This window comes from Bacillus atrophaeus (genome assembly GCF_039519175.1).
Lineage (GTDB): Bacteria > Bacillota > Bacilli > Bacillales > Bacillaceae > Bacillus > Bacillus atrophaeus.
Map to the genome: position 1 here is coordinate 1,209,517 of NZ_CP154443.1, position 57,671 is coordinate 1,267,187.

The following is a 57,671-nucleotide window of genomic DNA, read 5'->3' on the forward strand; positions in this document are numbered from 1 at the left end:
TATTTGCGGTAAGAAAAACATTGTCAATGACACCATCACCATTAATGTCACCACGTTTTGCAGCCACAATGGAAGATCTATACGGATTCATGACTCGTGAGGGAACAGACTGGAGATTCGATTGCAGTACATGCCTTGAAGCATACGGATTGGGATACCACAACGCTTTATCAACCGTTTGCAATGATGGACCGATGATTCCCGCTCTTACCTGCGCATCAGCCAGATAAGACCAATAATAAAGATCATTCGCCTCTTGAATCGCTTTTCTGTGAAAATACGGGTCCAATTCAGGTCACCTACCTTTGTTAGTCTCAATATAAGAATATATGCATGGATTGTCAGGAATAACCTTGAGAGCTAAGTTTAGATGGATGAAGTCGAGGATTTTGGACAAGAGCAAGCATGTCACCAAAGATGGGCTGAGCATAAAGAAGAATACCATAACAAACAGTGGTAAAAAATTAAAGGATATCAGGTAGTGAATTTTTTTATATCTTTGCAGAGAGTCTTTCCGCTGTTGACCCTTTGAGTCTCATAAAATATATAATTTTTTGGATTCAACCTTCAATTTATTAAAACTTGTCATGCCATATAGTTCCTGAGATAATTAAAACGATATACGGTCGACCGGATACTGTTTTGAAAATAACAAAGGGGGCTTCACATTGAAATTAAACATTGCGTCACTTCCAGGAGATGGGATAGGAAGAGAAGTAGTACCCGCAGCCAAAGAAGTTTTAGACACTTTAGCAGAAATTCATGGCGGTTTAACATTCGCGTTTACTGATTTTCCATGGAGTTGTGAATATTATTTGGAAAATGGAACGATGATGCCGGAAGATGGCCTGGACACGTTGTCACAATTCGATGCGATTTTTCTTGGTGCTGTAGGCAATAAAAAGCTTGTTCCCGATCATATTTCACTTTGGGGATTATTAATTAAAATCCGCCGTGAGTTTGAACAGGTTATTAATATTCGTCCTGCCAAAATATTTAGCGGATTAAAGTCTCCCTTGGTCAATCCAAAAGATTTTGACTTAATTGTCGTTAGAGAAAATAGTGAGGGAGAATACAGCTCTCTTGGCGGAAGGATTTATCAAGGAGAAGACCAAATTGCCATCCAAAATGCTGTATTCTCACGAAAAGCAACAGAACGAGCGATGCGTTTCGCCTTTGAATTGGCCAAAAAACGCAAAAAACATGTCACCAGTGCAACCAAATCAAACGGAATCTTCCACTCCATGCCTTTTTGGGATGAGGTTTTCGAATTTGTTTCAAAGGATTACCCTGAAGTTAACTCTGATTCCCAGCATATCGATGCTTTAGCAGCCTTTTTCGTTACCCATCCGGAAAGATTTGATGTTATCGTAGCAAGTAATTTATTTGGCGATGTTTTAACTGATATAGGCGCAGCCATTATGGGAAGCATTGGAATCGCTCCGTCAGCTAACATTAACGTGAATGGAAAGTATCCTTCTATGTTTGAACCAGTTCATGGCTCAGCTCCAGATATTATCGGTAAAGGTACAGCTAATCCGCTGGGACAGATTTGGACAGCCAAAATGCTTTTGGATCACTTTGGTGAAGAGGAATTGGGAAGCGTATTGTTGGATGTAATGGAGAGCTTATTGAAAGATGGATATGTCACCCCAGACATTGGCGGGAAGTGTACTACAAACGAAGTCACACAAGAAATGATTACAAGACTGAAAGCAAAGTAAGAAACAGGGGAATATTTTGTGGCTGAGTTATTCTCTCTCAGAACCTAAGAAAGCAACCAAACTGTTCTCTTAACCACCTTTATCAATGCAGCATCATGTGTGGTAATATATACGATAAGAGAATGGACAGAGGATGAGAAACGTGCTTGAAAAACCAAAACCGTTTTATGAACAATCTTATCACGCTATTAAGCGAATGATATTTGAAGGAAAATTAAAACCTGGAGAACGAATTGTTGAAGCAAAAATGGCCAAGGAACTTGGTGTCAGTAAAAGTCCTTTAAGGGAAGCGATTAGGGTCCTAGAGAAAGAAGGACTTGTAGTCATTGACACAAGAGTGATGGTTTATAAACCGACAATAAAAGACGTGGAAGAAATCTATTTTTGCCGCATGGCATTGGAATCATTCGCTGCAGGATTAACGACAAGAATTGCATCCGCTGAAGAATTAGAAAATATCGAAAATACACTTCAAAAAACAGAAGAAGCGATTCTCCAATCAATGGAACAAAACGTCATTATAGAATTAAATGAGAGGTTCCATGAATTAATCATACAATATACTCAAAATAACCTTTTACGAAAACAACTTAATGATTTAAAAGGGTTAATTTATTATTTCCGTATATTGAATTTTGAAGGAGAAAAACGAGCAGAACATATCCTTGAACAACATCAACAAATCTTTCATCACATGAAACAGAGAAATGACGAACAGGCATCAAAAGCAATGGTTCACCATCTGCAATTAGATCTAGATCATTTAGTTGAAGTTTTGTCTCACAATCATGAAGAATGATTTACACAAATGGCCTTCCAATTTTCGGATGGCCTTTTTTTATCTGTCCATTCTTCTTATGTATAGTTATATTAAGTTTTTTTGTTGAACTCCCCTGCCCATTACAGTCTCTCTTTTCCCTTACTCAAGTAACCTTGACTCTGCCCTAAGGTCACCCCTCATAGTGAAACATGAAAGGAGGACATGATGAGATTAACTGTAAAAGAACTATCCCACATCGCAAATGTTACCATTAAAACTCTTTATCATTACCATAAAATTGGATTACTTGTCCCTAAAGAAATAAGCGATGCCGGCTATCGGTATTACGGAACAGACGAACTAAAAAGGTTACAAGAAATACTTTTTTATAAAGAATTAGATATCCCTTTGTTAGAAATAAAAATGTTATTAGACGAAGACTCCGACAGAACCAGTACATTGGAAAAACAGAAAAAATTGTTCGAAAAGAAGATTGAAAAGTATCAGCAATTAATCGAAACAGTCAAAACGTCTGTAGATTACACAAGAAAAGGTGAGTGCATGGACAATAAGTTAATGTTCAAAGGATTTGAAACCGCAGAAGAATGGAAACAATCATTGGGTGAGCAAAATGACTATTTAAAAGAAACATATGATTTTGAATTAGATACCGATTCCATCAATGCTGATGAAATGAACAAAATGGCTATAGAAGCAAAACATTTTCTAGATGGTATGGCGAATTTCTTAAAAAACGGCGTTACGTATAATGACCCTGCTGTGCAAGAACATGTAAAACAACATCTTAAGTTCCTAAATCATAACGGACATCCGATTACTAAAGAAGATTACGTACAGCAAACAAAATTTTTCATGCAAGACGATTTTCATAGGGGAATGTTAGAAGAACAACAAAGAGGATTAGCCTATTACTTGATTTTCGTTTCAGAGAATCTTTAGATGATTAAAATTGAGAGTGGTGGTTTCATTGCACTCTTCGTTTTGTTCCAAATTGAATGTCATGGCAAGTGCCCTGAAAAAAGATAATCCCATGCCAAATAACAGTAAACCCAATAGATTAATCGCTGAGAAGTCTCCATATTTACCTTGTGAATTGGTTCCCCTGAGGAGAAGAAGCCTTCGAAAAAGCAAAACGCGAAAACAATTCCGTCCATCGACTACTCGATTTGTCACTGGTGGCAGATGTTAGAGTAGCTGGTTGAGAATCTTTATAGGTGAGCAACTCAGTGTTACGATTAGAAGGCGCATTATCCAGTAGAATGAAATAAAAATCTTCGCTTTTTTGACGTATCATCTGCTTGTTTCTGTGATAATCAACTTGAGCCGGACAATATAATTGAGTAGCATAAATGATAGATGTTCCAATGAGGGAAGGGAGAGAGAACGATTGAAAAATGGGAAAAGTGAGAAGTTCTCTGCAGGTTTTCAGTTTATTACTATAAAAAATGATAACGATAAGATCCCCCTCCCACTGATGATATGTATCCTGCACAAACCGAAGAGAAAGATGAACAATTAGGACCTTATAAGGTAAGAATAGCGAAAGATGCCCCTCTTGCGAATGGAGAATTTCCGCTGGTATTTTCTCATGGTGCACCGTTTGCTTTATCGTACCATCTCTCAGTTTCTTGCTCGTAATGGATTCATAACAGTAATACCTCAACACCCATTTAATAATCGAGACGATAATACATCATTTAAAGGAATGGTGTTATGACAATAATCTAAACCCACAGACAAAAATGCATGACAGGGAACGCCTTCACAAAATCTACAAGCATATAAACTATTATGTGATAAGGAAGTCGATAGTAGCTTAAAATAAGAAACGGAGATAATGAAAATGAGAACTTTAAATACGAGATTTAAACGTTTATTGAGATTAAGAGATTTGGAATTCTTTCAGGTGGAATTAAATGATGATGAAAGATGTGCTTTTTTATTATTCGTTGATGAAAGATTGCCAGATTCTGAAGAAGGCAACAATATTAATGTTTATTTGATTTCTCATTTTGAGTTACCTGATTCATCATATCAAGATGTACTTAGTCTTAATGATGATTTATTGGGTATGAAACATAATTGTTCATATGTAATGGACACTTTAACTGTTAAAGAGGAATTTGATTTCGATTTCCCATTTGATATGCTCGCTATTCGTAAATATGTTCAAGAGTTGTTGTCCACTTTAAAAATTTACAAAAAACTTCCTGAATTTGAAGAAATGGATTTCAATTACTTATCTCAAGAATAGTAAGGTTACGTTAGATGAAAAATAAACGTTTAAGTTTGGTTTTGATTTGTCTTTTTCTAAGGTTATTTGTCTGGGGATAGTTTCAAACTTTAACGTTTTTGAGACTCATCATCCAATAACAACTTTTCTCAGTGTTGTAATTTCGATCATATCTATCACTTTTTCGAATAATTCGATATTGTGATTAAAACAGCAGATTCCTGAAGGAGTCTGCTATTTTTATTATATTAGTTTTCCAACCGAGTCATTCTTTGCAGTTTTAAAATTTGTCACCACTTTAAACAAATAGTATCACCTACTTCATGACAAGGGTTTTATATAGAACATCATCAAGTTAGCTTTAGAAAATTGTAAAAAACATATTAATCCAGATGTATTTGCACCTGCATTCATCCTAAGGGGCAATAATAATTATCGTAAGGACATTAGGTATTTTAATCAAAATAGACTCCTTAATAACAGAACCGCATAGAATAAGATCCCAATTAAACTTGCAAAATCCAATGTATAGGTTTCTTAATAGATCCAACAATTGGTTGGTTCTTTTTTATTATAGTAATTCAATTCATTGTAAATCAGATTAACAAATGATTTATGTAAGCCCATGGTTATTCAACAAATCATTGATGGCAAGTGTATTAGAATAACCATTCCCCTCATTTAGATGAATAGAATTAAAAAAAGAGCAGACTTTTCAGTCCGCTCTTTTAAATTAATGATAAAGGATGATTTTTATTGCCTAGTTCCATTTACAAAACTTCATAGGTGCAAGTTAATCATTGCTCTCAAACTTCACCCTCAAGTCAAGAAGCGAAGTTAAAAGCTAGATTATTAGAATGATCTGCTCTATCATTACATACTTATTTTGTGTTTTTGTTCATTATCTATTTCGGGCTGTATCTCCTTTGTTAGATGATGCCCCTCTATATCTACATTCGGAATAATTTTATCTAACCATTTTGGTAAATACCAAGCTGCATTCCCCATCAACTTCATGATACTTGGAATGAGTGTCATTCTTACAATAAATGCGTCAAACAATACACCAAAGGAAAGTGCTAATCCATTTGCTTTGATAGAAGCTTCACCAGCAAAGATAAACCCTGCAAAAACGAATATCATGATAAGTCCGGCTGCGGTGACAACAGGGCCGCTGTGTTTTAATCCAGCTTGAATCGCTTGTACTGGATTCTTTGTTTTCACATATTCTTCACGCATTCTGCTTACAAGGAATACTTGATAATCCATGGCTAATCCAAACAGTATCCCAATAGATAAAATCGGCAGGAACGCGAGTATCGGCCCTTTTTCAGGTATTTTGAAAAAGTCGATGAGATTCCCGTCTTGTAAAACAAATACACAGATTCCAAGAGTGGCTGTCATCGTCAATATGAATCCTGCAACAGCAACAAGAGGCACAAGCAACGAACGGAATACGATTGTCAGCAATACAAACGCAAAACCAACAATGAGTACAGCAAACACCGGTATCGCATCATTAAGGCGATCTGAAATATCAATATTCACTGCAGTCGATCCAGTAACGAGCAAATCTACCCCATTTTTATCTGATAAGCTGCGAACATCCTTTACCAAATCCTTCGTTGCTACATCATTTGGACCTGTTGTAGGAACTACCGTAATGATGGCAAAGTTCCCTTCTTTATTAGGCCTTGCAGGAGTAACACTTGCTACATGGTCTAAATCTTTAATTTCTTTTACTGCATCTGCGAAGGCTTCCGCCTTATTTTCTGTCACACTTGTGGCATCCGCTACAATTGTTAATTGACCGTTAAATCCTTCTCCAAAACCGTCGGCAAGCAAGTCATATGCCCGGCGATCTGGATTATCCTTCGCTTTCATCCCTGCATCAGGCAAGCCCAGCTCCAAATGCATAGATGGGATACTAATAACGAGCAATATAAGGATGCTGCATACACTTAGCATGATAGGATTTTTTGTGACAAAGCGTCCCCAGACATTTGTTTCAGCGTTTTGTTTTTCTTTTTTCTTGTTTGATTTCGGAACCATTCTATTTCCCGTTATCGACAAGACGGCAGGCACAAGCGTGATTGAAGCGAGAACAGCCATCAGTACACTAAGCCCTGCTGTCAGCCCCATTGCAGACATAAAAGGAATGTTAACAACAGTCAATCCGCAAAGTGCGACGATAACAGTAAGTCCGGCAAAAACAACTGCACTCCCAGCTGTTCCTGTAGCTCTCGCAATTGATTCATTTTTTTGTATACCTTCACCTAAAAACTGGCGGTGTTTCGAAAAAATAAATAGAGCATAATCAATACCAACTGCAAGGCCAATCATTCCAGCTAATGATAGACTGACGGAAGCAATATCGAATACTTGTGTCCCAATCAACACCAGTCCAATACTTACACCTAAACCAATTAGCGCAGTTAAAATCGGCAAACCTGCTATTAATAAGGAGCCGAATGTAATGGCTAAAACTACAAAGGCCAAGATAATGCCGACAATTTCAGACACTCCGCCTATCTCCATCTCGGCTCCTGGTATATCTCCGCTTAGCTCAGTTTGTAATCCAGCGTCATCAGCCATTTTCAAACTGTCTTTTAAGTGTTTGATAGAGTAATCTTTTATATCATCTGCTGAAGATTTAAACTTGATATCAGCATAGGCAACTGTGCCATCTTTCGCGATTGTTCCTGTAACAAAAGGACTTGCAATCGAGTCAACGGAATCATCTTTATTGATTTCCTTGAACGTATTTTCTATTGCTTTTTTGGCTGACTCTGCAGTAAGTTTCTCCCCATCTTCAGTTCCGAAAATCACCCGTATGCTCCCTTTATCAGGGCCATGAGGAAATTCTTTTTGAATCACATCCATCGCTTTTTCCGAAGGTGTGTCAGGTATGGACATATCCTCAGAAAAACTTGGTTTTAACGTGATTGCAAGGCCTATCGAAGCAACTAACACAACGATCCACGCGCATATTACTTTTATGCGATTGCGAGCAACCCATCCTCCTAATTTATATAAGAATCTTGACATGATAATCTCCTTTCAACACATTGCTTGATCACATTCTTTCTCATTGTAGTAGACAATGAAATAAAAAAAACGTACATTCGGGCATGTACGTTTGGGCAAATTTCAAATTTGATGTTATTTGTCTAATGTCAGAATACCTCTTTGCATGGCAATCGTCACTGCTTCAGTTCTTGAATTTGCGCCTAATTTATTGTAAATGGACGTTAATCTAGACTTTACTGTTCTCTCAGAGACGTCCAAATCAAAGGCGATCGCTTTGCTTTTAAGACCTTTAGAAATTGCTTTTAGAACAATAACTTCCTTTTCCGTTAACTGAGTATCACTGCTTGGCTTCTTCCTTCGCTCCAATTGAATTTCTTGAAAACGTTTAAGAATATCAGGCTGCAGCAGCACTTCTCCTCTTAATGCTGCATCCATTGTATGAAATAGGGTTTCTGAGCTCGTATCCTTCAACAGATATCCTTTCGCTCCTAATTCAATTCCTTCGATCATTAAGTGATCTTCATTATACGTAGTCAAAATAATGATGGGGATGTCGTGTTTTTCTTTTATTAGTTTAATGGCTTCTAACCCGCTCATCTCTGGCATATACAAATCCATGAGAATAATATCCGGTTTTAATTCATCTGCAAGGCGGACTGCTGCTTTGCCATTTTCCGCCTCTCCTATGATGGTGTAGTGATCATTCGTTTCAATTAAAAGCTTCAGACCTTCCCTCACGACAAGATGGTCATCAACGACTAAAACCTTATTCATCTTGCATCTCTCCCTGAATTGGTACAGTGATCTCAATTTGTGTTCCTATAGATGTTGTACTCTTTATATTGAATTGTCCATTCATTGCTTTAACTCGTTCTTGTATACCAAGAAGCCCATAATGTCCTCGCTTTTTCTTTCCGTTTTCAACATCAAAACCTTTACCATTGTCCTTGACAGTTAAATGGAGCCTCCCCTTTTCGTCATCCCAAATGGATACCGAGATCGTTTCTGCTTCAGCATGCTTTGCTGCATTCGTCATGCATTCTCCTATGATGTAATAACAATTTTCAGCAGTACGAACATCAGGCAATTGAGTTAATCTGTAGTCTAAAAAACAAGATAGACCTGTTGCATCTTTAAAATGATCCATTTGTAAGGTAATTCTTTCTTTTAAAGAACCGATTTCTTCTGATTTGCTGCGAAGATTGTCAATAGCTGAACGTGCATCAGCTAATGTGCTTTTCACTCTATTCATAGATTGTTGAATGATTTCTTTTGCTCTATCTGTGTTACCTTTCGATATATGAACATTAATAGCATCCAGCTGCATATTTAAACTAACCAATCCTTGTGCAAGGGTATCATGTAAATCCCGAGCCATACGTTGTCTTTCGTTTTGCAACGTCAGCTGTTCTACTTGTTGATGAGCAAGCTCCAGCCTTTCAAGAGTAAGCTGCGCTTTTATTTTTTCATCAACTTGGGCAAAAAATGTTGCAGCATAAGTGATAATGACAACCATGATAGGTACAGCGATGGCAAGAAAATGCAAAAACTCGCCTTTGTGAATCTGATATACCGCATTGGCTGATATCAGAAGTAATAGATATACAATAAGGAAGGTTCTTCTTCTATCTGCCATTCCTATAATCTGCCCAATCAAAAATGCATAAAGGCCAATAATGACCAGCATTAAGAAGCCCGTCATGACATTAGCAAGTGTATAAGTGATCAAACCTTGCAGTACAAAATATAGAATGACCTTATTCTTAACCCATCGATATGAGTGCCAATGCAGCAAAGTAAAAATAGCGATCAATATTGTAAACACATGAAGCAATAAAATGGACCAGCTCCCAGAAACAAACTGCAGCACGATAGAGGCAATATATATCATGAGAATAAAAGCTAAGCCTGGTACTCTGAGAGCAAGCATATTTAATGCCCGCCTATCTCGTGAAAAGTAGTTTTTATCAAAAGATTTTCTTCGAAACATATTGCTTCACTTCCTTTCCTTTGACAGTATAATCACAAAGGATTCACAATAAAAATAGGGACAATCCAGTCATATTTGTCATCTTATCATAAGAGCCGGCAGGCATTTCATTTATCGGCCAGCAAGGCAAGAAGAAAACTCAACAAGATGCAGACTTAATTAGTACGCAAGATTAACAAAAGTTTAGAATTGCCCCAACGTACATAAGAATATGCCCTTATGTACGTTTTCTATATTCAATTTTAAAATTAAAATATATGGAGAGTTATAAAAGAACTTTCATATGGGAGGATTGAAATTCATTGAAACCAATTGATCTCATAATTATAACCTTAAAAAGAAAAGGAATCAGAGCTGAAAAAACATTTAAAAATCGGGCCCCTCATACTTTAAAATCTCCAAAGAAAAATGGTAAAACAGAAGGGATCTAATTATTTACCAGCAAATACAAAATTACCCACTAAAGAATAAAGAAAACCTATAGGGAAAAGAGGAACAAGGTATGTATTGGTTTTTTGGTGTTTTATTGTACCTTCTCATCGGTACTTGTATATTCATAGGAGTCATCAAAGACTCTCAATCAGGTTCATGGTTACTACTTGCATTAGCAGCTCCACTCATCATATTTGGCTATCCTTACTTTTGTTCAAAGCAGCTTCTTACCAACAGATAAATATATATTGATTACGGAGTTATTGAAAACGATTAGAAGGTTCGAAAATAATGATAAAATAACATTTCAAACTCAAACACAATATTTACCTTCAAGACACAAACAAGACATATCATGTTGCAAACCATTGCCCCGGATACTATATAAATGAATGACTAAAGCCTGGTTCCACGTCATAGTAATTCTTTCTAAGATTGAGTCCTATCAATAAAGAGAGATTGTATTATTCAATTTATTATTAAGCTAAGAAGCTATATCTAATTTGTTATTTAATATTGCATAATTCGCTTTATTTCCATCCAAATTTAAAAAAACTGGCGAGAAAATCTCGCCAGCCTAATTCTTTGGGATTCCTGATTTTTTTCAAATCCGCTTTCCATAAATAATATATCGCTTTGGAGCATTTCCAACATATGAAAAGGGATAACAAGTAGTAAGAATGAGCTCCTCTTTTTTATGCTGCAAAGTAATAATGGAAGTATCATTCTTATCGACAATTTTCATCTTTTCAATCTTATACTGAAAACTCCCATATGAAAGCAGAATCTTTAATTGATCACCTTTTTTTAGTTCTCCTGTCCGGCGAAAAACGGTATCCCGATGTCCCGATAATACAATTTCTCCGTTCTCATTAGGATAATAACTTTCTTTGTAATGTCCGACACCCTTTTCCAAATCATCTGCGTCGGTTCCTTCTACAATCGGAAGCTCTGCATTTATTTTGGGGATCTCAAGAACACCGACAGCTTCTCCAACCTTAGGTTTAAAAGATGCTTCTTGCTCCTTGCTATTTTTGGTTTTGCCTTCTGTTTGCGGATGTCCCGCTGCCAGCTTAGCTTCTTCTAAAGCTTCCGCTGTCTTTTGATTGGTATCCATCACTTTCCAGACTCCATAGCCTATGAGAATGAGTCCGGCAGCTATGATGAACAAAGGAAACGCCTTTTTCACATGCATTTAGACATTTCTTTTCCTTTTAAAATACCAAAGGACTGATCCAACTAACAATAAACCAAAACCAACAAGAAGAATATTATACGTATTTGTTGCCGTATCCGGAAGCTCATTTCCGTTATTTGTATTTTCAGTTATTTTTTCAGGTGTTGATTTACCTGGCTCTCCTGAATGGTCAGTGTTGCTTGGTTTAGCAGGTTCACTTGGTTCTTCAGAGCCCTTTGGTACGACATTCATCTCTGCTTCCGGCTTATCTGGATCATCAATATTACCAGCATTAACAGCGGCCACATTTTTAATGGTCTTGCCGGAGTAGCCTGATTCTATTTTTGCTTGGAATGTCACAGTTCTCCACTCAGTGTCGCTGACATCTCCAAACTCTGCTGATATCTTTCCATCTTCAAATTTCCCTTTACCACCATGGCTTACTTTTAAGCTGCCTTCAATGTATTTCAGACCGTCTGGAAGTTCATCTGAAATGACGAGATCAGCTACTTTACTGTCAGCTGCTGTATTTCTTGTTTTAATGGTATAAACAACTGTATCTCCTGCTTCAAACTTACCTTTATCCGAATCCAGATTCTTTGCTGTCTTTTCTGACTCTAAGACTGGATCTTTCGGAGAAACTTTGACCTCGCGGCTTGGTTTATCAGGTTTATCAATATTGTCACCAGTGACGCTAGCTGTATTGACAATATTTTTACCTGCTTGGCCAGCTTTTACTTTCGCTTCGAATGTAACAGTATGCCATTCATTATCGGTCACATTGCCAAATTGGCCTGATACTTTGCCATCTGTCACATCACCTTTATCGTCGTCTTGAGCATCACTGACTGCTTGATTGTCTACTTTTAGTGTCCCAGAAACATATTCTAACCCTTCTGGAAGTTCATCTGAAATGACGAGATCAGTTACTTTACTGTCAGCTGCTGTATTTCTTGTTTTGATGGTATAAGCAACTGTATCGCCTGCTTCATACTTATCTTTATCTGATTCCAGATTCTTTGCTGTCTTTTCTGACTCTAAGACTGGATTTCTTGGAGAAACTTTGACCTCATGGCTTGGTTTATCTGGTTTATCAATATTGTCACCAGTAACGTTGGCAGTATTAACAATATCTTTATCTGCTTGGCCATCTTTCACTTTTGCTTCAAATGTAACAGTATGCCATTCAGTGTCAGTCACATTACCAATTTCACCTGACACTTTGCCTTCTGTCATATCGCCTTTATCATCATCTTGAGCATCACTGACTGCTTGATTGTCTACTTTTAGTGTCCCAGAAACATATTCTAACCCTTCTGGAAGTTCATCTGAGATGACTAGATTTTTCACCAGACTGTCCTCAACTGTGTTTTTCGTCTGGATTGTATAAAGAAGTGTATCTCCGACTTGCGGCTTTTTCTTGTCCTTATTTCCATCTGCTTTTGCTTGAATACTTGATGTTTTCTTTGACTCTAAGACAGGGTTTCTAGGATAAACTTCTACTTCATTATTCGGTTTATCCGGAGTGTCTACGTTACTGCCGGTAATGCTAGCCGTATTTTTAATCGTTTCTCCGGCTTGACCAGCTTTCACTTTCGCTTCGAATGTAACAGTATGCCATTCAACATCGGTCACATCACCAAATTGACCTGACACTTTGCCTTCTGTCATATCACCTTTATCGTCGTCTTGAGCGTCACTCACTGCTTTATTGTCAACTTTTAGTGAGCCCGAAACGTATTCTAAGCCTTCCGGAAGTTTATCTGAGATAACTAGATTCTTCAGAAGACTGTCCTCAACCGTGTTTCTAGTTTCGATTGTATAAAGAAGTGTATCTCCCACTTCTGGATGTTTCTCATCTTTATTGCCATCTGCTTTTGCTTGAAGACTTGCTGTTTTCTTCGATTCTATTTCCGGCTTTCTTGGATATATAGTCACATCATTGTTCGGCTTATCTGGAGTGTCGATATTACTGCCAGTCACGCTAGCCGTATTCTTAATCGTTTCACCAGCTTGGCCAGCTTTTACTTTCGCTTCAAATGTAACAGTATGCCATTCCGTATCCTTCACATCACCAATTTGGCCTGACACTTTGCCATCTGTTACATCGCCTTTGTCATCATCTTGGTCATCACTGACTGCTGTGCCATCCACTTTCAGAGTGCCTGAAACATATTCTAATCCAGCTGGTATGACATCTGAAATTGTAAGGTTTTCTACCTGACTGTCTTCTTCAGTATTTCGTGTTTGTATTGTGTAAAGAAGCGTGTCGCCTACTTCTGGGTGATCTGGATATTTGTTTCCTTCCACTTTTTCCTTAATTGCTGACGTTTTCTTTGACTCTAAGTCAGGATTCCTAGGATAAACTTTGACTTCATTATTCGGCTTATCCGGAGTATTTATATTGTCTCCTGAAATGCTTGCCGTATTGATAATATCCTTTCCTGCTTGACCAGGCTTAACTTTTGCTTCGAAGGTAACGTTATGCCATTCAGTATCCGTCACATCGCCAATTTTGCCTGACACTTTGCTGTCAGTATATTGCCCTTTATCATCATCTTGAGCATCACTAACTGATACACCGTCTACTTGTAAAGTGTCCGGAACATATTCTAAGCCTTCTGGCACTACATCTGAAATTGAAAGGTTTTTCACCTGACTGTCTTCAGCAGTATTCCGTGTTTGTATCGTGTAAAGGAGCGTATCTCCCACTTCCGGATGATCCGTATCTTGGTTTCCATCCGCTTTTGCCTTAATTGCAGACGTTTTCTTTGATTCAAGTACAGGATCTTTAAAAACAACCGGAGTTGTTACTTCGTTTGATTCGGTTTGTTTTTTCGTATTCGTTAATAAACTGTCATAGTTTATTTGCGCTTTGTTAGAAATTTCCTTACCGACATAACCTGTCTTGGCTTTCACTTTAAACTGTACAGTCATTCCATTAGGCAAATTGTTCGTGTTAGGTAAATTTCCTAAATTAATATTTACTTTATCACCATCAAAATTACCTTCATCATTATCGGATGCATCAGTTAGATTCTTTGTTGTCGAACCATTAATTAATTTTAGTGTTCCAGGAACATATTCAGTTCCTTCTGGAATTGCATCGGCAAAGCTTGCACCCGCAGCAACGTCTCCGCCTTGGTTTTTGATTTGAACCGCATATGTTAATTCATCACCGGGTTGCACCTCGCCCTGTGGAGAGACTGACTTATTTGCCGTCACACATGGTTCTGTGCCAAGGAAAATATCATCCAAAAAGTTGCCGGCTCCTAAGCTTCCGCCGGCTGAACTCACCGCCTCAAAACCGAAACGCGTTGTCGTTTGACCTGCTGGAACAGTGTAAGAGCCTGAATGAGTTCCCCATGCCGTTTTTCCATCAGAAAATTGTTTTTGAACCACCGTATTGTATGGATTATTAGTTGCTGCCCCGATGCGAACCTGCATGGTGTCAACACCTTGCCGCCCCATATGGGATAAGCGCCAATAAATCGTTTGTCCGGGCGTTGTTTTCACGTCTTGATACAGCATGCCATTCTCAAAAGCGTTTAATTCCGCCCACCGATTGCCATCAGGAGGAGAAGGCCAGTTTTTTACTGTTGCAGGAATGTTCTTTTCATAATTCCATATTTCAATTGCCTTCTGACCAGAGGAATCATCAGTAGTTTTCCAGCCAGGTACCTCGGATTCGAGATAAAAGAGACCCGAATTATTATATGCAGTTCCTCTGGCAGCACCTTGCTCAAAGCTTCCGTTAATCAGTGCAACCGGAGCCGGGCAAGTATTAACTGCATTTTGAGTTACCTCTGTTTTATCTTCAGCATGAATATGATTTGGCAAAACCGTCAAAATATTCCCAGTAACCAATAACAAGACTGCAAATATCATTAGGGTTTTCCTAATATTCAGTATGTAAGTTCTAGGGATAAAGCCCTTTCGCATAGCTTTCACACTCCATAATTTATTTTCGCCCTACTCAGAAAAATCACAATATTCCGACCTCTGTTCTTAATATGACCTCCTTTCTTCTTGGTTAATATAACAAAATATATGAATATCTTACAATATGACTAAATATTCATATATCGTACACAAAATAAGGTAACAATTCAAAAAAACAAATGTATTTGTCGTTATTTGTCAAGGGAATTTTGTCCTTTTTTGATTAATATGGATTTCCAAAGCAATAAGTGTTTTGTGCATATATTTTTTGCATGATGCACGTCATGATTGTTAAAAAGCAGGAAATAAGAAGGACCTGTCATTGGTTGCTCATCTTGAAATATAGATTGATTCAGCTAAAGCAGAGCGCAAAACGAAGCCAGAAAGCTATTCGGTTTGGTGCTAATATTTACAAATGAACCTCTCCCGACATATTCATATTTCTCCTGTTTACCCATCATCTGTCACCATTAAGATGTTAAGAACTCAATCGGTATTTAAAATTCTAGAAGCAGCGAAATCTGGTATATTAATTTAAGCAAGTTCAATACTAATTAAAAATCTTAAAGAAGAAGGTGATCCCATGCCCACTAACCCAATTCAACATGCTCATAACCCTGTGCATTGGTTCCCCTGGGGAAAAGAAGCCTTCGAAAAAGCAATCGGTTCTGGTCAGCATCGGCTATTCGACATGCCATTGGTGGCTTAGGATCTCCTGTTTATACCAAGTACATAACAACTTCATCCCATTACAAAAAACTCTGAGAACTGTATGTCAGTAGTTTTTTATATACACTTTAAACAATTGAGTCTAATATCAAATATCAACAGGCCTTACAAATTAATTGGTTATTCGGTTTCACTATTAATTACTGCTGTTCCGCCTGCCCCCAAAAAATACCTCTTGAAGTACCCAACCAATGAATACTTAAATTGATGAATATAGAGGATTAATTTTTCCATACTAAGTACGTTTCGGTATAATCAATGTGCAGATATATTTATTTTTGAGAGGTGATAATGTAATGTCACTAAATAACAATAAAGTTTTAATTATAGATGATGAACAAGAAATTTTGAGGCTTATAAAGACAGTCTTAGTAAAAGAGGGAATTGAAAACGTGATTACGTCTTCAACTGCGAAAGATGGCTTTACTCAATTTCAACAAAAACAGCCTGATATTGTTTTATTAGATATAATGCTGCCAGATGGAGAAGGCTATGATGTATGTAAGCAAATAAGAGAACTATCTAATGTACCTATTGTTTTTTTGTCGGCAAAAGGGGAAGAAACCGACAAAATTGTAGGGCTTGCCATTGGCGGGGATGATTATATTACCAAGCCGTTTAGTCCTAAGGAAGTGGCTTATCGTGTAAAAGCACAATTACGAAGAGCCAATTACTCACAGTCTAAAGGAATAGCAGACAACATAATAAAAGTGGGGCCATTTCAGTTAAGTGAACGAAAAGCCGAACTAACAAAGAATGGTGAACCTGTTGAATTAAAACCTAAGGAGTTAAAGTTAATGAAGTATTTCTTACAAAATCCTAATATGGTGATTAGTAAAGAAACACTCTATAATGCTGTATGGGGAGAGGATTCTTTTGGATTTGATAATACGATCATGGTACACATCCGCAGGCTCCGAGAGAAAATAGAAACAAAACCTTCCAAACCAGACTATTTAGTAACTGTGAAAGGTTTGGGCTACAAATTTGTTGAAAAGGATGCATAATATGAAATGGCGATTAACGGGGAGATACATGATATCTGTCATAGTAGTTGCTATACTCATTGTTATAATTAATTTGTCTGCCCTTTTGGTATGGCTATTTGCTCAGGCGAATTTTAATACCTCAATTGGACATGACAATGAAAATTCTGCCGAAACCTTTACACGGTCATTTCAGAAATATTTAACAGTAACAAATGGTGAGGTGACCATCAGCAGGGAAGGTAAACAAGCTCTAAAAGATCGTAATGCATGGGTTCAAATTTTAGATGAAAAAGGCGAAGAACTATATAGCTACAGACAGCCTCAAGGCTTAAAGAAAGAATACACTCCTATAGAAATTGTGGATATGCACAAATATATGGATAAAAAATTATTATCGACTATTTTTGCAGGTGGAAAAAAAATTTCTGAACAAGAATATAGTTACTTTATTGGATTCAAGGATCCTTCAATTAGGAAAGTTATTATCTCCTACGAAACCAAGCAAGTTATACAGAATATTAAAACAAAAACAGTGACTATATTATTGATTGATGGGGCTATTGCTTTAATCATTGGGTATCTTTTCAGCAGACAACTTACACGTCCGCTAAATACAATAATTGATGGGATCCAAAGGCTGGCAAATAAAGATTACAATATTAATTATGAACCGAAAGGGCTCTATAAAGATGTTTTTTATAATGTAAATCACTTATCACATCAACTAACAATAAATAAAAGGGAAAAAAATAAATTAGATCAAATGAGGGAAGAGTGGATTAGCAATATTTCTCATGATATTAAGACCCCCTTAGCATCTATACAAGGTTACGCTGAAATAATAAAAGATAAAGATTACGATCTTTCGTTAGATGTGATAAGAGATTACGCACAAATTATTGAAAGCAAATCACTTTATATTAAAGAAGTAATGGAAGATTTAAACCTAACGACAAGATTGAAAAATAATGATTTAACCTTAAATAAAAAAAACATCAATCTTGTATCATTGATACGAGACACTTTAATAGATATTTTAAATGATTCCAGATATGCTGATAAGACCATTGAATTTAGTGCTAGTCAAGAGAATATACTAATAAATCTCGACATTATTTTAATGAGGAGAGCAATTAGTAATTTAATTCTGAATGCTCTTGTTCATAATGATAGTAATGTAAAAATAGTTGTACACCTTGAAAAGAAAGAACGTACTCATATTACAATAAAAGATAATGGCAAAGGTATAGAAAAGAAAGAAATTGATAAAATTTTCGACCGCTACTTCAGAGGAACGAACACTGGAACGTTGCATAAAGGATCTGGACTTGGAATGGCTATAGCCAAAGATATTATTCAGAAACATGACGGAGAAATTGTTATCAACAGTACCGTTGGTAAAGGCACAAGTATAAATATAAAATTATAAGCAGTATGAACAATATTAAATTGTCAATAGAATGATTTTCGCAGATACAATATCCTATTATAGGACAACACAAAGAAACGGTTCTGGTTTAAACCAGAACCGTTGTTTGCTTTTATTTATACCTTTAGCGATCTGCTAATACTTTTATTCCTTTTACTATATTCCATACGAAAAAATAGATCCCAATAATAAGAGAAATAACATAAGTAGCTACAAGAACAGGCCCGCTATGATTCCAACCGTTTATTCCCAGTAATCCCGATCCAGCAATACCAATGGCAAAAATAATATAAGGTATTAGATGAGTCCATAAAGATTTTTTCGCATGATATTTCACATCTCCCTGGCTCAGAAAATATACGATAATTGGAAATAAAAACGGCGCAAAAAATATACTAAAATAACATAGTGAAGATAAAACTCTATTTTCTTTCAAATGTCTCACCTCTATCTTTTTATTCAGGTAATAGTCCCCTATAGTTTTCTCATAATTTAACGTCATTGAAAGCTTAAGAATCGAATGTGATTCCCCCTTCTAAGCTTTACAATTATATTGTACAACCCAAACCTTACCCCATTTTAATAGTAACCTTACATAAACCTTAAAAATACTATATCATTAATATTTTCGTGGCCTTTGACATGATATTAGTCGCAAACCTCAAGTGAAATTGCACTTTCTTGAAGAAACTAAAAATAAATAATACAATCGAAGAGAATATTGAAAATTAAATTTGTGAATTTTTGAATGAATTCACATCGGAAGTTAAGATTTCATTACTAATATTTCTTTATAATTTTGTATAAATTAATTAGGAGTTAAAAGAAATCGAATCGAAAGAAGGTGATCCCATGCCAAACAAAAGTAAACCCAACCCCTGGGGAGAAGAAGCCTTCGAAAAAGCAAAACGCGAAAACAAGCCGGTTCTGGTCAGCATCGGTTATTCGACATGCCATTGGTGGCATGTCTGTTAAGATACCCAATATGTCAATGAAATAAAATAAATTGTAAGGGATATTTATAAACTAAAATAACAAATAAAAAAGTCGATTGATTAAAAATCGACTTTTCGCATTAAAGTATTAAATCTTTTAATGAGGCTTAGTTGCAATCTTGGAGCTGACCTCTGAGTTACTGGAGTTTAAATTAATTACATCTTTAATTGGAATAATCTCGCTTGGGGAAACACCATGAAGGGTAGCACCTTTGACTGCAACTCCTATGACCTCATTACTTTCATTTATTATAGGTCCGCCACTGTTTCCTCCGTAAATGATTGCCGATATTTCCCGTCGTGAATGGAGCTTTCCGGTTGAATCTCTATGTTTTCTAATACCTTTTAGGTGGCCAGTTTCGACTTTTATTTCTTGCCCTATTTTGTAGTCTGGATACCCTATTAATTCAATTTTCTGCCCATCTTTCATGTCAATGTTATATTCATATCCTTGATTGTCTATATTAAAATCCTTTATATCTAAAATAGCAATATCTTTATCTAGGTCATATTTAGATACTTTCGCTTTATATTTTAAATCAGGATAATTACCTCTAAAAAATGAGATACCATACTCAGTGTTAAATTTTTTATTGTCCTTAATAGCTTCTATCGCATCTTCTATAACGTGAGCATTAGTGATTAAGCCAACTCCCTTTAATAAAAAGCCCGTTCCTTGACCGTATAATATTTCCTCCATTTTATCATTTTCAAAGCAAACTAAAGGAGCTTTATCATCATAATCAATTATATATGTATAAGTTTCATGAAATTTCTTTAAAGATTCTAATTTAAAAGGAGATATAGTTTCACTAAGGTAAGCTATTTTATTAAATCTCTTTGCTAATTTCAAATATAAAGGGTCATCTTTTCCTTTTACATGCCCAACATGTGAAATCATACCTTTTAGAATAGCAAACATATTAATATTATCAAGATGTTTCTTTTGACGAAATGGGTATTTTTCTTTGAAAATTTGTTCTGCTTTCTGTAAATCTTCAACGTTTTTTTCAATACAGTGAAGAATTGACCTAATTCTTCTTACATAGCTTCTTTTAACATTTAATTTTTCATTTACCGTAATTCCTGTTACAGTTTGATTTTGTCTATAATTCTGAAGTCTTGTCTTTTCTTTATTAATCTTAAACCCCTGATATTCCACAATACTAATTACATTATTATTCAGAAAAAGAGACCCCTCTGTTATATATGCAATATCAGGAGGGAAAACTCTCCTGCTTGTAGAAAACGTTATGTCGTCAGCATACCTAGTATATTGACATCTGTTGTTTTTCGCCAATTTAGAGAATTCTTTATCTATTCTATTACATATAATATTTGATATAATAGGGGATGTTGCTGCTCCCTGTGGCAGAAAACCATTCGGATGACAACATATATTTGCTAAGGTTGTAGCAACTTTTTCATTAAATTTATAATATGTCATAAACATTGATCTAACTCTTCTAAAGGTTATACTTTCGAAAAAATTCTCTAAATCAAAATTTAGTACATATTTTTTATTTAAATGCTTTTGAGCATTATCAACTATTCCTCTTCCTTTTACAAAACCATATGATTGACTATGGTTTTTATAGTTAGACTCCAAAATATAAGCTAGCTTTTTTTGCAGAATAGATAAACTTAAAGTAGGCGAAAAAATAACACGTTCTGAACCATTTTTCTTTTTTAATTTAAACGCCTTATAATTAGCTCCTTTATTTTTTATAAGTACTTTCCACAATAATTCTTTTGGTACCTCTAAAAGGAGAGCTACATCTTCAAAACAAGATAAATTCTTGAAATTTTGTTTAATATCCTCTAGATTGCTCTGTAATTCAATATTTAACTTATAAACCATAGCAATCCCCTCCTATTTACAACAGCAAGGGTTAAAATTCTACCCTTCTCCTAATAGCGATTAGGCAAATCGAAAAAACTTCGCAGAATAAAATAAGCGTGCAAATTAAGTATAACCTTTAAATAACAGACGGCGATTTCACCGCCATAAAGTCAATTTTTTCTACCCTTGCTGTCAGTGTAAATTATACTATATATATTCATCAATATTAACAGCATTTTTGAAATGTTTATATTTAATCGCGATGTTTTACATTATCTTACCTACTGTAAGTATTTATGATAATGAAATGTGATAAGCTAACAACATAATTAATAACGAAAAAAGAGGTACTTATATGCCTACTCACAAACATACCAACATGTTAATCAATGAAAAGTCACCCTATCTCCTTCAACACGCTCACAATCCTGTTGACTGGCACCCGTGGGGAGAAGAAGCCTTCGAAAAAGCAAAGCGCGAAAACAAGCCTGTTCTGGTCAGCATCGGTTATTCGACATGCCATTGGTGCCACGTGATGGCCCACGAAAGCTTTGAAGACGAGGAAATTGCCCGCCTGTTAAATGAGCGGTTTGTTGCCATTAAAGTAGACCGGGAAGAGCGTCCGGATGTTGATTCTGTTTATATGAGAATTTGTCAGTTGATGACCGGACAGGGCGGCTGGCCGTTAAATGTGTTTATTACGCCTGATCAGAAGCCGTTTTATGCCGGAACTTATTTTCCGAAGACGAGCAAATTCAACCGTCCTGGATTTATTGACGTTCTCGAACACCTTTCAAACACGTTTGCCAATGATCGCGAGCACGTAGAAGAGATTGCTGAGAATGCTTCCAGCCATTTGCAAATCAAAACGCCCGAGGGAAATGGGACGTTGACGAAAGAGGCGCTCCATCGTACGTTCCAGCAGCTGATGAGCGGGTTTGATACCGTTTATGGCGGATTCGGCCAAGCTCCTAAGTTTCCGATGCCCCATATGCTCATGTATCTTCTTCGCTATCATCAATACACCGGTCAGGAAAACGCCCTCTATAACGTCACCAAGACGCTGGACAGTATGGCGAATGGAGGCATTTATGACCATGTAGGCTATGGGTTTGCCCGCTACTCGACCGATGACGAATGGCTTGTTCCCCATTTTGAAAAAATGCTGTATGACAATGCGTTATTGCTGACAGCTTATACAGAAGCGTATCAAGTCACACAAAACAGCCGCTATCAACGCATTGTCGAGCAGATCATCACGTTTATTCAACGGGAAATGACGCATGAGGACGGAAGTTTTTACTCAGCTTTAGATGCGGACACAGAGGGAGTAGAAGGGAAATATTACGTGTGGTCTAAGGATGAAATCATCGAAACATTAGGAGATGAGCTTGGCGAGCTGTATTGTGCCGTTTACACTATCACCTCATCCGGTAATTTCGAAGGACACAATATTCCCAATTTGATTCACACGAAATTAGACAAGGTAAAAGCAGAATTCGATTTAAATGAACAAGAAATCAATAAACAACTCGGGGAAGCAAGGCAAAAACTATTGAAAAAGCGAGAAACAAGAACATATCCCCACGTTGATGATAAAGTGCTGACCTCGTGGAACGCGCTTATGATTGCGGGTCTTGCAAAAGCGGCAAAAGTATTCCAAACACCGGAATACCTCAATATGGCTCAGGCCGCCGCTGCCTTTATTGAAAAAAAATTAATCATAGACGGGCGCGTCATGGTTCGCTATCGTGACGGCGAAGTGAAAAATAAAGGATTTATTGATGATTATGCCTTTTTATTATGGGCCTACATCGAGCTTTATGAAGCCGGCTATGACCTTGCCTATCTGCAAAAAGCAAAAGACCTATCGGCAAAAATGCTTGATTTGTTTTGGGATCAGAAGCATGGCGGTTTTTATTTTACAGGGCACGATGCGGAAGCGTTACTTGTCAGAGAAAAAGAAGTGTACGATGGCGCTGTGCCTTCCGGAAATAGCGTCGCGGCCGTACAGCTTCTGCGGCTTGGCCAACTGACAGGCGAATTATCCCTGATTGAAAAAGCAGAAAAGATGTTCTCCGCTTTCAAACGGGATGTCGAGGCTTACCCAAGCGGTCACTCCTTCTTTATGCAAAGTGTGCTAACCCATATGATGCCTAAAAAAGAGATTGTTATTTTCGGCCGTAAAGACGACAGCCAGCGCCAGCACATCATATCGGCTCTGCAGCAGACGTTTCAACCGAATTTTTCAGTCTTAGTAGCAGAACATCCGGATCAATGTAAAAACATTGCACCGTTTGCAGCTGATTATCGCATCATTGACGGAAAAACGACCGTCTATATTTGTGAAAATTTCGCTTGCCAGCAGCCGACAACAGATATAGAACAAGCTATAAAAACATTAAGCAGCAGGGATTAACTCCCTTGCTGCTTTATTTGTTGATTGACTGCCACAGTAACAGGCTCCACACCTCGGAGTATTTGAAATAGACTCTTTTAAAAATGCCTTTTATCTAGTGATTTAAACTCTGTTTCAGATAAAAAAAGACATTTATAATATAGCTAGGCGGATTATTTTCTGTTTTTTCTAACTTTTCTCTTATACAAAGGGGGTTTACTATGAATTCCGGTCAAAATCACACTCAACTATTTTCAAATGTAGCAAATCGTCTAGATCGTCTCCCGATTTCACGTGTCCATTATCAAGTGCTTACCGCTCTCGGCATTGTGTATTTCTTTGATCTGGCCGACTTATTTACACTCAGTAATGTGGCACCGGCGCTGATTGAGCATTGGGGAATCAAATTAAGCACGATTGCCAACGTGACAGCGGCTTCGTTCTTAGGCATGTTTTTAGGTGCTTCATTAGGCGGGCGCTTGTCGGATCGAATCGGAAGGAAGAAAGCATTAAATTGGTTCGTATTCATCTTTTCTGTCTCATCATTGTTAAATGCCCTTGCATGGGACATACCATCCCTCATTGCTTTCCGCTTTCTCACAGGGCTAGGCGTCGCCGCAGCTATGATTGTGACGAACAGTTATTTAGCTGAGTTTTTCCCTTCCAATGTGCGGGGAAAGTACATTTCTTTTTGCGCCATGATCGGTTTAATAGGGGTTCCGATTACTAACGTCGTATCGGCCTTTGTCATCCCCTTAGGGCCGTGGGGATGGAGACTTGTGTTTGTGTGGGGAGCGGCAGGACTTATTTATTTTTTATCCACCCGCAGGCTGGAAGAGTCGCCCCGCTGGCACGAAAATCGCGGCGAATATGGCAAAGCGGATGCGATTATGAAACGAATCGAAACACGTGTTGAACAAGAAAAAGGCCCGTTGCCTGTGCCAAAAGAAGCAGCGCCTGTTCAGACCGTTCAAAAAGCGGGCTACTTAGGCTTATTTAAAGGGAGAAATTTAAAAATCACGATCGTCTTATCCGCTGTATGGATTTTCGAAACGTTTGGCTTCTATGGATTTGCATCATGGGTTCCAAGCCTGCTGAAAAGCAATGGCATCACAATGGAAAAAACGCTGTGGTACAACGTGCTTCACTCCGTCGGCGCCCCGCTAGGCGCACTCATTGGTTCGATGATATCAGAAACCTTTCAGCGAAAATGGATTTTAGCTGCCAGTGCATTTCTGACTGCTATAGCGGGATTGTTGTATGGCATGACATTTATTCCGCTGATGATTATCATATTTGGTTTTGTTGTAAACATTACCGAACGTGTTTTCACCTCGAATTTATATGCCTATACATCTGAACCTTATCCGACGGAGTTCCGCTCTTCAGGAAGCGGGTTAGCTTATGGGCTTGGCCGTTTTTCCAATATATTCGGCTCGTTACTCGTTGGTTTTATTGCTGTACAGCTCGGCTATGTGAGCGTCTTTTTATTTATCGGCGGCTGCTGGCTGGCTTGCTCCGTTCTGCTCATTTTCTTTGGCCCCAAAACGAATTCTCAGCAAGTGTAATAAAAAACAGCACAGGCAAAAGCCGTGCTGTTTTTTCGAGATTTTATGTTGTAATTTCGATCAGATTCCCTTCATGGTCCTCAATCACACTTTCATAGTAGCCGTCACCCGTCACGCGAGGGCCGCTTACGAGTCGATAGCCGTCCTTTGTCAGGGTTTGTGTAAGGTCGTCCACTTCTGCTTCACTGCCAGTTGAAAACGCAAGATGAGCCCATCCTAACGCTGTTTCCGAAGGTTGTGAATCAATATTGCCTTTCTTCATAATCTCCAGCCTTGCCCCATTATCAAACGTTAAAAAATATGATTTGAAATCCTTTTTCTCATTATGATAAAGCGAATTTGATTTTGCATTGAAGTACTTCTCGTAAAACGCCTTCATACGTTCTAAGTCTCTGACCCAAATGGCCACATGTTCAATATGCATGTTGTCCCTCCTTATTTGATGGTCTCTATTTAGTTATAAGGTATGAAAAGCATTTCAGTTCAAGTTATTTTTCCAACAAGCTGGTGCGGGATTTTTATTTTCGCGGGAGTATCTTTCAGAAATAAGGAAAATGCCGCTTTTCCTAACTGCTCAAGATTCAAATCCAGTGATGAAAAATGCAGCACCCGGCTGACGGAGAGGTTGCCTTCACCGATAATCTCAAGCTCTTCAGGGATAGACCAATTGTGTTTCTGTGCATATACATAAATTCCGGCTGCAATTTCATCACTATTTGCATAAATCGCAGTCGGTTTCCTATTTAGATTATGAAAATATTCTCCTGCCTTTTCTCCGTCCGTCATATGATTACAGCCAGCCAGTATATTGTGCTCTTCCAGCGGCCCGTAAACAAACTCAAAAGCTTTTACTTTATCAGCGGTGCTTGGACTTTGCTCCGCCTCCCGAACGCAAGTAAAGGCAATATTTTCGTGACCCCGTTTTTTCAGGTATTGAAAACCTTCTATATAAGCAGATTTTCTATCATTATAAGCACACGGAATTTCTGCTTGATTGGTATATTCACAAGCAATAATACGGCCATATTCTGCATAAGGTAAAATCTCTTCCCAGGTGTTTGCTTTGGAGGTGATGATTAATCCGTCTATTTTCTTTGTTCTCACCATCTCCAGATACTTTTTTTCAAACGCAGCATCATATTTTGTAGGCAAAAGCGTCGTAGCGTATTGATGTTCAAAAGCTGTTTTTGTTATACCGTTCACTATTTTATCGAAACAAGGATGGTCGCTATAAGGCAGGATGACACCGATGGTATTCGTTTTTCCGCGAATCAAGTCAATAGCGGTCCGGTTCGGTGTATAATCTAATTCTTCCATCGCCTGCCGGACAGCAAGCCTTTTCTCTTCAGCCACATACGGATGTTGATTTAACACTCTTGAAACAGTAGATACGGATACATTCGCCATTTTCGCAATATCTTTTATATTCGCCAACTCGACTCCTCCAAAAACATTGGTTATATAATTATTCCTTTATCGCCTTGGGTTCTCCTGCCGCCGAAGAAGAATGGGAATTAGACTAAGGCAGACCCATTCGGATCTGCCTTCACAGCAAAAATATTAAGGTAAAAAACTATTTTGGTTCACATAAACACGTTTGGTTTCATATTATTCTCTCATTCTTACTGTTTGCCAGAATGACAGGAAGTTTCTTTTTCCAAACTCAGCAATTGTTTTTTCATCTCCAAACCGCCTCTGAAGCCGGTTAATTTTCCGTTTTTCCCTATGACTCTATGACAGGGAATCGTAATCAGTACGGGATTGGCGCCGATAGCTGTTCCGACTGCACGTACTGAATCCGGTTTTTGTATGCGCTCAGCGATGTCTGAATACGAGTAAGTTTCACCATAAGGGATCTCACACAAGGCATTCCATACCGCCAATTGAAACGGCGTTCCCTGCACATCAATCGGCATCGTAAATTCTTTTCTGTCACCCTTTATATACTCTTCCAGCTCTGCCACATAGGGATGTAATACTTTATCGTCTTGCACCAGTGTGTGCTGCGGGAATTTTCTCTCAGCCCAAAGCACAAGTTCGTCAAAGTCTTTAGATCCCACGAAGCAAAGCCCTTTTGATGTAGCAGCAATGTATACATTCCATTGATTACATACAAATAACGCCCAATAAATGATTGTGTGTCGCTTCGCTTGCATTATGTTGCCTCCTAAGAGTTTTCTCTTTTAATCTGCCTGTATTTTGTCGGCGTGTACCCCGTTCTTTTTTTAAACAAGGTTGCAAAATGGGCTGTGTTAGGTATGCCTACTGCTAATCCGATCTCCCTGATTGACTGGTCAGTAAGCTCCAGATATTGAGCAGCCGCTGCTATGCGCTTTTTTTGTATATATTCTATAGGGGTGATCCCTTCCGCTTTCTTAAAAGTCCTCTGTAAATGATAGGGGCTGCCATGGCACATATCGGCTAGCTTATCTAATGTCAGTGATTCACTATAGCTGCAGTCTATGAACTCTTTTATTTGTGTCACCCAATCTTCATCCGGTAAACGCAAGCCGTTTGGTTTACACCGTTTACAAGGTCTGAAATTTTCCCCTAACGCCTGCTCAGCCGTTTGAAAAATCCGTACATTTTCCTTGTTGAGAACTCTGGACTTGCAGGATGGGCGGCAAAAAATGCCGGTTGTTTTTACAGCATAATAAAATTCTCCATCATAGGACGAATCATTGTTTACAATGGCGTTCCACTTCTCATCCGGCAGGTGCTTTTTTTCTGCCATATGAATCACCTCCACCTTCAGTATAGACAAAATCAGCACATATGTACGGATTTTGGGATGTATGAGCAAGATTACAAAGATAAAAAAAAGACCCTTTATCATGAAAGGGTCTTCCGGATTAAAGATCAATCGTCAGCTCAACCGGGCAATGGTCGGAACCCATCACTTTATTGCAGATCTTTGCGCCCCTGATCTGCTTTTTGAGCCTTTCTGACACTATGAAATAATCTAGACGCCAGCCAACGTTTTTGGCCCGCGCATTCATGCGGTAGGACCACCAAGAATATGCCCCTTCCTGATCGGGGTGTAAGTAGCGGAATGTATCAATGAATCCTTCTTCTAACATCTGACTGAATTTTTCTCTTTCCTGATCAGAAAAACCGGCATTTTTTCGGTTTGCTTTAGGGTTTTTCAAATCGATTTCTTGATGCGCAACATTCAAATCACCGCATAACACGACAGGCTTCTTCACATCTAATGCTTTTATATAGGATAAAAAAGCATCTTCCCAGTCCATGCGATAGTCGATACGCTCTAATCCGCGTTTTGCATTCGGTGTATATACCGTTATGACATACATGTTCTCAAATTCCAACGTGATCAATCTGCCCTCTTGATCGTGCTCTTTTATTCCTAAGCCGTACGTAACAGCAAGCGGCTCTTTTTTGGTAAAAATCGCTGTTCCGGAATATCCTTTTTTCTCAGCGTAATTCCAATACACATGATAGCCCTCTGGTTCTAACTTAATCTGTCCATCTTGTAATTTGATTTCCTGCAGGCAGAAAATATCAACGTTCTCTTCTTCCAGATAGCTGTTAAAATTCATTTTTGTCAAAAGGGCACGCAGCCCGTTTACGTTCCATGACATCAGTTTCATTTGTACTCCCCCTGGCTGATTCGCTGCTGCAAAATCGTTACTTGTGAAATCATCATCACAAAAATCAATCTGTCTTTGACTGTCATTTATAGTATAGTATATAATATATTACACTTTACTAATCATTCAATCTTATTACAAGTTTGCAGATCTTCTAATAGGCACCGATAAAAAAACAAGATTGGCGAGGGAAAAAAAATGAATGGTGAACACGCAGCACTATCGCACTCACGAACAAAAGGAATTGCACTTGTACTTACTGGCTCCATTTTATGGGGAGTATCAGGAACTGTCGCTCAATATCTCTTCCAACAACAACACTTTAATGTAGAGTGGTTAACTGTCGTACGTTTATTATTATCAGGCATTCTATTATTAGGGCTTGCTTATCGAAAAGAAAAACAACGAATATGGGCAGTATGGAAGGATAAAGCGGATGGGCTAAATCTAGTTTTATTTGGTATTCTAGGCATGTTGTCTGTTCAATATACCTACTTCGCAGCCATCCAGCATGGAAATGCAGCGACAGCTACTGTGCTCCAATACTTAGCCCCTGCACTCATTACATGTTATGTGGCTATTCGTTCAAAACGCCTCCCTACTGTAAAAGAGCTAATCGCTGTATTCTTAGCTATTATAGGAACATTTTTTCTTGTTACCCATGGGGATATTCATAGTCTTTCCATTTCTGGATGGGCGCTTTTTTGGGGCCTTAGCTCAGCGTTTGCACTTGCTTTTTATACACTCCACCCGCACAAACTGCTTGCGAAATGGGGAGCTGCTATTGTAGTAGGATGGGCGATGTTAATAGGGGGATTAGGTTTAAGTTTGATTCATCCGCCTTGGAAGTTTGAAGGGCAATGGTCTGTGTCAGCGTATGCCGCAGTTATATTTATTGTCCTATTTGGAACACTCACAGCTTTTTATTGTTACTTAGAAAGCTTAAAATATCTAACGGCTTCTGAAACTAGTCTCATAGCATGTGCAGAACCATTATCGGCAGCCTTTTTATCAGTTATATGGCTGCATGTAACCTTTGGAATATCAGAGTGGTTAGGAACATGCTGTATTCTAAGTACAATCATGATCTTATCTATCAAAGAAAAAAAACTCAAATAAGCCTTTCCGGCCGGCGCTGCCAGTATTACAATACTCAGGCTCAATGTGGTATATTACATATTAATTCTCCCTTTTGAAGAGGTGCTGAACATTGACTATTAATAAGAATGAGCCAAAACTAAAACGGACGTTTATGAAGGATGAAGTATACAACACGCTGCGAGATTGGATCATCACAGGCAAACTTGAACCCGGGGCAAAATTAAGAGATCAAGATTTGTCAGAGACGCTGGGAATCAGCCGTACCCCCATTCGAGAAGCTTTACTTAAATTAGAAAATGATGGACTTGTGGTGACTAAAGCCAATAGATGGACATTAGTATCTCCAATTGACTTAAAAGATGCAGAAAATATCTATTCAATTGTATGGACATTAGAGAGCTTGGCTATGGAGAAAGCTTTTCCTCACATGACATCAGCAGATTTAGAAGAGCTGGAACAGCTTAATGAACATCTGCATCATGCCATGGGATCAGGAGATAGGTTTACTGCACTTGAGGCAGATAATGCTTTTCATGATAAAATCATTCAACTATCCAATAACTCGGAGCTGCAAAAGATGCTGATCAGCCTCAAAACGAAAATACAAAGAATCGAAATGTATTACTTCAGCCAAAACGATGCCATGCATACATCCTATAATGAACATCTGCAAATAATAGATGCCATTAGAAACCAAAATATAAATCACGCCATCAAAGCAATCAAAGCGAACTGGAAAAACAGCTTAGACCACATTCAATTGAAGAATGAGCAATAAGAATTCCGATAAGGCGCTCTCATTCAAATAAGCAGCATGGGATTGAACCCACGCTGCTTTTGCGTGAAGTAGGATCTAAAATCCATCGTGCTTTTCAAAAAGCTACAAATACTCCACTTTTAATCCTACTCCAACTTCTTTTATATCGGCTACTGTTGAAAGTGCTACCTTAGAGGCTAAATCAGTACAATGACAAGGATGAAGATCTGCAGGTTTAATTTCTTTTATGTATTGTACCGTTTTCTCCAACTGTTCTTTTCGCGGATCCAACAAATGAAATCCTCCAATAATATCAGCTATTCTTTCTTCCTGGCATACTTCTTTAGCATATTCAATAATGTTGCAAATTCCGGAATGCGCACAGCCTACAATAATAACCAGCCCTTCGGATGACTTATATACTAAGGCTGTATCATCCTGTACAAAATCATCAACTTCACCTTGTTCAGTCACAATTTTCCCTATCGCATCTTTACCTTCAAAATCAAATTTCCTTTTAACTTCTCCTAAAAATACCAATTGATCAGTCAGCCATACTGGTTCTTTAGATAAACGGACAGGAAAGTGTTTATTTACCTTTTCATGAGATAAGATACTTCCTATCTCACCTATAGAATCAAATAATTTACTTTCGAACACTAATGGGTGTCCTATAACTGCAGGTGTTTTATGTATCATATTCTCATTTTTAGCTTCCATGTACAGTCTAATTAAATGAGTTAATCCCCAAGTGTGGTCTACATGTCCATGTGATAAGGCAACAAAATCTAAATCCGATAAATCAATATTCATTTTTTCAGCATTCTTAATAAAGATATCAGAATATCCAGTATCAAATAGAATACGTTTATCACCCTCTTCAATAAAGAAAGATAATGCCGGTTCCCCTAAAAAGTATCGATCAATAAAAGTATTATTATCCACTAATACAGATAGTTTCATGAAATCATAGCACCTTTCTACATCAAATTGCTTTCATTCCTTTAAAACATATTATCTGTGAAGATCTGTTGTTTTTCTTTTGAAAAAAAGAGCAAGAACCCGAAGGTCCTTGCTCTTTAAACGTCTCAGCTTACTCACCAGTTACGTATGGTAGTAATGCCATTTGACGAGAAAGTTTGATTGCTGCTGTAAGTTTACGTTGATACTTAGCGTTTGTTCCAGTTACACGACGTGGTAAAATTTTACCGCGCTCAGAAACGAACTTTCTAAGAAGATCTACGTCTTTGTAGTCGATGTGCGTAATGCCGTTAGAAGTGAAGTAACAAACCTTACGGCGTTTCGCGCGACCGCCTCTGCGTCCTCCTGCCATTGTCATTTCCCTCCTTTCCTTTTGAAATTAAGCGATATTCGCATTAGAACGGAAGATCATCATCTGAGATGTCAATCGGTTTGCCGTCGTTGGCAAATGGGTCATCATTAAAGCTGTTCCCTTGATTTCGTTTCTGATTGTTTTGATTTCCGCCAAATGGATTATCATTTTGGCCTCCGCCAAAGTATTGGCCTCCGCTATTTCCTTCGTTGTATCCACCTGAACCAGAACCGCCGCCGCTTTTCGGCTCAAGAAACTGAACACTTTCAGCCTGAACTTCGGTCACGAAGACGCGCTGTCCCTGCTGGTTTTCGTAATTTCTTGTTTGTAAACGGCCATCCACGCCTGCAAGGCTTCCTTTTTTAAGGAAGTTTGCAACGTTTTCGGCTTGTCTTCTCCAAGTGACACAATTAATGAAATCGGCCTCACGTTCTCCTGACTGATTCGTAAACGTACGATTCACCGCAAGAGTAAACGTGGCAACAGCCGCACCGTTAGGCGTATAACGAAGCTCTGGGTCTTTTGTCAGTCTTCCGACTAATACAACTCGGTTAAGCATAAGAAAGACCACCCTTTAACATTATATATTTCAATTAGCTTATTCTTCTTCTTTTACAACAACGTGGCGAATGATATCGTCACTGATCTTAGCTAGACGGTCAAATTCTTGAACTGCCGCAGCATCAGACTGAACATTTACGATTTGGTAAAAACCCTCACGGAAATCATTGATTTCGTAAGCAAGACGGCGTTTACCCCAATCTTTTGTTCCAGTGATCTCCGCACCGTTAGAAGTCAAAACATTGTTGAAACGTTCAACAACTGCTTTTTTAGACTCATCATCAACGTTTGGACGGATAATGTACATAACTTCGTACTTTCTCATCTGTTTGCACCTCCTTTTGGACTAAGCGGCCCATTAAATGGGCAAGGAGCAATAATTCTATTACTCACAATTTTATATTATACCAAAGCTCTTGTCCTATTACAACTCTGGCTTATACATTAAATCGGAAATGAATGACATCTCCGTCTTTCACAATGTATTCTTTCCCCTCAAGACGGACTTTTCCTGCTTCCTTCGCAGCTGCCATGCTGCCTCCGTCAAGAAGGTCATCATACGCCACCGTTTCAGCGCGGATAAATCCCCGTTCAAAATCAGTATGGATGATTCCTGCACACTCAGGCGCCTTCATACCTCTTTTAAACGTCCAGGCTCTTACTTCCTGCTCGCCTGCTGTAAAATACGTTGCCAAACCAAGCAATGAGTATGACGCTTTAATCAGCTGATCAAGGCCTGACTCCTCAATTCTAAGCTCTTCAAGGAACATTTGCTTTTCATCGCCTTCAAGTTCTGCAATTTCAGACTCGATCTTTGCACAAACCACGATGACTTCTGCTTTTTCTCCTGAAGCATATTCACGGATTTTAGCAACATATTCATTTCCGGACGGATCAGCTACTTCATCTTCACTGACGTTCGCTACATAAAGCACCGGTTTAGATGTAAGAAGGTGAAGCTGCTTCACAAGTTTATTCTGTTCTTCCGTGAATTCCACTGAGCGCGCCGGTTTTTCCTGTTCAAACGCTTCCTTCAGCTTTGTTAAAATATCAAATTCAATAACCGCATCTTTGTCTTTTTGTTTTGCAAGTTTGCTGACGCGAACGATTCGTTTCTCAACCGTCTCCATGTCAGCCAGAATCAATTCAAGGTTGATCGTTTCGATATCATCAATCGGATCTACCTTTCCTGAAACGTGTGTAATATTATCATCTGCAAAAGCGCGTACAACGTGGCAGATCGCGTCAACCTGTCGAATATGAGAAAGAAATTTATTTCCCAATCCTTCACCTTTAGATGCACCTTTTACAATTCCGGCAATGTCCGTGAATTCAAAAGCAGTAGGCACTGTTTTTTTCGGATTAACCAGTTCTGTCAGCTTTTGAAGGCGTTCATCCGGCACTTCTACAATCCCGACGTTCGGATCAATCGTACAGAACGGGTAGTTGGCAGATTCTGCGCCGGCCTGTGTAATCGCATTAAACAACGTTGATTTCCCGACGTTAGGCAAACCAACAATTCCAGCTGTTAAAGCCATTCTTTCATCTCCTCTATATAAAACCATCATTGTGTTAACGTTTTTTGAACCTAGAGCAATTATAAGGAGGTTCACTGGAAAAGACAAGCTGGCAAAAAAGCCTTTTGACCCCCTCAATTCCTCTGATTACGCTTTCTTCATGCCTACAAGACAGTCAAAAAGCGTACTTCCCATTCCATTATCAGAATTTGTATCCTTAGTGAGCGTATTGACCGAGCCTCCGAATGCCGACCACATGCCTTCATCTATATTGATTGTTTTCGGGTGGGCCTGTTTCATGATCTTAGCCTTTCCCTCCAAACGTCCCCGCTCATTAAATATCACTACAACATCACCATCCTGCACCGCCTGTTCGTCAGCAATATCAGGAGAAATATCAACCTGTATATGCTGCATCTTTTCAATAAACGGTACGTGCTGGGAATGGTTTGAACGCTGCGGATGAATCGACAAAAGGGTATAAGGGTATTTTTCAGCAAGCCGGCTGTCATGAAATACAGACTCTTCAGGCACGTCTAATTGAGGCAGACCGCTATAGCCTTTTTTCTCTGCTGCGGATGAAACAAATTCAAACTTTCCGCTCGGAGTCAAAAACTTATAATCATCCCACGGCACTTCTTTTACAGGGAGGGGAAGATGCCCTTTCTCTTTCAATCGCTCAAGTGTCACGCCCTCTTTTTCTAAAGAGGACAAGCCCATTTGCAAAAATTCTTCCGTGCTATACTCAAAAAGCTCTCCAAATCCAAGTCGCTTGGCAAGCCCGGCCCAGATCCAGCTGTCAGACTTTGCTTCTCCCTGCGGTTCAACAAGCTTTTTTCCATACTGCACAAAATGATGGTACATACTTGAATAATAAATATCCTCTTCCTCAAACACGGTTGCCGTCGGCAGGACGTAGTCACAAAGCTTCGCGGTATCAGTCAAAATCGAATCAATGGCTACCGTCATCGGCACTTTTTCAAAAGCTTCCTTCACCTTATTGGTATTCGGCACCTGTGTAAGCGGATTGCCGCACGTTACGATGATCATTTCGATTGCAGGATCGGCTGCCGTCAAGATCTCTTCTGCCTGTGTCATCATTGAAAACGTTCGGGATTGAGTTTTTAATTCCGGAAGAGTCAACTTCGGCTTCGCAAAGCTTTCTCCAATTTGGACATTTCCGAAATTTGCGCCGCCTCCCTTAATTCCGACATTTCCGCTAGCTGCAACAAGAGCATCAATCCAACGGATCGTTCCGCCGCCGTTTTTATAACGCTGCATTCCGAGCCCCATAAACGTGGCCGTCGGTCCATCGGCATAAAGACCCGCCAAATACTGAAGCTCTTCCATTGATGTTTCAGTTTTCACAATAATCTCTTCCAAGGAAACAGATGCCAGAAAGGATGCCACCTCATCAAAACCGAATGAATGATTGCGAATGAAATCCTCATTTGTTTTCCCTGATTGAATTAAAATTTTCAACACACCAGCTGCAAGCCACCCGTCCATACCGGGCTTTACAGAAATATACCGGTCTGCAAGCTTAGCAGTCGGATTGAAGATCGGATCAATTACCGTGAGAGTCGCGCCCTGTTTTTTGACCTGCTGCAGATGATGATATAAGTGCATATTGGTTCGGGACACATTTCTCCCCCAAACAATGACATGCTTACTATTGTATATATCCAGAGGGCCATGGCCGTAAGATCGGCCGAAATCCCAGCTCTGCGCCTCTATCCCCGAGCCCCAGCAAATACTTCCGACAATTTCGGTTACACCGCCGTAACCATTAAAAAAACGCTGATCCAGCGCCTTTAAAAGTCCGTTATTTGCATAATCATGACTATGCAAAACTGCCGTTGTTCCCGCTGTCTCCTTAATCTTTTGCATCCTGTCCGCAATTTCATCCAATGCCTGACACCAAGAGATGCGCACAAACTCACCGTTTTGCTTTTTCATCGGATAACGGAGCCGCTCAGGCGCATTCGTTTTCGTTTCAAGCATTCTCCCGCGTCCGCAGATTTTCCCTTCGGTTATCGGGTGATGTGGATCGCCGTCCACTTTTTTCACCTTTTCATTCTCGACAGTCACCAAAAATCCGCAGCTATCCCAGCAATTCAGCGGACAAGCTGATTGATGCACTTTGCTCATCGGCGTCTCTCCTTACGTACTATATGAAAAAGCATGAGTGACAGCCTTTCTATGAAGTAGGCTCCTCATGCTTGACTAATATTTTTTTTAATTTTCTTTCGAACTCTTTTCTCGGAATCATTACACTGTGGGAGCATCCCTCACACTTAATTCGAATATCCATCCCCATCCGTATAATTTTCCATCTGTTCGCTCCGCACGGGTGAGGTTTTTTCATTTCAACAACATCATTCAGGCCAAAGTCTTTATCCGCCAAGACCATTCACCTCTTTTCATAGACTGCTTTTTCTATTGTACAAAAAAACAGATGATAAGAGCAATCATCATCATTGAAAAGAAAAAAATCCCTGTAGGATACGTTAACTATTTCACTTTTTTAATATAATTTTATATTTTTTTCCACTTACTTAAAATAGGGTATAATAATAGACAAACTAATAAATAAAGGTTCAATAATCCATAAATCGGGTATAAAAAAGCAATTAAGTCAGAAAAACCGAAAGATGTAAAGGGAACCATCGCGGCTAAGAGAAGAAAGACAACCATCCATCTCGGAAGCCTGACAAATGCAAGCAGCCGGCTGGACAGCCCAAATACTCCCGCAACTGTCGTCGTATAGATCGCTAAACACAATACCGCAGTCATACATAAAAATAAGGGATAGGGCGCGCCCTCAAGCACAGCAAAAAGCGGAATTTCATATTGTGAAAGACTTCCGGCAAGCTCGACTAACGTTTCATTATACACAAATGAAATAACCCCAAAAATCAGACCGCTTGCCACACTAGCGATCTTCGCTTCTCCCAACCCTTTCATGTCCTTGCCTACAGAAGATAAGATGGCTACAACCGAAAGTATGTTCAGAGACGTAAAGGTGATACTTGCCGGCCAATTATATTGCCGGGTCAAATCAATCGTCCACGTATGATGATGGGTTGTCTGAAAAGAAAATAACGCATACAGCAAACCGGCCACGAGGATGGGGATAAGAACTGTGTTCACAGATAAGATCCCATTAATATCCCAAAAAAACAAAAAAACAGTTACGCCGCAAAGCAATGCGACACCCGCCCAAAAGGGAAGCTTGTACATTTGAAGCGTAACTCCGCCGCCCGCAATCATCACGGTTGTAGTCGAAAATAAATAGAACACAATAAGCACATCATAAATCTTGGCCAGCAGCGGGCCCATTAAATGTTCGAGAACGGGCAGAAAATGCGTCGATTGAACCTTATAGCTTATTTTCATAACGACGTAAGCCGAGAGACTGAACATCACTGTAAATAAAAAAATAGCAAGTCCGCTTTCCACGCCGAAAAACTGCCATATTTCTTGACCGCTAGCGTATCCGGCGCCGATTAAGCTTCCTAAAATGAGCAGCATCCACCTCATCCCGGCCTTCCACAACTTTATCACCTCATAGGTATAGATTTCAGCTTGTTTCCGTATACTGTTACTACTATGACAAGGAAGTGAAACCTATGAATCGAAAAGGCGGGCTTTTTTCTCAGGAACGAGTAAAGCAATATGTTTCACATACGGATTCAACAGCAGCAAAACAAATTCAAACCATTCTCGCCGCGGCCTTACGCAAAGCTGCCGGCAGACCCATTGTTGTGGTATGTATAGGGACAGACCGTTCCACCGGCGATTCATTAGGCCCGCTTGTGGGGATGAAGCTGAGACAACTGCAATTGAACAGATTACACGTTTACGGAACACTATCCGATCCTGTTCATGCTGTTAACATGAAAGACAAACTCAGTGAGATTCATAAACTACATAAAAATCCATTCGTTATCGCGGTCGATGCGTGTTTGGGTCGCGTAAAAAGCGTTGGTTCATTCCAAATTGGAGAGGGACCTTTGAAACCCGGAGCGGGTGTGCAAAAAGATTTACCTGAGGTTGGGCATCTTCATATCAACGGCATAGTCAATGTGAGCGGGTTTATGGAGTACTTTGTCCTGCAAAACACTCGTCTCCATTTGGTCATGAGTATGGCAACAGTGCTTGCTGAAGGACTAAGTTTAACAGACCGGACAGAGTGGAGACAAGAGAGGCTCAATCCGTTTCAAAAGCTTACAGGACGGCTATAAAAAAACCATCTCTATATGAAGATGGTTTCTTTGCTCAAGAATCTTTTTCTGCCAAAAGATCAAGAATGCGGTCAAGATCTTCATTAGAGAAAAATTCAATCTCTATTTTGCCTTTTTTCTTTTGTCTTTTTATATTGACTGTCGTTCCAAAATAATCTTGTAAATAAGATTCTCTTTCTTTTAAAACAGCATCTTTCGGAGCTTCCTTTTTCTTTGTTTCACGTGAAACATCCTGATTTAGCTGTTGAATGAGCTGTTCAAGCTGGCGGACATTAAGCTGTTCTGCTATCACTTTTTGAACTAACGGTTGAAGCTTATTTTTATTTTTCAGTCCCAATAATGTTCTGCCGTGCCCCATTGAAAGTGTCCCATCGGCAATGAGCTGCTGAATTTCCTCAGGCAGGGTCAGCAATCGTAAATGGTTGGCAATATGAGGTCTGCTTTTTCCAAGACGTTTCGCCAGTTGTTCTTGCGTTACATCTAAATGTTTAAGCAGAGAATCGTAAGCAAGAGCTTCTTCCAACGGTGACAAGTCCTCACGCTGGAGATTTTCCAGTAACGCGATTTCTCTCATCAATGACTCTGATAATTCGCGTACAATGGCAGGCACTGTATCTAAACCGGCAAGCTTTGCCGCACGGAAGCGCCGTTCTCCAGCGACAATATCATAGCCTTTTAAAGATTTTCTGACAATGATAGGCTGAAGGATTCCATGCTGCAATACAGACTCCTTTAATTCAGCTAATGATTCATCGTCAAAGGTTTTTCTGGGCTGATAAGGATTAGGACGCAATTCGCTAATTTTGATTTCCTCAACCGTCTCTTCAGACACATTAAACAACGCGTTAAACCCTTTTCCAAGACCCTTAGCCATTCGCAGCCACTTCCTTTGCTAAATCTAAATATACTTCCGCACCTCTTGACCGCGGATCGTATAAAATGATGGGCTTACCGTGACTCGGTGCCTCGCTCAGGCGGACATTTCTAGGAATTACCGTCTGATATACTTTATCTCTAAAATACTTCTTAACCTCTTCTATGACTTGAATACCCAGGTTGGTTCTGGCATCAAGCATCGTCAGTAACACGCCTTCAATCATTAAATCAGTATTTAAGTGCTTTTGCACCAGACGTACTGTATTTAATAACTGGCTTAAACCTTCAAGAGCATAGTATTCACATTGAACAGGAATAACTACCGAATCTGAAGCGGTTAGCGCATTAATTGTCAGCAAACCTAATGACGGCGGACAATCAATAATAATATAGTCATAGTTTTGCTTCACTGCTTCTAACGCTCTTTTTAATCTGACCTCTCTTGAGATGGTCGGAACTAATTCAATTTCTGCTCCCGCAAGCTGTATTGTCGCGGGAATTACATCCAAGTTCTCAACTGAAGTCGGTTTAATTATATCTATTACATCTGCATCATCTACTAAAATATCGTACACACAATGATCTACATCGGCTTTCTCAATCCCTAATCCGCTTGTTGCATTCCCTTGCGGATCAATATCTACTAGCAGAACCCTTTTTCCTATGTAAGCTAGACACGCTCCAAGGTTGACTGAAGTCGTTGTTTTACCGACTCCGCCTTTTTGGTTCGTAATTGCTATGATTTTCCCCACGATGTCACCTACTTTCACATGAACATGTACTGTCATGTCTCTATTTTAACAAAAAAAGAATAAAGCGTTTCACTTTTTTCATTTTTTTGTTTCTTCCGAAAGGATATATTCGGAAATTTCATTATAAAAACTATGCTCCCTCTTATACATTCTTTCATTTCTATGTTTTTTTGACCTGAAAAAGGGATTTTGATGATTTAAAAAGAAGAAGTTACATAGAAGACAGATAGGCGGTGTATATATGGTTTTTAAAACAAAACGGGATCTGCCTGTATCGCTCATTATGGCTTTTCTTGTCTTGCTGATTCAAGCGGATGCTTTTGTCCCTTTTATACTTGGAAATTCCGGCGGATGGAGCTGGACGATTTTTGGCATGATGACATTCCTCAACGTTATTATTCTTTGGAGTTTTATTGATTTAAAATATGTAATGGACGAACATCATCTTTATATTAAAGCCGGGCTCATCAGAAGTAAAATTCCTTACCATTCGATTGATAAGGTGATTCAAAAAAACAAGCTGTTTTCCGGATATCGCCTTATTGGCTCTCGGAAGGCCATCACCATTTATTACAGAGGGGGGTTTGGACACTTGGTCATTTCCCCTATGGAACAAAAGCAATTTATAGAAAAGCTCATAGAAAAGAATCCTAATATTATTGTAGAATATTTTAAAAAGTAATTTACTTCCTTTTACTAAAAAACTCTCCTGTTAACCAGGAGAGTTTTTTACTTTGGAATTCGAATCGTCAATTGGATGTATTCTTCAAATTCTTCTTCTTCGGTATTTAATTTCACTCCGCTGTCCTCGACCATAGACAACGATTGGCGAATTGTATTCATTGCGATTCTTGTATCTCTGCTAAACGCTTTGCGTCTCGGTTTTGGTTTTCGCTGGTCTTGTTCAAGCATTTTAACCACTCGGTCTTCCGTCTGCTTAACATTCAGGCTTTTTTCAATAATTTCTGAGAGCAGTGTGACTTGGAGCTCAGGCTGTTTTAGCGGAATCATCGCTCTGGCATGGCGCTCCGTAATTTTCTTCTGCATGATCGCATCCTGAACCGGTTCAGGCAGCTTTAATAACCGAAGTTTATTTGCAATCGTAGACTGTCCTTTTCCCAGACGCTGCGCTAATGCTTCCTGCGTTAAATCATGAAGCTCTAAAAGCCTTGCATAGGCGTGCGCTTCCTCAATAGAAGACAATTCTTCCCTTTGCAAGTTTTCAATCAGTGCAACAGATGCTGTTTCCGTATCAGAAAAATCCTTGATAATAGCGGGAATTTTCACCCATTCAAGGGTTTGTACCGCTCTCCAGCGGCGTTCACCCGCAATGAGTTCATATTGGCCTTCCTCTTCTGTATGCCTGACGACGATCGGCTGAATAATGCCGTGTGTATGAATAGTCATAGCTAATTCTTGGATTTTTTCATCTGAGAAAATGGTGCGTGGTTGAAAACGGTTGGGAACGATAGCATCTACCGGTATTTCCAGAATCTCTTCTTTGTTTGTATCATGCTCAGCAATCTCCGGTTCCTCTTCTTTCTCACCAAGCCCGAAGAGACGAGAGAATGAATGCTTCATGTACCTACACCACCTTTAAAAACTACCATTTTTATAATTCTATTTTCTCATGGTTTTTCCTGCTGTATATTCATCAATTTTGAAGAAATGATGAGGGTATTGTCACATCATGCTGTCTAAACTACCCTTCAATTGGCGATTTATTAGGAGTCCCGGGTTTTCTAGGGTATTTCTTAGGTGTATTTTTTTTCTTTCTCATGACGATGATGTTCCGGTCGCTTTCTTCCAATGGAAGCTTAAAGGAATGGACTTGCTCAAGTTCTCCTCCGAGCGTTGCAATTGCTTTTTTCCCCGCCTTCAGCTCTTCTTCAGCAGAAGCCGCCTTTAACGCAACAAACAAACCATTCTTCTTTACAAGAGGAAGACAAAGCTCGCTTAATACGGAAAGCCTCGCTACAGCCCGAGCCGTCACGATATCATAGCTTTCTCGAAGATCTTGGCGCTGTCCGAATGTTTCCGCTCTGTCGTGATAAAATGATGTATTTTCTAGTTGTAAAGCTTCAGCCAGCTTTTCCAAAAACGTAATTCTCTTGTTTAATGAATCAACGATGGATACTTGGAGATGCGGAAAACAAATTTTAATCGGCAAGCTCGGAAAACCCGCTCCCGCGCCGACATCACAAATTGTGTTTACTTGTTTAAAATCAACATAAAAAGCAGCTGTAATCGAATCATAAAAGTGCTTCAAATACACTTCTTTTTTCTCAGTTATGGAAGTCAGATTGATTTTTTCATTCCACTCGACAAGCATCTCATAATACAACTCAAATTGTTCCAGCTGACGGGAAGAAAGGGAAATCCCTTTTTCCGCCAAGCCAGACGTGAATTCTTCAATATTCATGCCGTCATCCTTTCTATTCGGCTACCTTCGCAATGCGTCCTTGCTCTAAATAGACCAAAAGAATTGAAATATCCGCTGGATTTACACCAGAAATACGGGAAGCCTGAGCAACAGATAGAGGTCTTACTTCTTTCAGTTTCTGACGGGCTTCGGTTGCAATTCCCTTAATCGCATCATAATCAATTCGATCCGGGATTTTTTTATTTTCCATCTTTTTGAGCTTTTCAACCTGTTGAAGTGACTTTTCAATATATCCTTCATATTTCACTTGGATTTCTACTTGTTCTGCCACTTCCGGCGCTACCGGTGTTTCAGCCGGCGCAAGTTTGGTGACAGATTCGTAGTTCATTTCAGGACGCTTCATCAAGTCTGTGCCGCGCACTCCGTCTTTCAATTCGCTTCCGCCAAGAGAACGGATATACTTTTGATTTTCTTCAGACGGCTTGATGATCACAGAATACAAACGCTTTTTCTCTGCTTCGATTGCCGCTTTTTTCGTTTGGAACGACTGGAACCGCTCATCTGAAATCAATCCGATGCGATGGCCGATTTCTGTTAAACGAAGGTCGGCATTATCATGACGAAGCAGCAGTCTGTATTCAGCGCGCGATGTCAAAAGGCGGTAAGGTTCATTTGTTCCTTTTGTCACAAGGTCATCAATTAAAACGCCAATATACGCATCAGAACGGCTGAGAATGACTTCTTCTCGATCAAGGGCCTTCCGTCCGGCATTTATGCCTGCCATGATTCCTTGGCCTGCCGCCTCCTCGTAACCGGACGTTCCATTGATTTGTCCTGCTGTGAAAAGATTAGAGATTTTTTTCGTTTCAAGCGTCGGCCATAGCTGTGTCGGTACAATTGCGTCATACTCGATAGCATAGCCCGCTCTCATCATTTGAACCTTTTCCAGTCCCGGAATCGTTGAAAGCATTCTTTGCTGCACGTCCTCCGGAAGACTTGTCGATAAGCCTTGGACATAGACTTCTTGCGTATTTCTGCCTTCCGGCTCAAGGAAGATCTGGTGACGCGGCTTATCATTAAACCGAACTACTTTATCTTCAATTGACGGGCAATATCTCGGACCTGTTCCTTTAATCATACCGGAATACATCGGTGAACGATGCAGGTTATTGTCAATAATCTCATGAGTCTCAGGACTTGTATATGTCAGCCAGCATGGCAGTTGGTCTGTAATATACTCCACAGTTTCATATGAGAAAGCGCGGGGCACTTCGTCTCCCGGCTGTATCTCAGTTTTGCTGTAATCAATCGAGTCGCCTTTGACACGCGGCGGTGTTCCTGTTTTAAAACGAACAAGATCAAATCCCAGCTCTTCCAAATGCTCAGAAAGTTTAATAGAAGGCTGTTGATTATTCGGACCGCTGGAGTAAGACAAATCACCTAAAATAATTCTTCCTCTTAAATATGTTCCAGTTGTCAGCACAACAGCTTTAGACCGATAATGCGCACCGGTTTGCGTTACAACTCCGCGGCATTCTCCGTTTTCAATGATTAAACGTTCCGCAATTCCCTGAAGCAATGTTAAATTTGGTTCTTTTTCAAGCGTATTTTTCATTTCATGCTGATATTGGAATTTATCCGCTTGCGCACGCAAAGCGCGGACAGCCGGACCTTTTCCCGTATTCAGCATTCTCATTTGAATATGCGTTTTATCTATATTTCTAGCCATTTCTCCGCCAAGCGCATCAATTTCGCGGACGACAATCCCTTTCGCGGGGCCGCCGACAGACGGATTACATGGCATAAAAGCAACCATATCAAGGTTGATGGTTAACACAAGCGTTTTGGCACCTTGACGCGCTGATGCGAGGGCAGCCTCAACACCGGCATGCCCGGCGCCAATAACGATCACATCGTATTGGCCTGCTTCATACCCCATGATTTTTGTTCCTCCTTTTTATTTCCCTAAACAAAATTGTGAAAAGAGCTGGTCAATTAAGCTTTCGTGGACGGCATCACCAATGATTTCGCCCAGCAGCTCCCAGCATCTTGTAAGATCAATTTGCACCATGTCGATAGGGACATCCTGTTCAATGCCATTAAGTGCATCTTCAATTGCACGTTTCGCCTCATGCAAAATAGAAATATGGCGAGTATTGCTGACATAGGTGAGATCGCCGCTTTCAATCGTTCCGGTAAAGAACAGTGATTGGATCGCTTCTTCTAAATCGGTAATTCCCTCTTCCTTCAAAAGAGATGTCGTGACGACAGGACGGCCGTTTGCCAGCTCCTTAACACGATCTGCATCAATCTTAGGCTCAAGGTCCGTCTTATTCAGAATAACAATAACGTCCATTCCCTTTACCGCTTCAAACAGCTTCACGTCTTCTTCAGAAAGTTCTTCACTATAATTAAGCACAAGTAAAATCAGGTCTGCTTCCTTCAAAACCTGTCGTGAACGCTCAACACCTATTTTTTCAACAATATCCTCAGTCTCACGAATGCCTGCAGTATCGACAAGGCGAAGAGGAACTCCTCTTACATTGACATATTCCTCAATAACATCCCTTGTGGTTCCCGGGATATCTGTGACAATCGCTTTGGTTTCATGGACCAAGCTGTTGAGAAGTGATGATTTCCCTACATTCGGACGGCCGATAATGACAGTAGAGAGTCCTTCTCTCAAAATTTTTCCTTGCTCGGAAGTCGTCAGCAATGCGTCAATTTCCTTCTTGACGGAGCTTGCCTTCTCAATTAACAGCTGATGCGTCATTTCTTCAACGTCATCGTATTCTGGATAATCTATATTTACCTCAACATGGGCGAGAGTTTCCAAAAGTTCATTGCGCAAACGGCGAACGAGTGCAGACAGCCGGCCTTCCATTTGATTCATGGCGACATTCATGGCACGGTCTGTTTTTGCTCTGATCAAGTCCATAACAGCTTCAGCTTGTGAAAGATCAATTCGTCCGTTTAAAAACGCCCGTTTTGTAAATTCACCAGGCTCGGCTAATCTTGCTCCCTCTCTTAAAGCGAGCTGAAGAACCTGATTGACCGTCACAATTCCTCCATGGCAGTTAATCTCAATTACATCTTCTCGTGTAAATGTTCTCGGCGCTCTTAAAACCGATACCATGACCTCTTCAACGACCCGCTGCGTACTTCTGTCAACAATATGACCATAATGAATGGTATGAGATTCAACCGAACTGATTGTTTTCCCCTTCGGCCCCTTATACATTCTGTCAGCGATTTGTATAGCTTCCGGTCCGCTCAATCGAACAATCGCAATCGCACCTTCTCCCATTGGTGTCGATATCGCCGCAATCGTATCCATGCTGTTCACCTCTCTTTATCTTTTCTATCATCTATATAAAAAATATATTATTATGCCAAAACTCAAAGATAACATAGTTTGGTTTGAAGTGGAAGATTCCGTTATCCACAGACAAAGAAATTCATCCCTTACTACTTTAACTTATCCACATGTGAATAACAATTAATTTTATTTCCTAACTTTCCTTTTTATCAACAGCATACACCTAAAAAGCAAAAACTTAAACGGCAAAAACGTGATATTATATAGGGAAAACAAGTTTTTCAACGCAAAAAAACCGAAGCCTCAGTTTTGTCCGGGCTTCGGTTTTATGCTATTTTTTATGGGAAATAACGAGGTGGCGATACTGGCCTTCACCTGTTGAGTACGTATGAATCTGCTTTGCATAACCTGAAAGGGCGTCATGAATGATTTTCCTTTCGCTGGACGGCATTGGCTCTAAATGAACCGCCTTTTTCGTTTTGAGCACTTGATCAGCCAAACGAACCGCCAGCTGGCGCAAAGTATCTTTTCTTTTTAACCGGTAATTTTCCGCATCAACCACCACATGCCAATATTGATCAGAATAGCGGTTTAAGACAAGCTGTGTCAGTGTTTCAAGGGCATTTAAGGTTTGGCCTCTTTTCCCTATCAGCAGCGCAGCTTTATCACCCTTTATCTGAAAGGTAATTGTCTTCTTGCTTTCGTTGATCATAACATGTGACGGACCGGCAATGGCTTCACAAACCTGTTCCAGATAAGCCTTCGTCTCCTGAACAGGGTCCAGTTTTTCAGTAAGCTCCACCAGTGCCTGCTTTTTCCCGAAAATCCCTAAAAAGCCTTTACTTCCTTCATCTATAACGGTGATCTCAACTTGATCTTTTGTTAATTGAAGCTCTTTAAGGCCGGATTGTACTGCTTCATCGACATTTTGCCCAGCAGCAGTCACCTTCCTCACTTTTTCTTTCCTCCCGCTTTTTGCGGTTCCGGTTCTTTTTTAAGATCCGGCCCTTTAATGAGGAAAGTTTGCGCAATCATAAACAGGTTTCCGACTACCCAATAAAGAGATAGAGCTGCCGGGAAGCTGATGGCAAATACAATGATCATAATCGGCATAATCCAAAGCATCATCGCCATTTGCGGATTTTGCGTCGCATTGCCAGCCATCATAAGCTTTTGCTGCACAAATGTGGCAACACCGGCTACGATTGGGAGAATATAATAAGGATCTTTTTCTCCTAAGTCAAACCATAGGAAGCTATGCTCTGATATTGCCTGTGTTCTCATAATTGCATGATAGAAACCAATTAAAATCGGCATTTGAATTAAAATTGGAAAACAACCCGCTAATGGATTTACCCCATGCTTGGAAAAAAGAGCCATTGTTTCCTGCTGAAGCTGCTGCTGCGTTTTTTGATCTTTTGAGCTGTATTTTTCTTTAAGCTTCTGCATTTCAGGCTGTAATGCCTGCATGGCTTTTGAGCTTCTGAGCTGCTTGATCATCAGCGGCAAAATTAATAAACGGATTAAAACTGTGACAATGATAATTGAAAGTCCATAGTTGTCTCCTGTCAGTTTAGCAACATACGTGATGACCTCAGACAATGGATACACAACGTACTTGTCCCAGAAATGCGGACTATTTGCAGTGATCGGCTCTTTTACACTCGAACACCCAGCTAAAAGCACTAACATGCCGACCATACTAAGTAGTAACCATATTCTCCTTTTCAACAACATTTCCTCCTATAATCAATCTTTAATAACAAAGGTACTCTCCTAAAAAATACACACTTGTATGTATTTTAGCATCTTTCAGTTTTAAATGGTGTTGATTTTTCAGTCCAACCAGAAGGAAGCGCTTTTAAAACACTACAAATAACAGTGGAAATAACTATTTTGAAGATTTCTTGTATAAAGAGGATTTTCTGAACAAGTGCTGCAGACTTTTTTTAGTTTCTTCAAAGGTCAGCTGACTCGCAGGTTTTCTCGCAATAATGATATAGTCTTTTTGCTTCAGTTTGTCTTTCTCATCCTGTAAAACTTGCCGGATTAAACGTTTCACACGATTGCGAACGACTGCGTTTCCGATTTTTTTACTAACTGAAAGCCCCGCCCGAAACTCATCGGCCTCCGGCTGATCAAGCACATATAAAACAAACTGGCGATTCGCCATTGACGTTCCGTGCTTAAACACCTTTTGAAAATCTTCATTTTTCTTTAAACGATTTCGCTTCTTCATTTTTGACTCACTCCGATACTGGCTGGCGGAAAACTTTTATTTCTGTATTTAGAATATGGGCCGTCTGAAAGCCAGAGAAAAATATCTCTAGCTGACAGCGCCGCATAGAACTTCTTTCCCTCTTAACGTGAAAAAAGACCACTGACATTATTCAGTGGCCTAAGCTGATAATACTTTTCTGCCTTTACGGCGGCGGCGTGCTAATACTAGACGTCCGTTTTTAGAACTCATACGGCTTCTGAAGCCATGAACTTTACTGCGTTTACGGTTATTCGGTTGAAATGTTCTTTTCATTTATGACACCTCCCTCGAGGAATAGCTGTTAAAGACAGTCTTACTTATTATATTTGCGTAACCTACTCATTGTCAACTTCACTAATACTTTTGTTTCTTGCAACCATAATAGGATAACACACCTTTCTAACTTTCGAAACCTTATTTTTCATATTCCTTAATTTAGCGAAAAAAATATGAATCTCCAGCTTTTTTTGCGGCTAATAACCCCATGTGGATATCTTTTTGGCGATTTTTTAATATCCACAGGTGTTATCGACAACATTTTCACATTGCTAACTGCTGTGGACAATATTCTTTCAACAACTTGTACAGTTTGTGGATAAGATTATGAGACCCATTGCAAGCTCTCGTTTATTTTGATATTATATTTGTGTTTTAACTCTTGATTATTGAACTCACCTTTTTTCTTTATCCACAAACTGTGGATAAGATGTGGATTGATTTCACACAGGGTGTGTAGAATGTTGTCCACAAGCTGTGAAAATTGTCGAAAAGCTATTTATCTACTATATTATATGTTTTCAACATTTAATGTGTACGAATGGTATGCGCCATTTGCTCTTTTTTTGTGTTCTATAACAGAAATCAGCTGGCCCAATTCAAAGAAAAGGAGGGACGTGCCGGAAAATGGAGAATATATTAGACCTTTGGAATCAAGCCTTGGTTCAAATTGAAAAAAAATTAAGCAAGCCAAGTTTTGAGACTTGGATGAAATCTACAAAAGCACACGCACTGCAAGGAGATACACTGACAATCACCGCTCCAAATGAATTTGCCAGAGACTGGCTTGAGTCCAGATACTTGCATCTCATTGCAGATACTATATATGAATTGACCGGGGAAGAATTGAGCATTAAGTTTGTCATACCTCAAAATCAAGACGAAGAAGACTTTATGCCAAAACCTCCAATAAAAAAGGTGGCAAAAGAAGAACCGTCTGATTTTCCTCAAAATATGCTCAACCCTAAATATACATTTGACACATTCGTCATCGGATCTGGAAACCGTTTCGCTCATGCCGCTTCTCTAGCTGTAGCTGAAGCACCTGCCAAAGCGTACAACCCCTTATTTATATATGGGGGCGTCGGATTGGGAAAAACGCACTTAATGCATGCGATCGGCCATTATGTCATAGATCATAATCCTTCTGCCAAAGTGGTTTATCTGTCTTCTGAGAAATTTACAAACGAATTCATCAACTCTATTCGTGATAATAAAGCTGTCGATTTCCGCAATCGCTATCGAAATGTCGATGTACTTTTGATAGATGATATTCAGTTTTTAGCGGGAAAAGAACAAACCCAAGAAGAGTTTTTCCATACGTTTAACACGCTGCACGAAGAAAGCAAACAAATCGTTATTTCCAGTGACAGACCGCCAAAAGAGATCCCGACACTTGAAGATCGCTTACGCTCTCGTTTTGAATGGGGACTGATTACGGATATTACGCCGCCTGATCTTGAAACAAGGATTGCCATTTTGAGAAAAAAAGCGAAAGCTGAGGGGCTTGATATTCCGAATGAGGTGATGCTTTACATCGCTAATCAAATCGACAGCAACATTCGGGAACTTGAAGGGGCGCTTATACGGGTTGTAGCGTATTCGTCCTTAATCAATAAAGATATAAACGCTGATCTGGCTGCGGAGGCATTGAAAGATATCATTCCTTCGTCAAAACCGAAAGTGATTACCATAAAAGAAATTCAGCGGATCGTAGGTCAGCAATTTAATATAAAGCTCGAAGATTTTAAAGCAAAAAAACGTACAAAGTCCGTTGCGTTCCCAAGGCAAATCGCAATGTATCTCTCAAGGGAGATGACCGACTCTTCCTTGCCTAAAATCGGGGAAGAATTTGGCGGGCGTGATCACACAACTGTCATTCATGCTCATGAAAAAATATCAAAAATGATGCTTGATGATGAGCAGCTTCAGCAGCATGTAAAAGAAATTAAAGAGCAGCTTAAATAATAGGCCCGCGGATAAACCCGGGAAAGTGTGAATAACTTTTCTTAAGTCATGCACAGTCTGTCCACATGTGGATAGGCTGTGTTTCCTGTCTTTTTCACAACTTATCCACAAATCCACAGGCCCTACTAGTACTTCTACTATTTTTAAAATATATATATATTATTATCCGTTAGGAGGATAAACATGAAGTTCACGATTCAAAAAGATCGTTTAGTTGAAAGTGTCCAGGATGTATTAAAAGCAGTATCATCCAGAACGACGATTCCCATTCTTACAGGAATTAAGATTGTTGCATCCGATGAAGGAGTATCCTTCACAGGAAGTGATTCCGATATCTCAATCGAATCCTTTATCCCAAAAGAAGAAGGGGATAAAGAAATCATCACGATAGAACAGCCCGGCAGTATTGTGCTGCAAGCCCGTTTTTTCAGTGAAATTGTAAAGAAACTGCCGATGTCCACTGTGGAGATTGAAGTGCAAAATCAGTATTTAACCATTATCCGTTCTGGAAAAGCTGAATTTAATTTAAATGGTCTGGATGCAGATGAATATCCTCATCTTCCGCAGATCGAAGAACATCATGCCATTCAAATTCCGACTGATTTATTAAAAAATCTGATTCGTCAAACGGTATTCGCAGTGTCCACCTCAGAAACACGTCCAATCTTGACAGGTGTAAACTGGAAAGTGGAGAACAGTGAATTATTATGCATCGCTACGGATAGCCACCGCCTTGCATTAAGAAAAGCGAAGCTCGATATTCCTGAAGACAGCTCATACAACGTAGTCATCCCGGGAAAAAGCTTAACTGAATTGAGTAAAATTCTGGACGACAATCAGGAACTTGTAGATATCGTGATCACAGAAACGCAAGTGCTGTTTAAAGCGAAAAATGTCTTGTTTTTCTCAAGACTTCTTGACGGAAACTATCCCGACACGACAAGTCTGATTCCGCAAGAGAGCAAAACAGAAATCATTGTGAATACAAAAGAATTTCTTCAAGCGATTGATCGTGCATCCCTTTTGGCAAGAGAAGGACGGAACAACGTGGTTAAGCTTTCTGCAAAACCTGCTGAATCCATTGAGATTTCATCTAACTCTCCTGAGATCGGTAAAGTGGTTGAGGCCGTTTTGGCAGATCAAATCGAGGGTGAGGAATTAAATATTTCTTTTAGCCCAAAATATATGTTGGATGCATTAAAGGTGCTTGAAGGAGCAGAAATTCGTGTAAGCTTTACAGGAGCTATGAGGCCGTTTCTGATTCGCACGCCGAACGATGAAACGATCGTACAGCTTATCCTGCCAGTCAGAACCTATTAATTCAAAAACAATCCCGCTGCCGGTCCGATCCGGCAGCTTTTCTATTCAGTACCTGCTCCTACAAGTTTTCCCTTTCCCTATTTCGTTATTTTTTAGTACAATTAGATATTAGTGATATTTGAAAGAGGTCGATATAATGGCAAATCCAATTTCCATTGATACAGAAATGATCACGCTTGGCCAATTCTTGAAATTAGCTGATGTTATTCAGTCAGGCGGCATGGCAAAATGGTTTTTGAGCGAGCATGAGGTATTCGTTAACAATGAACCCGATAACCGCCGCGGCAGAAAACTGTATGTTGGAGATGTGGTGGCGATTGAAGGATTTGGTTCATTTCAAGTCGTCAATTAAAGCAGGTGACATTGTTTGTATATCCAAAATTTGGAATTAACGTCTTATCGTAATTACGAGCGTGCTGAACTTCAATTTGAAAATAAAGTGAATGTCATCATCGGTGAGAACGCTCAAGGGAAGACAAATCTCATGGAAGCGATCTATGTTTTGTCGATGGCGAAATCACATCGCACGTCAAATGACAAAGAACTTATACGGTGGGACAAAGACTATGCTAAAATAGAGGGAAGAGTGATGAAGCAAAACGGGTCGATCCCGATGCAGCTTGTCATTTCCAAGAAGGGGAAAAAGGGCAAGGTCAATCATATCGAACAGCAAAAACTGAGCCGGTATGTAGGAGCGCTGAATACAATTATGTTCGCGCCCGAGGACTTAAATCTCGTAAAGGGCAGCCCGCAAGTAAGACGGCGGTTTCTTGACATGGAAATCGGCCAGGTATCTCCAGTCTATTTGTACGATCTTTCTCTGTACCAGAAAATTCTTACGCAAAGAAATCATTTTTTGAAACAGCTGCAAAGCAGGAAACAGACTGACCAGACAATGCTCGACGTTCTGACTGAACAGCTGATCGAGACTGCTGCAAAGGTTGTCGTAAAACGCCTGCAATTTACAGCGCAGCTTGAAAAATGGGCGCAGCCGATCCATTCGGGAATTTCAAGAGGGCTTGAAGAACTGACGCTGAAGTATCAGACGGCTCTTGAGGTATCAGATCCCGAAGACTTGTCGAAAATAGGAGATAGTTACCAAAGGGCGTTTTCAAAGCTAAGAGAAAAAGAAATTGAGCGTGGTGTAACGCTGTCAGGACCTCATCGGGATGATGTTCTTTTTTATGTGAACGGACGCGATGTGCAAACATATGGTTCTCAGGGGCAGCAGCGGACAACGGCATTGTCACTCAAGCTGGCGGAAATTGACTTAATTCATGAAGAAATCGGAGAATACCCTATCTTACTTTTGGATGATGTGCTGAGTGAGCTGGATGACTATCGGCAGTCGCATTTGCTTCATACGATCCAAGGCCGTGTTCAAACGTTTGTCACTACGACAAGTGTAGATGGCATTGATCACGAAACCTTACATCAAGCAGGAATGTTCCGTGTGCAAAACGGTGCGTTAGTGAAGTGAAGAAATGAGGTGAGCAATTGTATATTCATCTGGGTGATGACTTTGTCGTTTCCACACGGGACATCGTCGGCATTTTTGACTATAAAGTAAACATGTCGCCGATTGTCGAAGAATTTCTTACTAAACAGAAACAAAAAGTTGTGCCGTCCGTAAACGGCACACCAAAGTCTATCGTAGTCACAATACAGAATATATATTACTCCCCCTTATCTTCCAGCACACTGAAAAAACGTGCGCAATTTATGTTAGAAATAGATTCTTAGCGGATCTTTAAAATAAATATATTGTTTAAGAAAAGTGTAGGTGAATGTGCGTGGCTATGGAACAGCAGCAAAATAGTTATGATGAAAATCAGATACAGGTTTTAGAAGGATTGGAAGCTGTTCGTAAAAGACCGGGTATGTATATCGGATCAACAAACAGCAAAGGCCTTCACCATCTGGTATGGGAAATTGTCGATAACAGTATAGATGAAGCCCTGGCCGGTTATTGTTCAGAAATTAATATTGAGATTGAGAAAGATAACAGCATTACTGTAAGAGATAACGGTCGCGGTATTCCGGTCGGCATTCAGGAAAAAATGGGCCGTCCTGCGGTTGAAGTTATCATGACGGTGCTGCACGCCGGCGGTAAATTTGACGGAAGCGGTTATAAAGTGTCCGGAGGATTGCATGGTGTGGGTGCCTCTGTTGTAAACGCACTTTCAACGACCTTGGATGTGACCGTTCACCGTGACGGAAAAATTCATTACCAGGCATATGAACGCGGGGTTCCTATGGCTGATGTTGAAGTGATTGGTGATACAGATACAACCGGAACCATTACTCACTTTGTTCCGGATCCTGAGATTTTTACCGAAACGACAGAATATGATTATGATTTGCTTTCTAACCGTGTCCGTGAGCTTGCATTCTTAACAAAGGGCGTTAAGATCACGATTGAAGATAAACGCGAAGAAAAAGAGCGAAAAAATGAATACTGCTATGAAGGCGGAATTAAAAGCTATGTTGAGTATTTAAACCGTTCGAAAGAAGTCGTTCATGAGGAACCAATTTACATTGAGGGCACGAAGGACGGAATTACGGTTGAAGTTGCTTTGCAATACAACGACAGCTATACAAGCAACATCTATTCATTCGCCAACAATATCAACACATACGAAGGCGGTACACATGAAGCAGGCTTTAAAACAGGTCTGACCCGTGTAATCAATGACTATGCCAGAAAAAAAGGTATTTTCAAAGAAAGTGATCCGAATTTAAGCGGAGATGATGTTAGGGAAGGCTTAACAGCGATTATTTCCATCAAACATCCCGACCCGCAGTTTGAGGGCCAAACCAAAACGAAGCTTGGCAACTCTGAAGCTCGGACAATTACAGATGCGCTATTCTCGGAAGCGCTCGAAACATTTTTGTTTGAAAATCCTGACTCTGCACGAAAAGTGATTGATAAAGGCCTTATGGCTGCCAGAGCACGTATGGCGGCAAAAAAAGCACGTGAGCTGACACGAAGAAAAAGTGCGCTTGAAATTTCAAACTTGCCGGGTAAATTGGCAGACTGTTCATCAAAAGATCCGGGTATTTCTGAACTGTACATCGTAGAGGGAGACTCTGCGGGCGGTTCAGCAAAACAAGGACGCGACCGTCATTTCCAAGCGATTCTGCCGCTCAGAGGTAAAATTCTGAATGTAGAAAAAGCGAGACTTGATAAAATTCTCTCAAACAATGAGGTTCGTTCGATGATCACCGCGCTCGGAACCGGCATAGGCGAAGATTTCAATCTTGAAAAAGCCCGTTACCATAAAGTCGTCATTATGACAGATGCCGATGTTGACGGCGCGCATATCAGAACATTGTTATTGACTTTCTTTTATAGATATATGCGTCAAATTATTGAGAACGGCTATATTTATATCGCACAGCCGCCGCTCTATAAAGTTCAGCAAGGGAAAAGAGTTGAATATGCTTACAATGATAAGCAGCTTGAGGAAGTGTTAAGCACACTTCCACAAACACCAAAGCCAGGCTTGCAGCGTTATAAAGGTCTTGGAGAAATGAATGCGACTCAGCTTTGGGAAACAACGATGGATCCTGATACAAGAACGCTTCTGCAAGTCACATTGGAAGATGCAATGGATGCGGACGAAACGTTTGAGATGCTGATGGGTGATAAAGTAGAACCGCGCAGAAACTTTATAGAAGCCAATGCAAGATACGTGAAAAATCTTGATATCTAATATGAGAAAGCCTTGTTTCCAATAAGAAATAAGGCTTTTTTCTCAAGCGGCCCTTGGCAGGGACATATATTCAGGCAATTCTTGCAAAACCCGTATATTCTAGCAATTTAATGTGTATAAACATAAGTTTATTGATATAATGGAGAATAGTGAAATCGTATTGAAGATCATAATGGACGATCTACTCCCACATAATTTCATGTGATACTTCAGGGAGGTTTTTTTAATGAGTGAACAAAATACACCGCAAGTTCGTGAAATAAATATCAGTCAGGAAATGCGTACATCCTTCTTGGATTATGCAATGAGCGTTATCGTATCCCGGGCTCTTCCGGATGTCCGTGACGGTTTAAAACCAGTTCACAGACGGATTTTGTACGCGATGAATGATCTGGGAATGACCAGTGACAAGGCGTATAAAAAATCTGCGCGTATTGTCGGAGAAGTTATCGGTAAGTACCACCCTCACGGGGATTCCGCAGTATATGAATCCATGGTCAGGATGGCGCAGGACTTCAACTACCGTTATATGCTTGTCGACGGTCATGGAAACTTTGGTTCTGTAGACGGAGACTCAGCCGCTGCGATGCGGTACACCGAAGCCAGAATGTCTAAGATCGCCATGGAAATTCTGCGAGACATTACAAAAGACACGATTGATTATCAAGATAACTATGATGGTTCAGAGAGAGAACCTGTTGTCATGCCGTCAAGATTCCCAAACCTGCTTGTAAATGGAGCAGCCGGTATTGCAGTCGGAATGGCTACAAATATACCGCCGCACCAGCTTGGAGAAATTATTGACGGAGTGCTTGCCGTAAGCGAGAACAAGGACATAACAATCCAAGAGCTGATGGAATTCATTCCTGGGCCGGATTTCCCGACTGCCGGACAAATTTTAGGCAGAAGCGGAATCCGCAAGGCATATGAATCCGGAAGAGGTTCTATTACGATTCGGGCAAAAGCAGAAATCGAAGAAACTCCATCAGGGAAAGAAAGAATTTTAGTAACAGAACTCCCTTATCAGGTGAATAAAGCGCGTCTAATTGAGAAGATTGCTGATCTTGTCAGGGATAAGAAAATTGAAGGAATAACTGATTTGCGTGATGAATCTGACCGTAACGGTATGCGGATTGTCATTGAAATCAGACGAGATGCCAATGCGCATGTTATCCTGAACAATCTGTACAAACAAACGGCCCTGCAAACTTCCTTCGGGATTAACCTGCTGGCGCTTGTTGACGGCGAGCCGAAGGTATTAAATTTAAAGCAGTGTCTGGTGCATTATCTTGATCACCAAAAAGTGGTAATCAGACGAAGAACTGCTTACGAGCTTAGAAAAGCAGAAGCAAGAGCCCATATCTTAGAAGGGTTAAGAATAGCCCTTGATCATCTTGATGCAGTCATTTCCCTCATCCGGAATTCTCAAACGGCTGAGATCGCAAGAAATGGCTTAATCGAACAGTTCTCACTGACTGAAAAGCAGGCCCAAGCCATTCTCGATATGAGATTGCAGCGTTTAACCGGCTTGGAACGTGAAAAGATTGAAGAGGAATATCAATCACTTGTTAAACTAATTGCAGAGCTTAAAGAGATCTTAGCTAACGAAGAAAAAGTGCTAGAGATTATCCGTGAAGAGCTGACAGAGATAAAAGAGCGTTTCAATGATAAGAGACGTACAGAAATTGTGACAGCAGGTCTTGAAACAATTGAAGATGAAGATCTGATAGAAAGAGAAAATATAGTCGTTACGCTGACACATAATGGCTATATTAAACGACTCCCAGCTTCAACCTATCGCAGTCAAAAACGCGGAGGTAAAGGTGTGCAGGGGATGGGGACGAATGGAGATGACTTTGTAGAGCATCTGATTTCGACTTCCACCCACGATACGATACTCTTCTTCTCCAATAAGGGGAAAGTCTATCGCTCAAAAGGGTATGAAATCCCTGAATTCGGACGAACTGCAAAAGGAATTCCGATTATTAACCTGCTTGAAGTGGAGAAGGGCGAATGGATTAACGCGATTATCCCGGTAAGTGAATTTGATGAGAAGCTCTACTTATTCTTCACTACAAAACACGGGATTTCAAAACGCACAACTCTTTCTCAATTCGCTAATATTCGAAACAACGGTCTTATCGCTTTAGGACTCCGTGAAGACGATGAGCTGATGGCTGTCCGTCTCACAGACGGCACAAAACAAATCATTATCGGTACGAAGAACGGCTTGCTTATTCGATTCCCGGAATCTGACGTAAGAGAAATGGGACGTACTGCGGCAGGCGTTAAAGGTATAAAACTGACTGATGATGATATAGTTGTCGGAATGGAAATATTAGAAGATGACTCCCACGTCCTCATCGTGACAGAAAACGGATACGGCAAACGTACTCCGGCTGAAGATTACAGAA

The 57,671-nt window shown here is 39.7% G+C and carries 51 protein-coding genes and 4 pseudogenes (2 of these 55 only partly in view); 24 read left to right on the forward strand and 31 right to left on the reverse strand.

Annotated features, from left to right (window positions below):
* Positions 1–127, reverse strand: the beginning of a protein-coding gene (locus tag AAHT65_RS06230; RefSeq protein ID WP_047937542.1) for a hypothetical protein. It extends 617 nt beyond the left edge of the window; only the first 127 of its 744 coding nucleotides appear in the window; it begins with the start codon at positions 125–127; its stop codon lies off the left edge, out of view.
* A gap of 541 nt (positions 128–668) precedes the next feature.
* On the opposite strand from AAHT65_RS06230, the gene AAHT65_RS06235 reads away from it, so the two are divergent.
* The 5 genes and pseudogenes from AAHT65_RS06235 (at position 669) to AAHT65_RS06255 (ending at position 4,759) form a co-directional block, all read left to right on the forward strand.
* On the forward strand, positions 669–1,724 hold the full coding sequence (locus AAHT65_RS06235; RefSeq protein ID WP_343311159.1) for a tartrate dehydrogenase: 1,056 nt from the start codon (positions 669–671) through the stop codon (positions 1,722–1,724).
* Between the two features lie 133 nt (positions 1,725–1,857).
* The gene (locus AAHT65_RS06240) at positions 1,858–2,523 is read left to right on the forward strand and encodes a GntR family transcriptional regulator (RefSeq protein WP_088118384.1); all 666 of its coding nucleotides are present in this window, start codon (positions 1,858–1,860) and stop codon (positions 2,521–2,523) included.
* A 183-nt stretch (positions 2,524–2,706) separates the two neighbouring features.
* Positions 2,707–3,444: a MerR family transcriptional regulator gene (locus AAHT65_RS06245; protein ID WP_343311160.1), complete on the forward strand. Its 738-nt coding sequence runs from the start codon at positions 2,707–2,709 to the stop codon at positions 3,442–3,444.
* A gap of 91 nt (positions 3,445–3,535) precedes the next feature.
* A pseudogene (locus AAHT65_RS06250) lies at positions 3,536–3,699 on the forward strand (DUF255 domain-containing protein).
* A 712-nt stretch (positions 3,700–4,411) separates the two neighbouring features.
* On the forward strand, positions 4,412–4,759 hold the full coding sequence (locus AAHT65_RS06255) for a hypothetical protein (RefSeq protein WP_343311507.1): 348 nt from the start codon (positions 4,412–4,414) through the stop codon (positions 4,757–4,759).
* Positions 4,760–5,611: 852 nt separating this feature from the next.
* On the opposite strand, the gene AAHT65_RS06260 is transcribed toward AAHT65_RS06255, so the two are convergent.
* The 3 genes from AAHT65_RS06260 to AAHT65_RS06270 form a co-directional block, all read right to left on the reverse strand.
* Positions 5,612–7,786, reverse strand: a complete 2,175-nt coding sequence (locus tag AAHT65_RS06260) for an MMPL family transporter (protein WP_343311161.1) — start codon at positions 7,784–7,786, stop codon at positions 5,612–5,614.
* 114 nt (positions 7,787–7,900) lie between these two features.
* On the reverse strand, positions 7,901–8,542 hold the full coding sequence (locus AAHT65_RS06265; protein ID WP_343311162.1) for a response regulator transcription factor: 642 nt from the start codon (positions 8,540–8,542) through the stop codon (positions 7,901–7,903).
* Complete coding sequence (locus AAHT65_RS06270; protein ID WP_343311163.1) at positions 8,535–9,758, reverse strand: sensor histidine kinase; 1,224 nt, start codon at positions 9,756–9,758, stop codon at positions 8,535–8,537. Before AAHT65_RS06270 ends, AAHT65_RS06265 begins: the two co-directional genes overlap by 8 nt.
* A gap of 302 nt (positions 9,759–10,060) precedes the next feature.
* Here AAHT65_RS06270 and AAHT65_RS06275 point away from each other — a divergent pair, with 302 nt between their 5' ends.
* Both AAHT65_RS06275 and AAHT65_RS06280 read left to right on the forward strand, forming a co-directional pair.
* Positions 10,061–10,189 (forward strand): hypothetical protein, encoded by a 129-nt coding sequence (locus tag AAHT65_RS06275; protein ID WP_343311164.1) that lies wholly within the window; start codon positions 10,061–10,063, stop codon positions 10,187–10,189.
* A gap of 71 nt (positions 10,190–10,260) precedes the next feature.
* Positions 10,261–10,431: a hypothetical protein gene (locus AAHT65_RS06280; RefSeq protein ID WP_106272155.1), complete on the forward strand. Its 171-nt coding sequence runs from the start codon at positions 10,261–10,263 to the stop codon at positions 10,429–10,431.
* Between the two features lie 363 nt (positions 10,432–10,794).
* On the opposite strand, the gene AAHT65_RS06285 is transcribed toward AAHT65_RS06280, so the two are convergent.
* Complete coding sequence (locus AAHT65_RS06285) at positions 10,795–11,379, reverse strand: class D sortase (protein ID WP_343311508.1); 585 nt, start codon at positions 11,377–11,379, stop codon at positions 10,795–10,797.
* A gap of 6 nt (positions 11,380–11,385) precedes the next feature.
* Positions 11,386–14,547 (reverse strand): annotated as a pseudogene (locus tag AAHT65_RS06290) (isopeptide-forming domain-containing fimbrial protein); the annotation flags it as partial.
* Between the two features lie 1,345 nt (positions 14,548–15,892).
* On the opposite strand from AAHT65_RS06290, the pseudogene AAHT65_RS06295 reads away from it, so the two are divergent.
* From AAHT65_RS06295 to AAHT65_RS06305, 3 genes and pseudogenes are all read left to right on the forward strand, one after another.
* Positions 15,893–16,052: pseudogene (locus AAHT65_RS06295) on the forward strand (DUF255 domain-containing protein); the annotation flags it as partial.
* 282 nt (positions 16,053–16,334) lie between these two features.
* Entirely contained in the window at positions 16,335–17,045 is a 711-nt protein-coding gene (locus AAHT65_RS06300) for a response regulator transcription factor (RefSeq protein ID WP_088118391.1), read from the forward strand.
* 1 nt (position 17,046) lies between these two features.
* Entirely contained in the window at positions 17,047–18,456 is a 1,410-nt protein-coding gene (locus AAHT65_RS06305) for a HAMP domain-containing sensor histidine kinase (RefSeq protein ID WP_343311166.1), read from the forward strand.
* A 124-nt stretch (positions 18,457–18,580) separates the two neighbouring features.
* Here AAHT65_RS06305 and AAHT65_RS06310 read toward each other — a convergent pair whose 3' ends face one another.
* Positions 18,581–18,892, reverse strand: coding sequence for a DUF4870 domain-containing protein (locus tag AAHT65_RS06310; protein WP_003326077.1), 312 nt, complete (start codon positions 18,890–18,892; stop codon positions 18,581–18,583).
* 416 nt (positions 18,893–19,308) lie between these two features.
* On the opposite strand from AAHT65_RS06310, the pseudogene AAHT65_RS06315 reads away from it, so the two are divergent.
* Positions 19,309–19,425, forward strand: a pseudogene (locus AAHT65_RS06315) (DUF255 domain-containing protein); the annotation flags it as partial.
* 123 nt (positions 19,426–19,548) lie between these two features.
* Here AAHT65_RS06315 and AAHT65_RS06320 read toward each other — a convergent pair.
* Positions 19,549–21,312: a reverse transcriptase domain-containing protein gene (locus tag AAHT65_RS06320; RefSeq protein WP_343311167.1), complete on the reverse strand. Its 1,764-nt coding sequence runs from the start codon at positions 21,310–21,312 to the stop codon at positions 19,549–19,551.
* Positions 21,313–21,649: 337 nt separating this feature from the next.
* On the opposite strand from AAHT65_RS06320, the gene AAHT65_RS06325 reads away from it, so the two are divergent.
* On the forward strand, positions 21,650–23,713 hold the full coding sequence (locus AAHT65_RS06325) for a thioredoxin domain-containing protein (protein ID WP_343311168.1): 2,064 nt from the start codon (positions 21,650–21,652) through the stop codon (positions 23,711–23,713).
* Between the two features lie 200 nt (positions 23,714–23,913).
* The gene (locus AAHT65_RS06330; protein WP_343311170.1) at positions 23,914–25,260 is read left to right on the forward strand and encodes an MFS transporter; all 1,347 of its coding nucleotides are present in this window, start codon (positions 23,914–23,916) and stop codon (positions 25,258–25,260) included.
* Between the two features lie 43 nt (positions 25,261–25,303).
* Here the strand turns inward: AAHT65_RS06330 and AAHT65_RS06335 are convergent, their stop codons facing one another.
* The 5 genes from AAHT65_RS06335 to AAHT65_RS06355 all read right to left on the reverse strand — a co-directional run bounded on the left by AAHT65_RS06335 (position 25,304) and on the right by AAHT65_RS06355 (position 28,871).
* Positions 25,304–25,684, reverse strand: coding sequence for a VOC family protein (locus AAHT65_RS06335; protein ID WP_010790543.1), 381 nt, complete (start codon positions 25,682–25,684; stop codon positions 25,304–25,306).
* 59 nt (positions 25,685–25,743) lie between these two features.
* The gene (locus tag AAHT65_RS06340) at positions 25,744–26,694 is read right to left on the reverse strand and encodes a LacI family DNA-binding transcriptional regulator (protein WP_343311173.1); all 951 of its coding nucleotides are present in this window, start codon (positions 26,692–26,694) and stop codon (positions 25,744–25,746) included.
* Between the two features lie 188 nt (positions 26,695–26,882).
* Positions 26,883–27,416: a methylated-DNA--[protein]-cysteine S-methyltransferase gene (locus tag AAHT65_RS06345; protein ID WP_343311174.1), complete on the reverse strand. Its 534-nt coding sequence runs from the start codon at positions 27,414–27,416 to the stop codon at positions 26,883–26,885.
* 11 nt (positions 27,417–27,427) lie between these two features.
* Entirely contained in the window at positions 27,428–27,994 is a 567-nt protein-coding gene (locus tag AAHT65_RS06350; protein ID WP_343311175.1) for a bifunctional transcriptional activator/DNA repair enzyme AdaA, read from the reverse strand.
* Between the two features lie 118 nt (positions 27,995–28,112).
* Positions 28,113–28,871 (reverse strand): exodeoxyribonuclease III, encoded by a 759-nt coding sequence (locus tag AAHT65_RS06355; protein WP_343311176.1) that lies wholly within the window; start codon positions 28,869–28,871, stop codon positions 28,113–28,115.
* A gap of 198 nt (positions 28,872–29,069) precedes the next feature.
* Here AAHT65_RS06355 and AAHT65_RS06360 point away from each other — a divergent pair, with 198 nt between their 5' ends.
* Both AAHT65_RS06360 and AAHT65_RS06365 read left to right on the forward strand, forming a co-directional pair.
* Positions 29,070–29,990 carry a DMT family transporter gene (locus tag AAHT65_RS06360; RefSeq protein WP_343311177.1) on the forward strand — a complete coding sequence of 307 codons (921 nt, stop codon included), beginning with the start codon at positions 29,070–29,072 and terminating at the stop codon, positions 29,988–29,990.
* 91 nt (positions 29,991–30,081) lie between these two features.
* The gene (locus AAHT65_RS06365) at positions 30,082–30,750 is read left to right on the forward strand and encodes a GntR family transcriptional regulator (protein ID WP_081250966.1); all 669 of its coding nucleotides are present in this window, start codon (positions 30,082–30,084) and stop codon (positions 30,748–30,750) included.
* 102 nt (positions 30,751–30,852) lie between these two features.
* Here AAHT65_RS06365 and AAHT65_RS06370 read toward each other — a convergent pair whose 3' ends face one another.
* From AAHT65_RS06370 to AAHT65_RS06405, 8 genes are all read right to left on the reverse strand, one after another.
* A complete protein-coding gene (locus AAHT65_RS06370) occupies positions 30,853–31,692 on the reverse strand; it encodes an MBL fold metallo-hydrolase (protein ID WP_343311178.1) in 840 nt (279 codons plus the stop codon).
* Between the two features lie 130 nt (positions 31,693–31,822).
* Positions 31,823–32,062 (reverse strand): 30S ribosomal protein S18, encoded by a 240-nt coding sequence (gene rpsR / locus AAHT65_RS06375; RefSeq protein ID WP_003326058.1) that lies wholly within the window; start codon positions 32,060–32,062, stop codon positions 31,823–31,825.
* Positions 32,063–32,105: 43 nt separating this feature from the next.
* Positions 32,106–32,621, reverse strand: coding sequence for a single-stranded DNA-binding protein SsbA (gene ssbA, locus AAHT65_RS06380; RefSeq protein WP_003326057.1), 516 nt, complete (start codon positions 32,619–32,621; stop codon positions 32,106–32,108).
* A gap of 39 nt (positions 32,622–32,660) precedes the next feature.
* Positions 32,661–32,948: a 30S ribosomal protein S6 gene (rpsF, locus tag AAHT65_RS06385; RefSeq protein ID WP_003326056.1), complete on the reverse strand. Its 288-nt coding sequence runs from the start codon at positions 32,946–32,948 to the stop codon at positions 32,661–32,663.
* A gap of 112 nt (positions 32,949–33,060) precedes the next feature.
* Entirely contained in the window at positions 33,061–34,161 is a 1,101-nt protein-coding gene (ychF, locus tag AAHT65_RS06390) for a redox-regulated ATPase YchF (RefSeq protein ID WP_343311179.1), read from the reverse strand.
* 126 nt (positions 34,162–34,287) lie between these two features.
* Positions 34,288–36,291 (reverse strand): molybdopterin-dependent oxidoreductase, encoded by a 2,004-nt coding sequence (locus AAHT65_RS06395; protein WP_343311180.1) that lies wholly within the window; start codon positions 36,289–36,291, stop codon positions 34,288–34,290.
* 49 nt (positions 36,292–36,340) lie between these two features.
* Positions 36,341–36,547, reverse strand: coding sequence for a DUF951 domain-containing protein (locus AAHT65_RS06400; RefSeq protein ID WP_258728467.1), 207 nt, complete (start codon positions 36,545–36,547; stop codon positions 36,341–36,343).
* Between the two features lie 131 nt (positions 36,548–36,678).
* On the reverse strand, positions 36,679–37,683 hold the full coding sequence (locus AAHT65_RS06405) for a YkvI family membrane protein (protein ID WP_094233238.1): 1,005 nt from the start codon (positions 37,681–37,683) through the stop codon (positions 36,679–36,681).
* 89 nt (positions 37,684–37,772) lie between these two features.
* Here AAHT65_RS06405 and yyaC point away from each other — a divergent pair, with 89 nt between their 5' ends.
* Positions 37,773–38,387: a spore protease YyaC gene (gene yyaC / locus AAHT65_RS06410; protein WP_010790554.1), complete on the forward strand. Its 615-nt coding sequence runs from the start codon at positions 37,773–37,775 to the stop codon at positions 38,385–38,387.
* Between the two features lie 34 nt (positions 38,388–38,421).
* On the opposite strand, the gene AAHT65_RS06415 is transcribed toward yyaC, so the two are convergent.
* Positions 38,422–39,261 carry a ParB/RepB/Spo0J family partition protein gene (locus tag AAHT65_RS06415; protein WP_343311182.1) on the reverse strand — a complete coding sequence of 280 codons (840 nt, stop codon included), beginning with the start codon at positions 39,259–39,261 and terminating at the stop codon, positions 38,422–38,424.
* A complete protein-coding gene (gene soj / locus AAHT65_RS06420; protein WP_003326048.1) occupies positions 39,254–40,015 on the reverse strand; it encodes a sporulation initiation inhibitor protein Soj in 762 nt (253 codons plus the stop codon). The genes AAHT65_RS06415 and soj overlap by 8 nt, the downstream gene beginning before the upstream one ends.
* A 241-nt stretch (positions 40,016–40,256) precedes the next feature.
* On the opposite strand from soj, the gene AAHT65_RS06425 reads away from it, so the two are divergent.
* The gene (locus tag AAHT65_RS06425) at positions 40,257–40,697 is read left to right on the forward strand and encodes a PH domain-containing protein (protein ID WP_216413736.1); all 441 of its coding nucleotides are present in this window, start codon (positions 40,257–40,259) and stop codon (positions 40,695–40,697) included.
* 47 nt (positions 40,698–40,744) lie between these two features.
* Here the strand turns inward: AAHT65_RS06425 and noc are convergent, their stop codons facing one another.
* From noc to rpmH, 8 genes are all read right to left on the reverse strand, one after another.
* Complete coding sequence (noc, locus tag AAHT65_RS06430; RefSeq protein ID WP_003326046.1) at positions 40,745–41,596, reverse strand: nucleoid occlusion protein; 852 nt, start codon at positions 41,594–41,596, stop codon at positions 40,745–40,747.
* A gap of 121 nt (positions 41,597–41,717) precedes the next feature.
* Positions 41,718–42,437, reverse strand: a complete 720-nt coding sequence (rsmG, locus tag AAHT65_RS06435; protein WP_343311184.1) for a 16S rRNA (guanine(527)-N(7))-methyltransferase RsmG — start codon at positions 42,435–42,437, stop codon at positions 41,718–41,720.
* Between the two features lie 13 nt (positions 42,438–42,450).
* The gene (gene mnmG, locus AAHT65_RS06440) at positions 42,451–44,337 is read right to left on the reverse strand and encodes a tRNA uridine-5-carboxymethylaminomethyl(34) synthesis enzyme MnmG (protein WP_216413734.1); all 1,887 of its coding nucleotides are present in this window, start codon (positions 44,335–44,337) and stop codon (positions 42,451–42,453) included.
* Positions 44,338–44,355: 18 nt separating this feature from the next.
* Positions 44,356–45,735, reverse strand: a complete 1,380-nt coding sequence (gene mnmE, locus AAHT65_RS06445) for a tRNA uridine-5-carboxymethylaminomethyl(34) synthesis GTPase MnmE (protein WP_010790560.1) — start codon at positions 45,733–45,735, stop codon at positions 44,356–44,358.
* 313 nt (positions 45,736–46,048) lie between these two features.
* On the reverse strand, positions 46,049–46,672 hold the full coding sequence (gene jag, locus AAHT65_RS06450; RefSeq protein WP_088118424.1) for an RNA-binding cell elongation regulator Jag/EloR: 624 nt from the start codon (positions 46,670–46,672) through the stop codon (positions 46,049–46,051).
* Positions 46,669–47,454 (reverse strand): YidC family membrane integrase SpoIIIJ, encoded by a 786-nt coding sequence (spoIIIJ, locus tag AAHT65_RS06455; protein ID WP_072053271.1) that lies wholly within the window; start codon positions 47,452–47,454, stop codon positions 46,669–46,671. Before spoIIIJ ends, jag begins: the two co-directional genes overlap by 4 nt.
* A gap of 154 nt (positions 47,455–47,608) precedes the next feature.
* Positions 47,609–47,956 carry a ribonuclease P protein component gene (gene rnpA, locus AAHT65_RS06460; protein WP_003326040.1) on the reverse strand — a complete coding sequence of 116 codons (348 nt, stop codon included), beginning with the start codon at positions 47,954–47,956 and terminating at the stop codon, positions 47,609–47,611.
* Between the two features lie 159 nt (positions 47,957–48,115).
* On the reverse strand, positions 48,116–48,250 hold the full coding sequence (rpmH, locus tag AAHT65_RS06465) for a 50S ribosomal protein L34 (RefSeq protein ID WP_003178075.1): 135 nt from the start codon (positions 48,248–48,250) through the stop codon (positions 48,116–48,118).
* 630 nt (positions 48,251–48,880) lie between these two features.
* Between rpmH and dnaA the strand changes: the two genes are divergently transcribed.
* The 7 genes from dnaA to gyrA all read left to right on the forward strand — a co-directional run.
* Positions 48,881–50,221, forward strand: a complete 1,341-nt coding sequence (gene dnaA, locus AAHT65_RS06470) for a chromosomal replication initiator protein DnaA (protein ID WP_003326038.1) — start codon at positions 48,881–48,883, stop codon at positions 50,219–50,221.
* Between the two features lie 183 nt (positions 50,222–50,404).
* Complete coding sequence (dnaN, locus tag AAHT65_RS06475; RefSeq protein ID WP_010790563.1) at positions 50,405–51,541, forward strand: DNA polymerase III subunit beta; 1,137 nt, start codon at positions 50,405–50,407, stop codon at positions 51,539–51,541.
* Between the two features lie 136 nt (positions 51,542–51,677).
* The gene (gene rlbA / locus AAHT65_RS06480; RefSeq protein ID WP_003326035.1) at positions 51,678–51,893 is read left to right on the forward strand and encodes a ribosome maturation protein RlbA; all 216 of its coding nucleotides are present in this window, start codon (positions 51,678–51,680) and stop codon (positions 51,891–51,893) included.
* A 15-nt stretch (positions 51,894–51,908) separates the two neighbouring features.
* Complete coding sequence (recF, locus tag AAHT65_RS06485) at positions 51,909–53,021, forward strand: DNA replication/repair protein RecF (RefSeq protein ID WP_010790564.1); 1,113 nt, start codon at positions 51,909–51,911, stop codon at positions 53,019–53,021.
* Positions 53,022–53,038: 17 nt separating this feature from the next.
* Positions 53,039–53,284, forward strand: coding sequence for an extracellular matrix regulator RemB (gene remB / locus AAHT65_RS06490; protein ID WP_003326032.1), 246 nt, complete (start codon positions 53,039–53,041; stop codon positions 53,282–53,284).
* A gap of 56 nt (positions 53,285–53,340) precedes the next feature.
* Positions 53,341–55,257, forward strand: coding sequence for a DNA topoisomerase (ATP-hydrolyzing) subunit B (gene gyrB / locus AAHT65_RS06495; protein ID WP_258729873.1), 1,917 nt, complete (start codon positions 53,341–53,343; stop codon positions 55,255–55,257).
* Positions 55,258–55,483: 226 nt separating this feature from the next.
* Positions 55,484–57,671: the 5' portion of a DNA topoisomerase (ATP-hydrolyzing) subunit A gene (gyrA, locus tag AAHT65_RS06500; protein ID WP_343311189.1), read on the forward strand. It continues 278 nt past the right edge of the window; 2,188 of the gene's 2,466 nt are visible here — the first part of the coding sequence; it begins with the start codon at positions 55,484–55,486; its stop codon lies off the right edge, out of view.

Bases quoted from the DNA above. Each gene is read 5' to 3' on its own strand.
- AAHT65_RS06240 (WP_088118384.1), top strand. From the start codon at position 1,858: ATGAGAAACGTGCTTGAAAAACCAAAACCGTTTTATGAACAATCTTAT.
- AAHT65_RS06245 (WP_343311160.1), top strand. From the start codon at position 2,707: ATGATGAGATTAACTGTAAAAGAACTATCCCACATCGCAAATGTTACC.
- AAHT65_RS06260 (WP_343311161.1), bottom strand. From the start codon at position 7,786: ATGTCAAGATTCTTATATAAATTAGGAGGATGGGTTGCTCGCAATCGC.
- AAHT65_RS06265 (WP_343311162.1), bottom strand. From the start codon at position 8,542: ATGAATAAGGTTTTAGTCGTTGATGACCATCTTGTCGTGAGGGAAGGT.
- AAHT65_RS06270 (WP_343311163.1), bottom strand. From the start codon at position 9,758: ATGTTTCGAAGAAAATCTTTTGATAAAAACTACTTTTCACGAGATAGG.
- AAHT65_RS06280 (WP_106272155.1), top strand. From the start codon at position 10,261: ATGTATTGGTTTTTTGGTGTTTTATTGTACCTTCTCATCGGTACTTGT.
- AAHT65_RS06300 (WP_088118391.1), top strand. From the start codon at position 16,335: ATGTCACTAAATAACAATAAAGTTTTAATTATAGATGATGAACAAGAA.
- AAHT65_RS06305 (WP_343311166.1), top strand. From the start codon at position 17,047: ATGAAATGGCGATTAACGGGGAGATACATGATATCTGTCATAGTAGTT.
- AAHT65_RS06320 (WP_343311167.1), bottom strand. From the start codon at position 21,312: ATGGTTTATAAGTTAAATATTGAATTACAGAGCAATCTAGAGGATATT.
- AAHT65_RS06325 (WP_343311168.1), top strand. From the start codon at position 21,650: ATGCCTACTCACAAACATACCAACATGTTAATCAATGAAAAGTCACCC.
- AAHT65_RS06330 (WP_343311170.1), top strand. From the start codon at position 23,914: ATGAATTCCGGTCAAAATCACACTCAACTATTTTCAAATGTAGCAAAT.
- AAHT65_RS06335 (WP_010790543.1), bottom strand. From the start codon at position 25,684: ATGCATATTGAACATGTGGCCATTTGGGTCAGAGACTTAGAACGTATG.
- AAHT65_RS06345 (WP_343311174.1), bottom strand. From the start codon at position 27,416: ATGCAAGCGAAGCGACACACAATCATTTATTGGGCGTTATTTGTATGT.
- AAHT65_RS06350 (WP_343311175.1), bottom strand. From the start codon at position 27,994: ATGGCAGAAAAAAAGCACCTGCCGGATGAGAAGTGGAACGCCATTGTA.
- AAHT65_RS06355 (WP_343311176.1), bottom strand. From the start codon at position 28,871: ATGAAACTGATGTCATGGAACGTAAACGGGCTGCGTGCCCTTTTGACA.
- AAHT65_RS06360 (WP_343311177.1), top strand. From the start codon at position 29,070: ATGAATGGTGAACACGCAGCACTATCGCACTCACGAACAAAAGGAATT.
- AAHT65_RS06370 (WP_343311178.1), bottom strand. From the start codon at position 31,692: ATGAAACTATCTGTATTAGTGGATAATAATACTTTTATTGATCGATAC.
- rpsR (WP_003326058.1), bottom strand. From the start codon at position 32,062: ATGGCAGGAGGACGCAGAGGCGGTCGCGCGAAACGCCGTAAGGTTTGT.
- ssbA (WP_003326057.1), bottom strand. From the start codon at position 32,621: ATGCTTAACCGAGTTGTATTAGTCGGAAGACTGACAAAAGACCCAGAG.
- rpsF (WP_003326056.1), bottom strand. From the start codon at position 32,948: ATGAGAAAGTACGAAGTTATGTACATTATCCGTCCAAACGTTGATGAT.
- ychF (WP_343311179.1), bottom strand. From the start codon at position 34,161: ATGGCTTTAACAGCTGGAATTGTTGGTTTGCCTAACGTCGGGAAATCA.
- AAHT65_RS06395 (WP_343311180.1), bottom strand. From the start codon at position 36,291: ATGAGCAAAGTGCATCAATCAGCTTGTCCGCTGAATTGCTGGGATAGC.
- AAHT65_RS06405 (WP_094233238.1), bottom strand. From the start codon at position 37,683: ATGAGGTGGATGCTGCTCATTTTAGGAAGCTTAATCGGCGCCGGATAC.
- yyaC (WP_010790554.1), top strand. From the start codon at position 37,773: ATGAATCGAAAAGGCGGGCTTTTTTCTCAGGAACGAGTAAAGCAATAT.
- AAHT65_RS06415 (WP_343311182.1), bottom strand. From the start codon at position 39,261: ATGGCTAAGGGTCTTGGAAAAGGGTTTAACGCGTTGTTTAATGTGTCT.
- AAHT65_RS06425 (WP_216413736.1), top strand. From the start codon at position 40,257: ATGGTTTTTAAAACAAAACGGGATCTGCCTGTATCGCTCATTATGGCT.
- noc (WP_003326046.1), bottom strand. From the start codon at position 41,596: ATGAAGCATTCATTCTCTCGTCTCTTCGGGCTTGGTGAGAAAGAAGAG.
- rsmG (WP_343311184.1), bottom strand. From the start codon at position 42,437: ATGAATATTGAAGAATTCACGTCTGGCTTGGCGGAAAAAGGGATTTCC.
- mnmG (WP_216413734.1), bottom strand. From the start codon at position 44,337: ATGGGGTATGAAGCAGGCCAATACGATGTGATCGTTATTGGCGCCGGG.
- mnmE (WP_010790560.1), bottom strand. From the start codon at position 45,735: ATGGATACGATTGCGGCGATATCGACACCAATGGGAGAAGGTGCGATT.
- spoIIIJ (WP_072053271.1), bottom strand. From the start codon at position 47,454: ATGTTGTTGAAAAGGAGAATATGGTTACTACTTAGTATGGTCGGCATG.
- rnpA (WP_003326040.1), bottom strand. From the start codon at position 47,956: ATGAAGAAGCGAAATCGTTTAAAGAAAAATGAAGATTTTCAAAAGGTG.
- rpmH (WP_003178075.1), bottom strand. From the start codon at position 48,250: ATGAAAAGAACATTTCAACCGAATAACCGTAAACGCAGTAAAGTTCAT.
- dnaA (WP_003326038.1), top strand. From the start codon at position 48,881: ATGGAGAATATATTAGACCTTTGGAATCAAGCCTTGGTTCAAATTGAA.
- dnaN (WP_010790563.1), top strand. From the start codon at position 50,405: ATGAAGTTCACGATTCAAAAAGATCGTTTAGTTGAAAGTGTCCAGGAT.
- rlbA (WP_003326035.1), top strand. From the start codon at position 51,678: ATGGCAAATCCAATTTCCATTGATACAGAAATGATCACGCTTGGCCAA.
- gyrB (WP_258729873.1), top strand. From the start codon at position 53,341: ATGGAACAGCAGCAAAATAGTTATGATGAAAATCAGATACAGGTTTTA.